Raw genomic sequence first — 57,671 nt, forward strand, 5'->3', positions numbered from 1 at the left:
CCGACCGAGAAGATCGAACCGTCAAAAGAGCCAAACATCACCGCCCTTTCAACTCCTTCCAGGCTTCGGTGAACTGAAGCAAGCCGCTGTCGAAAACCGCATAACTCATTGAATCTCAAGGAGTTTTCCGTTTCGACTGCGCCGGAAGTGGGGCGAATTATAGACTTCTAAAATTCGCCGTCAACCCCTAGATTCAACTTTATTCAGATTTCAGCGTGATGCGTGCAAATGCCTTCTTGCCCGCCTGACAAACGTGGGTCGCACCCAGTACATATATAAAGGAGCGATCAACCACCTCACCATCCACACGCACACCGCCGGAAGCCAACAGATCACGCGCAGCCGCCGAGTTCTTCACCAGGCCTGCCTTATTAAGGACGGCCGCAATCGGCATATCTTCAGCAGAAGCCAGCTCAATCTCCGGCAGATCATCCGGCAGTTCACCATCCTTCATACGGTTACCAGCAGCGCGATGCGCATTGGCGGCAGCCTCCTCACCGTGGAAGCGAGCGACAATCTCTTCTGCCAGCTTGATCTTGATATCGCGCGGGTTAGCCCCAGCCTCTACATCCGCACGGAAGGCATCGATCTCATCCATCGAACGGAAGCTGAGCAGCTCAAAGTAACGCCACATCAACGCATCCGGGATCGAGACCAGCTTGCCGTACATCACACCTGGCGCTTCCTGGATACCGACGTAGTTGCCCAACGACTTGGACATCTTCTTCACGCCATCCAGACCCTCTAGCAGCGGCATGGTCAGAATGCACTGAGCTTCCTGGCCATATCCACGCTGCAGCTCACGCCCCATCAGCAAGTTGAACTTCTGATCAGTACCGCCCAACTCGACATCCGCGCGCAGAGCAACCGAGTCATAACCCTGAACCAGCGGATAGAGAAACTCGTGAATGGCGATCGGTTGGTTGGTGGTGTAACGCTTATCGAAGTCATCACGCTCAAGCATACGCGCGACGGTGTATTGCGAAGTCAGACGAATGAAGTCCGCCGGCCCCATCTGATCCATCCAGGTGGAGTTGAACGCAACTTCGGTTTTCGCCGGATCCAGAATCTTGAATACCTGAGACTTGTAGGTCTCGGCGTTTTCCAAAACCTGCTCGCGAGTCAAAGGAGGACGCGTAGCGCTCTTGCCGCTTGGATCACCGATCATGCCGGTGAAGTCACCAATCAAGAAGATCACCTGATGCCCCAATTCCTGGAACTGGCGCAGCTTATTAATAAGCACGGTGTGACCCAAGTGCAGATCCGGGGCGGTTGGATCGAAACCAGCCTTGATACGCAGCGGCTGGCCGCGCTTGAGCTTCTCGATCAGCTCGGACTCGACCAATAGTTCTTCCGCACCACGTTTAATCAGCGCTAGCTGCTCTTCAACCGACTTCATAACAGACCCGCAAGGCTCAGATTCAAAGGGAACCAACCATACAAGATCGCGCACCAATTACAAGTTTTGCCCGGCGCACGGACACCAATCTGCAGACAGGCTGTCTGTAGACTTGCTTCGGGGATGATTTGGTTATATTTTATACAGTTATTTCATCTTCATCATGTCATTCATCTTTTCCAATTCATCTTTTTTCAAAGTCAAAATTACTTATGACCACTGAACCGTCTAAAGCGCCACCGCTTTACCCGAAGACCCACCTGCTTGCCGCAAGTGGAATCGCCGCCCTTCTCAGCCTGGCGCTCCTGGTATTCCCTTCCAGTGATGTTGAAGCCAAAAAGACGACCCTGAGCCTTGAACTGGAAAGTCCTGCTGAACAACTGACACAAGATCAAGACGCTGCTGACGCGGTTCAAGCCACAAATGAGCCAGTAGCCTCACCTTTCGCCCAGATCGAAAACAGCACCGAAGACACCCCGAAAACCGCTGAGGCCGCACCTGCACCTGCTCCGACTGCGGAAAAACCGAAAGCCCCGGGACATCGCGAAGTCATCGTCTCAAAGGGCGATACGCTCTCTACATTATTCGAGAAAGTCGGCCTGCCAGCCGCCGCCGTGCATGAAGTCCTGGCCAGTGATAAACAAGCCAAACAGTTCAGCCAGCTCAAGCACGGCCAGAAGCTCGAGTTCGAACTGAACCCGCAAGGCCAACTGACCAGCCTGCACAGCAAGGTCAGCGACGTAGAAACCATCACCCTGACCAAGAACGACAAGGGCTATGCGTTCAACCGCGTCACCGCTAAACCTACCGTTCGCACGGCTTACGTGCACGGCGTGATCAATAGCTCACTGTCACAATCCGCTGCCCGCGCAGGCCTGTCCCATAGCCTGACCATGGATATGGCCAGCGTATTCGGCTACGACGTCGACTTTGCGCAGGACATCCGCCAGGGTGACGAATTCGACGTGATCTACGAGCAGAAAGTGGTCAACGGCAAGGCAGTGGGCACCGGCCCGATCCTGTCTGCGCGCTTCACCAACCGCGGCAAGACCTACACCGCCGTGCGTTACACCAATAAACAAGGCAACAGCAGCTATTACACCGCCGATGGTAACAGCATGCGCAAGGCGTTCATCCGCACCCCGGTGGACTTCGCCCGCATCAGTTCGAAATTCTCCATGGGCCGCAAACACCCGATCCTCAACAAGATCCGCGCCCACAAAGGCGTCGATTACGCAGCTCCACGCGGTACGCCAATCAAGGCTGCCGGCGACGGTAAAGTGCTGCTGGCTGGTCGCCGCGGCGGCTACGGCAACACCGTGATCATTCAGCACGGCAACACCTACCGTACGCTCTACGGCCACATGCAAGGCTTCGCCAAAGGCGTGAAAACCGGCGGCACCGTCAAGCAGGGCCAGGTAATCGGCTATATCGGTACCACCGGCCTGTCCACCGGACCGCACTTGCACTATGAGTTCCAGGTCAACGGCGTTCACGTCGACCCACTGGGCCAGAAGCTGCCGATGGCTGATCCGATCGCCAAATCCGAGCGTGCACGCTTCCTTGCACAGAGCCAGCCATTGATGGCCCGCATGGACCAAGAGAAGGCCACCATGCTGGCTTCGAGCAAGCGCTAAGCCATGGCTCTTTATATCGGCGTGATGTCCGGCACCAGTCTCGACGGGCTGGACATCGCCCTGATCGAGCAGACCTCGGCGATCGCCCTGATCGCCACGCACTACATCCCCATGCCCGAATCCCTGCGCACCGAGCTGCTTGGCCTGTGCGCCAGCGGCCCAGACGAGATCGCCCGCTCGGCGCTCGCCCAGCAGCACTGGGTAAAACTCGCCGCACAGGGCATCAACACCCTCCTCGATCAGCAGCAACTCAAACCTGAAGCCATTCGCGCAATCGGCAGCCACGGTCAGACCATTCGCCATGAGCCCGCTCGCGGCTTCACCGTGCAGATCGGCAATCCCGCACTACTGACCGAGTTGACCGGCATCACCGTGATCAGTGACTTCCGCAGCCGTGATGTGGCTGCTGGCGGCCAGGGTGCGCCGCTGGTGCCTGCCTTCCATGAAGCTTTGTTCGAGGAGCGTAGCGGTAACCGTGCAGTCTTGAATGTCGGCGGTTTCAGCAATCTGAGTCTGATTGAGCCGACCAGGCCTGTAGCCGGTTTCGACTGCGGCCCTGGGAATGTGCTGATGGATGCCTGGATTCATCAGCAACGCGGCGAGAACTATGATCGCAACGGTCAGTGGGCAGCCACCGGCACTGTCGAGCCAGTCTTGCTGAAAGCGCTGCTCAGCGATCCGTTCTTCGTGACCAAAGGTCCAAAGAGTACTGGCCGGGAAGTGTTCAACCTGCCTTGGCTGGAACACCATCTCTCAGAGTTACCGAGCTTCGCCCCTGAAAACGTCCAGGCAACGCTGCTCGAACTGACGGCGCTGACCATTGTCGAGTCGCTGCAAACCGCTCAAGCCGATACCCGGGAAATGCTGGTCTGCGGCGGCGGCGCTCACAACGTCACGCTGATGAAGCGTCTGGCCGACCTGTTGCCAAACGCTACCGTGGCCAGCACCGCCACTCACGGCGTCGATCCGGACTGGGTCGAGGCAATGGCCTTCGCCTGGCTGGCCCATTGCTGCCTCGAAGGCATTGCCGCCAACCGTCCGAGCGTCACCGGCGCCAAAGGCCTGCGGATACTCGGCGCCATTTACCCCAACTGAACAAAACGCCGACAACAAAAAACGCCGCAGAACCGTAAGGCTCTGCGGCGTTTTGTTGTGTGTAGCGAGGTGCGATCAGATCGAGAACGAAGAGCCGCAACCACAGGTCGTGGTGGCGTTCGGGTTCTTGATCACAAAGCGCGAACCTTCCAGACCTTCCTGGTAGTCCACTTCGGCACCCGCCAGGTACTGGAAACTCATCGGATCGACCACCAGACTCACGCCTTCGCGCTCGACGATGGTGTCGTCCTCGGCCACATCCTCATCGAAGGTGAAGCCGTACTGAAACCCCGAACAACCGCCGCCCGTAACGAATACGCGCAGCTTCAAGCGATCATTCCCCTCTTCATCGACCAGGCTCTTCACCTTGTGCGCAGCACCTTGGGTGAATTGCAAAGCCGTGGGGGTGAAGGATTCGACGCTCATGCTGACTATCTCCCGGCGTTACGCCGCCATAATGCGTGATGACGCGCATTATCCGCTTGTCCTAGAAAATCGGTCAACTATTGTTACGGTATATCAATAAACCCGACCAACTGCCCAGAATGCAAAAAGGCCCGTTTGACGGGCCTTTTTGCTGTGTTGCCGAAAGTGTTACGGCAGCATGCCGGCGTGGGACAGGCCGAAGCGCTCATCCAGGCCGAACAGGATATTCATGTTCTGCACCGCCTGACCCGACGCGCCTTTGACCAGATTGTCGATCACCGACAGCACCACCACCAGATCACCATCCTGCGGACGATGCACTGCAATGCGGCAGACATTGGCGCCACGCACGCTGCGGGTTTCCGGATGGCTGCCGGCGGGCATCACATCGACAAACGGCTCGTTGGCATAACGCTTTTCAAACAGCGCCTGCAGATCCACCGAACGATCGACCACGGTCGCATAGAGGGTGGAGTGAATGCCACGGATCATCGGCGTCAGGTGCGGCACAAAGGTCAGACCAACGGCCTTACCGGCAGCGCGACGCAGACCCTGGCGAATTTCCGGCAGATGACGGTGACCTTTCACCGCATAGGCCTTCATGCTTTCCGACGTCTCGGAGTACAGCGAGCCTACAGACGCGCCGCGACCGGCACCGCTGACGCCGGATTTGCAGTCAGCGATCAGACGCGAAGTGTCAGCCAGACCCGCCTCAAGCAGCGGCAGGAAACCCAACTGCGTAGCGGTTGGATAGCAGCCGGGAACGGCGATCAGACGAGCCTTCTTGATCTGCTCGCGATTGACTTCCGGCAGACCGTAGACCGCCTCGTCCAGCAATTCCGGCGCACCGTGTGGCTGGCCGTACCACTTGGCCCATTCTTCAGCATCCTGCAGACGGAAGTCCGCTGACAGGTCGATGACCTTGGTGCCCGCCGCCAGCAGTTCACCGGCCAACGCATGGGCAACGCCGTGCGGAGTGGCGAAGAACACCACATCACAAGCGCCAAGGGTCTTGATATCGGGAACGCTGAACGCCAGACCGTCATAGTGGCCGCGCAGGTTCGGGTACATGTCAGCCACGGCCAGACCGGCCTCGGATCGGGAAGTGATCACCACCACTTCTGCCTGCGGATGCTGTGCCAACAGACGCAGCAGTTCGACACCGGTGTAACCCGTGCCGCCGACGATACCGACCTTGACCATAAACCTGCCCTCAACGAACCCACTGGAAAGCCGTCGATAATAGGGGCCGCGCGCCCCTGCGACAACCATCAAGGTGACGTGCGGACGCTCAAGCCTCTACTATCCCGGCTACCGTGAACCTGGGAATAACTAAAAATGCTCTATCTGTGGATCAAAGCGTTTCACATCGTCAGTGTCGTGTGCTGGTTTGCCGGGCTGTTCTATCTGCCCCGGCTGTTCGTTTATCACGCGCAAAGTGAAGACGCGATCAGCAAGGAACGCTTCAGCGTCATGGAGCGCAAGCTGTATCGCGGCATCATGGGCCCGGCGATGATCGCCACGCTGATCTTCGGCGGCTGGCTGATCTACCTCAATCCGGGCATCTTCAGCATGGGCGGCTGGATTCACGCCAAGCTGACCCTGGTGGTCTTGCTGATCGGTTACCACCACATGTGCGGTGCGCAGGTAAAACGCTTCGCCCGTGGCGAGAACACCCGCAGCCATGTCTTTTATCGCTGGTTCAATGAAGTGCCGGTTCTGATATTGCTGGCTATCGTAATTCTGGTCGTGGTCAAGCCGTTCTAACTTCTATACAGGCATAACACCTCGGGGGATTTCCAATGTCGCTGCCCGCTCTGCTCGAACAACGTCTGCGCCTGCCGGTAGTGGCAGCGCCGATGTTCCTGATCTCCAACCCGGAGCTCGTGCTCGCCTGCTGCCGTAACGGCGTGGTCGGCAGTTTCCCGGCGCTGAACCAACGTGAAAGCAGCGGTTTCAAGGCCTGGCTGGAGCAGATCGAAGCGGGACTGGCGACGCTGGACAACCCGGCACCGTATGCCGTGAACCTGATCGTGCACAACAGCAATCCGCGCCTGCAGGCGGACCTGAACATTTGTGTCGAGCACAAGGTGCCGATTGTCATCACCAGCCTTGGCGCAGTGAAGGAACTGGTCGACGCAGTTCACAGCTACGGTGGTCTGGTATTTCACGACGTGACCACGCGCCGGCATGCCGAGAAAGCTGCCGAAGCCGGAGTCGACGGCTTGATCGCCGTTGCGGCGGGCGCCGGGGGCCATGCCGGCACCTGGAGCCCGTTTGCACTGATCGCCGAGATCCGCGAATTCTTCGATAAAACCCTGCTGCTTGCAGGATGTCTGAACCACGGCAATGAGATCCTGGCCGCACAACTGCTCGGCGCGGATCTGGCCTACTTCGGTACGCGATTTATCGGCACCACCGAAAGTCATGCGCCTGACGCCTACAAGGACATGCTGCTGAAGGCCAAAGCGGCGGACATCATTCATACTCCTGCCGTCTCTGGCGTGCCGGCCAGCTTCATGCGCCAAAGCCTGGAGGCGGCAGGTTTCGACATGGCCGCGCTGCAAGGCAAGGGTGAGGTCAATTTCGGCGACAAGCTCAAACCGATCAACGACGAAGCCAAGGCCTGGAAGACCGTATGGTCCGCCGGCCAGGGCGTGGGCCAGATTGACGACTTGCCGAGTGTGGATCAGTTGATCGCCCGGCTCGACGCGGAATACCGTCAGGCGCTGGAACGCGCGGCGCAATTGCCCAAACGCTGGCCGCGCTGAGAAAAATCAGGCCAGTGATCGACCGACTGGCCTTACACTTGCTGACCTTCAATTCATTCGCGACAAGGATGCCCCGACCATGAGCGAACCTCGTTACAAGATCGTTTTCGACGGTGCTCTGCAGCCCGGCGTCGATCTCACCACCGCCAAGCTCAATCTGGCAGCCCTGTTCAAAAGCGATGTCGCTGCCATCGAGCGCCTGTTCAACGGCAGCACCGTCGCCCTCAAGCGCGACCTGACTCACAGTGATGCGCAGACTTATCTGCAAGCACTGAGCAAAACCGGGATCGACGCGCGGATCGAGGCGGAAACGGCAATCGAGCTGAATCTGGCGGACGTGGACGAACATCAGCCCGTCATTGCAGAACCAGCCTCCCCCTACGCACCACCACGCGCCGAGGTTGGCGAGAACCTGCCCGCCTTCGCTGTGCTCAAGCCTTTCAGCGTTGAAGGCCGGATCGGTCGCCTGCGGTTTTTGGCCTGGACGATGGTACTGAGCCTGGTAACCCTGCCGATCGTTGGCATATTCGCTCTGCTCGCGCTCGGACTGGTCAGTGGCGACTCCACCACCGGTCTGATCATCGGCGGGATATTCGCGTTCTTCCTGTTCCTCGGCTTCATCATTGTCAGCATCCTGTTCAGCGTGCAGCGCCTGCACGATATCGGATGGTCCGGCTGGCTGTGGCTGCTGAACCTGGTGCCGTTCGTGGGCAGCTTCTTCCCGCTGGTGATCATGGTCGTGCCGGGCAATACCGGGGCCAACCGCTACGGCCCGCCACCGCCACCCAACAGTACCGCGGTCAAAGTGTTGTGCTCGTTGTGGATCGTGTTCTTCGCCCTAATATTTGCCGGCGGCATGCTCGGCGGCATCTCGGCCATTCAGCAGGAATACGAAAGCAACCTTGAGAGCAGCTACGAAAGCGGCTCGGTCACCACCGATGAAGTCGAGGTCGAGACTGAACCGGCGAATTCCGTGGACGATGCAGCCGAAGCGGCCCCGGCCCCTGTAGACTCTGCGAAAGAATGAACAGCGCTCCCCGCCGTGACACCTGCGTCGCTGGCGCGGAGCTGTTGCGATGGAGAATTGCATGACCCGTTACGCTCTGATCACTGGCGCCTCCAGCGGCATCGGCCTGGCCCTGGCTGAAGCTCTGGCCCGGCGCGGCCGCAGCCTGATTCTGGTGGCTCGCCAGCGTGATCAGCTGGAAAGTATCGCGATCGAACTGACCCAGCGCTTTGGCGTGGAGGTGTTGTTCCGCGCCTGCGACCTCGGCGAGCCATTGCGCTTGTCCGGGTTCCTGCTGGAACTGGAAGAAGGCGACCGGCAGATCGATCTGCTGGTCAATTGCGCTGGCATCGGCACCTGCGGCCCATTCCTCGCCCAGGACTGGATGACCGAGCAGGACCTGATCGAAGTCAACATCCTCGCCCTCACCCGCCTGTGCCACGCCATCGGCAACAGCATGGCGCTGCAGGGCGGCGGGCAGATTCTCAACGTCGCCTCGGTGGCGGCGTTCAATCCCGGTCCGTGGATGAGCACTTATTACGCCAGCAAAGCCTACGTATTGCACTTCTCCGAAGCCCTGCGGGTCGAGCTCAAACAGAGCGCGGTCAAGGTTTCGGTGCTTTGCCCCGGCCCGACCCGCACCGCATTTTTCCGCACGGCGCAGCTCAACAGCGACAAACTCAAGGACAGCAAGCTGCTGATGAGTCCCGAGGAAGTCGCGCTGTACACCGTGCGTGCACTGGAAAAAAACCGCGCCATCATCATTCCCGGGAGGCGCAATCGCTGGTTCGCCTTCCTGCCACGCCTCGGCTCGCGCTGGCTCAATCGCACCCTCGTCGGCATGGTCAACAAGGCTTACTGCCCGCGCTGAACTGTCCTACGGCAAAACACTGGGCGGGGGCATTCCCCATGCGTACACTCAGGCCAGCCCACACAACGGAGAAAACAGCAGTGGATACTCTGTTCACCAAGATCATCAACCGGGAGATCCCGGCCAAGATCATTTACGAGGACGACCAGGTTCTGGCGTTCCACGACATCGCTCCTCAGGCACCGGTGCATTTTCTGGTGATCCCGAAGAAACCGGTGCGTACCCTCAATGACCTGACCGAAGACGACAAGGCACTGGCCGGGCACATCCTGTTCACTGCCCAGCGTCTGGCGCTGGAGCTGGGCTGCGAGGAAGGCTTCCGGGTCGTGATGAACTGCAATGAAAAGGGTGGGCAGACCGTCTATCACATTCATATGCACGTACTCGGTCAGCGTCAGATGAACTGGCCACCGGGCTGATTCACTGCATCAGCCCCTGTGGGAGCGGGCTTACTCACGAAAGCGGATTGTCTGGCACTGAAACTTTGAATGTGCCGACGTCTTCGCGAGCAAGCCCGCTCCCACAAAAACACCACCGTGCTCTCTGCATGGCAATGACCCAGCGCAAACCTTCCCCGGCCGATTCGGTTAAACTGGCCGTCGAGATTTTTCCCGGAGGTCAGCATGACTACCCAACGTCACTACTCGCCGATTGACCGTCTTCTGCTGCAAGCCGATGCCGCGATGCGCACCCTGCTGCCCTTCAGTGGCCAGCCGTACCGCCCGTCACCCGCCATCGTGCAGCCGGATGTGCAGATGAGCGACGAAGACACCCGCCACGTCGCCGGCCTGATGCGCATCAACCACACCGGTGAAGTCTGCGCCCAGGCGCTGTATCAGGGGCAGGCGCTGACCGCCAAGTTGCCGCAGGTACGTGCCGCCATGGAACACGCCGCCGAAGAAGAAATCGACCATCTGGTGTGGTGCGAACAGCGCATCCATCAACTGGGCAGCCATACCAGCGTGCTCAATCCGTTGTTCTACGGGATGTCGTTCGGCATCGGCGCTGTGGCCGGCCTGATCAGTGACAAGGTCAGCCTCGGTTTCGTCGCGGCCACTGAGCATCAGGTGTGCAAGCACTTGAACGAACACCTGGAGCAATTACCGGCCGAGGACGAGAAGTCCCGGGCGATTCTGGAGCAGATGCGCATTGATGAAGAACATCATGCGGAGAGTGCACTGGATGCGGGTGGTTTCCGCTTTCCGGCGCCGGTGAAGTTCGGAATGAGCCTGTTGGCGAAGGTGATGACCAAGAGTACCTACAGGATCTGACTTCAGTGTTGTCTGGCAGGGCCCCTTCGCGAGCAAGCCCGCTCCCACAGGGTTCTGTTTTTCGGCAATAAAAAAGGCGACTACCGCACGGTAGTCGCCTTTTTTGTGCCCGGAAATCTTACGTCGGCATGTTGCGCGCGTAGAAGATTTCCAGCATTTCGTGTTTCACACGCTCGGTCACCTGAGCGCGCTGCTCGGACGACAGATTGCTGGTGGCGTCGCCGAACAGGTAGTTGTCCAGTTCGAAGTTCTTCAGCAGCATTTTCGTGTGGAACAGGTTTTCCTGGTACACGTTCACGTCGGTCATCTGGTACGCGTCGCGAGTGTCTTCGGAAAGGTAGTTCTGGATCGAGTTGATCTCGTGGTCGATGAAGTGCTTGTTGCCTTCAACGTCACGGGTGAAGCCGCGCACACGGTAATCCACGGTCACGATGTCCGAATCGAACTGGTGAATGAGGAAGTTGAGCGCTTTAAGCGGTGAAATGACACCACAGGTCGACACGTCGATGTCCACACGGAACGTCGCGATACCGGCGTCCGGATGGATTTCCGGATAGGTATGCACCGTGATGTGACTCTTGTCGAGGTGGGCAAGGATGATTTCGGGCAATGGACCCGGGGACTCTTCGATCTGGCTGTCAGTCGGGGTCACCGGCTCTTCCGAGATCAGAATCGTGACGCTGGCACCCTGAGGCTCATAATTCTGACTGGCAATGTTCAGAATGTTGGCACCAATGATTTCGACAACTTCCGTGAGAATCTGCGTCAGGCGTTCGGCGTTGTACTCTTGATTGATGTACTCGACGTAAGCCTGCTGGTCTTGCGGGGTTTCCGCGTAGCAGATGTCATAGATGTTGAAGCTCAAGGTCTTTGTCAGGTTATTGAACCCGTGGAGCTTGAGTTTGCTTTTCACCGTTAAAAACTCTCTATGTATGCGGCGCAGCCGCGTGATCAAGCATGCCCGTCAAGTGCGAACAACGCACCTGCGTAGGACGGTTAACACCTCTTCGCGATGGCGATTTTGGTTATCTGTTCAGGCGGATGACCCGTCGGCTGACCGATCACTGCCCTGAAAAAAGTGGCGCATTATGCAGACGTCAGCGAGGGATCGCCAGAGTCTGCACTGCTTTTATGATAGTTGAATGTCGGCTCAGCCGAGTTCGACGATTTCATAATCGTGAGTGATCGCCACGCCGGCCGCGCCGAGCATGATCGAGGCCGAGCAATACTTCTCGGAAGACAGTTCGATGGCGCGCTTGACCTGGGCTTCTTTCAGGCCCCGGCCCTTGACCACGAAGTGCATGTGGATCTTGGTGAACACCTTCGGATCTTCGGTCGCGCGCTCGGCTTCGAGGAACGCTTCGCAGCTTTCAACCGCCTGACGCGACTTCTTCAGGATGCTGACCACGTCGAAGTTGCTGCAACCGCCAACGCCCAGCAGGAGCATTTCCATCGGGCGAACACCCAGATTACGACCACCGGCGTCCGGCGGACCGTCCATGACCACGACATGACCGCTACCGGATTCGCCGAGGAACATGGCTTCGCCAGCCCATTGGATGCGTGCCTTCATCGCCAAGACTCCACTGTAGAAAAAAGGGTTGCCAGCTTAGCACAGGCCCTTGCTCTGACAGCGCTTGGTGTTCCTAGGACGGATGCCTCTGCGGTGTAGGTAATTTCTCGAATTTTCGACGAAGTGTCTGGTAAGCTGGCGCCAATTCGCTGGCGCCAATTGTCAGCCTGTGTAGCGACCGCCTTCAGCGCCTCATAAAAAATCAAACATCACCGTGCAGTCTTTTCGGGATACAACCATGGTTGCTATTACCCCCACACCCAAAATCAAGAACCTCGACAAGCTGTTGATGCATTGTCAGCGCCGTCGCCATGCGGCCAAGAGCAACATCATCTGCGCCGGCGATCGCTCGGACACGCTGTACTTCATTATCAAGGGTTCGGTGACGATCCTCATCGAGGATGACGACGGCCGTGAAATGATCATCGCCTACCTCAACGCCGGGGATTTCTTCGGCGAGCTGGGCCTGTTCGAACAAGCGGGTCAGGAGCAGCAACGCAGTGCCTGGGTGCGGGCCAAGGTTGAATGTGAAATTGCCGAAATCAGCTACGTAAAGTTCCGCGAATTGTCGCAGCAGGATCCAGACATTCTTTACGTTCTCAGCGGACAAATCGCACAACGCCTGCGCAACACCACGCGCAAGGTCGGCGACCTGGCGTTCTTCGATGTCACCGGTCGCGTGGCCCGTTGCCTGCTGGAGTTGTGCAAGCAACCTGACGCGATGACCCACCCGGACGGCATGCAGATCAAGGTGACGCGTCAGGAAATCGGGCGGATTGTCGGTTGTTCGCGGGAGATGGTCGGTCGCGTGCTCAAGGATCTTGAAGAACGCAACCTGGTCGATGTGAAAGGCAAGACCATGGTGGTCTTCGGCACGCGCTAAGCGCGCTACTCAGGCGCTGTAGACCTGCGCCAGCATCAGTCGAAACAGTTCATCAAGACGCGCCAAAGCCGTTGGCGCGACGAACTTCTCATGCAGGGCGATGTGGCTTTCGGCCCGTACCCGCTGCTCCAGACCGCAAGCCTCGTTGAAGCGATTGACCGCCGCGACCATCGAATCGCGCTCGTTATCCATCAGCATCGCCCCATGCACCAGCCCCACCGGACGCTGACCGCCCTGACTCTGGCGCCAGCGCTGAGCGGTGCCGACCATCTTGCGGCCGTCGAGATTGACATTGAAACGACCGTCGCAGAACGCGCCGGCGATTTCGCCCAACGACGACGTGCCGCCCAACTCATCCAGCAACTCGCAGATCGGATCGCACAGACGCCGGTAGCCGGTTTCGATGCGGTTCAGATCACCCTCGCTGCGGGGCGGGGCGTAGACCAACGCGATGTTGATGGTTGAAGCGGATTGCGGGACCGGTTCACCACCGGTTTCCCGCAGCAATACCGGCCAACCGGCAGCAGCGGAGACTTCGCAGGCATGCTCGAAACCGGGCAGACGATTGAGGCGACGCGGCATGACCAAGGCGCGATCACTGGGTTGCCAGAACAGCAGGCCGAATTCGGCATCGCCGGCACAGATCGAGGCCAACAAGTCTTGTTCGGCTTGCAGGCCGGCTTCGATGGGGAGGCAAACTGGAGTCATAAAGAAATCCGTTAGACGAGCAGTCTGTAGTGAATCTTATGACCCCTTCGCGAGCAGGCTCGCTCCCACATCAAGAATACATTTCCTGTGGGAGCGAGCCTGCTCGCGAAAGGGGCGACTCGGTCTGAAGCAGATCAGTCGAGGGTCGAACCACTGACCGGCACACCACGCTCCGGGAAGAACAGGCGCTGCAATTCAACACCCGGGCTTTCCGCGCGCATGAACGCTTCGCCGACCAGGAATGCGTAGACGTCGCTGATTTCCATCAGCTCGACATCGGCACGGTTGAGAATGCCGCTCTCGGTGATCACCAGACGATCGCGCGGGATGCGCGGCAGCAGGTCGAGGGTGGTTTCCAGGCTGACGTCGAAGGTGTGCAGGTTACGGTTGTTGACCCCGACCAGTGGCGTGTCGAGGGTTTTCAATGCGCGTTCCAGCTCATCGCCATCGTGCACTTCAACCAGCACATCGAGACCGACGCCTTTGGCAACCGAGGCCAGCTCGGCCATTTTCACGTCGTCCAGTGCGGAGACGATCAGCAGCACGCAGTCGGCGCCCAGCGCACGGGCTTCGACGATCTGGTACGGATCGATCATGAAGTCCTTGCGGATCACCGGCAATTTGCACGCGGCGCGGGCCTGTTGCAGGTAGAGATCAGCGCCCTGGAAGTAGTCGATATCGGTCAGCACGGAAAGACAGGTCGCCCCGCCCTTCTCGTAGCTCTTGGCGATATCGGCAGGCACGAAGTTTTCGCGGATCACGCCTTTGCTCGGCGAAGCCTTTTTGATTTCGGCGATCACCGCCGGTTGCTTCGTCTTGGCCTGCGCCAGCAGGGCCTGGGCAAAACCACGGGGTGCATCGGCCGCCTTGGCCAGACTTTCCAGCTCGCTCAGGCTGACGCGAGCGCTGCGCTCGGCGACTTCCTGGACTTTGCGCGCCAGAATGTTTTCCAGAACCGTCGGTACACTCATCCCTCATTCTCCACTTTGAATACCGCGGTAAAGGCACCCAACTCCTCGAGTTTTTCCCGAGCAAGACCGGTGTGCAGAGCATCGTGCGCAAGTGCCACGCCTTCTTTGAGACTGGTCGCCAGGTCAGCCGCGTACAGCGCCGCACCGGCATTGAGCACAATCATTTCGGCAGCCTTCTGGCCGTTTTCGGTCTTGCGCTTGCCCAACGCATCGCGGATCAGCGCCAGCGAAGCTTCCGGGCCTTCGACCGACAGACCGTGCAGGCTCTGGCTCTTCATGCCCAGATCTTCCGGCTCGACCCAATATTCGGTGATTTCGTTGTTCTTCAGTTCAGCGACGAAGGTCGGCGCAGCAAGACTGAACTCGTCCAGACCGTCCTTCGAATGCACCACCAGTACGTGCTTGCTGCCCAGGCGCTGCAAGACTTCGGCCAATGGCCGGCACAGCGCAGGGGTAAACACGCCCACCACCTGATGTTTCACACCGGCCGGATTCGTAAGCGGGCCGAGCATGTTGAACAACGTACGCAAGCCGAGATCGCGACGCGGGCCGGCAGCGTACTTCATGGCTTTGTGGTGAGTCTGGGCAAACATGAAACCGATGCCGACGTTGTCGATGCAACGGGCGACCTGTACCGGCGTCAGGTTCAGGTAGATGCCGGCTGCTTCCAACAGGTCGGCGCTGCCGCTTTTGCCCGACACTGCACGGTTGCCGTGCTTGGCCACGGTGCAACCCGCCGCCGCGACGACGAACGCGGACGCCGTCGATACGTTGAAAATGTTCGCACCGTCACCGCCGGTGCCGACCACATCGACCACGCCGTCGAGGGTCTTGAGTTCGACCTGATCGGCCAGCTCACGCATCACGGAAACCGCGCCGACGATTTCGTCGATGCTCTCGCTCTTCATGCGCATCGCCATCATGAACGCGCCAATCTGCGCCTCGGTGCATTGACCGGTCATGATTTCGCGCATCACGTCGCGCATTTCTTCGGTGCTGAGGTCGAGGTGTTCGACGATACGGCTCAGGGCTGTCTTGATGTTCATGGGAGTCCTTAGCGCGTGCCGCCGGTTTGTTTGAGGAAGTTGGCAAACAGTTCATGGCCCTGTTCAGTCAGGATCGACTCAGGGTGGAACTGTACGCCCTCAATGTTCAGGGTCTTGTGACGCAGGCCCATGATTTCATCGACCGAGCCGTCGTCGTGCTGCGTCCACGCGGTCAGCTCCAGGCACTCGGGCAAAGTATCGTGTTTGACGATCAGCGAGTGGTAGCGGGTAACCGTCAGCGGATGATTCAGACCGGCAAAAACGCCCTTGTCCTCGTGGAATACCGGGCTAGTCTTACCGTGCATTACCTGACGGGCACGCACCACATCGCCGCCGAAGGCCTGACCGATGGACTGATGGCCCAGGCAGACGCCAAGGATCGGCAGTTTGCCGGCGAAATGTTTGATGGCTTCGATGGAAATGCCGGCTTCAGTCGGCGTGCATGGGCCTGGCGAGACCACGATGCGCTCCGGGTTGAGCGCTTCGATTTCAGCGATGGTCAGTTCGTCGTTGCGCACGACCTTGACCTCGGCCCCCAGCTCGCCGAGGTATTGCACAACGTTGTAAGTAAAGGAGTCGTAGTTGTCGATCATCAGCAACATGGCGTTTCGAACCTCTTGAATTCTGACTTGGAGACAGCCTTCGAATGACTTGCCCGCAGGGCGCTGCACGATGTCGGACGCACAGGTGGCGTCGGCACAGCGGTATTTCAAACGGGCAAGGAAGGCAAAGCGATACAGATCCGGCCGGGCCGGCAGAAAAGATTCAGGCGCGCCAACGCCAACGGGCGTGTGCCTTGATGACTTGATCCAGAAGTTTGCTGACGATCAACACGGGGAAGGTCTCGTTCATACGTTCCGGCACAGTAACTTAGCTGGGCAGAGCGTGCAATATGGCGGGGCTGACGGGGGGCAAAACAACAGGGGTGTTCGCGACCGATGGCAAAAGGCCGGAAGTTTTTGGTACTGTCGTTTTGTTCACTACAACAATAAATAAACGGACTTGCTCATGATCAAACAGACGTTGTTTGTACCGCTTGCCGGATGCCTGCTCGCCATGGCTTGCGCCCAGGCTTACGCAGCACCCGCGCCCTATTCCAACTTCATCGTGTTCGGCGACAGTCTGAACGATGCCGGGACCTTCAGCGACCCGGGCGGCCCTGCCGGCGCCACCCAGCGCTACACCAACCGCACCGGCCCGCTGTACAAGGATGGAACCGGGGAAAACCGAGATCTTAATGCCACCCAGATCATTGGCGGCAAGCTGGGTTTCAATCCGAACCAGACCGCCTCTTCATCCTCGGCGGTACGCGCCAGCGAAGGTCTGCCCGATGGCAACAACTGGGCGGTCGGCGGCTATCGCACTGACCAGATCCTCGACTCGATCACCACGGAGTCGGCCACCGGTGAACGCACCCGCGCCGGTTACCTGCCGTCGAACGGCTTCCGTGCCGATCCGAACGCGCTGTATTACCTGTCCGGTGGCGGCAACGACTTCCTGCAAGGTCGCGTGCTCAGCCTCGATCAGGCCAGCTCGGCAGCCGATCGCCTGGCCGACAGCGTACGCACACTGCAAGGCGCCGGAGCCAAATACATCATGGTCTGGCTACTGCCGGACATCGGCCTGACCCCGGCGATCAACGGCTCGCCGCTGCAGGGTTTCACCTCCCAGCTCAGCGCGCAGTTCAACACCGAACTGGTCAGCCAGTTGCAGGGCATCAACGCTGAAATCATCCCGCTCAACATTCCTGTGCTGCTCAAGGAAGTGTTCGCCAACCCGGCGCAGTTCGGTCTCGCCACCGACCAGAACCTGACCGCCACCTGCTTCAGTGGCAACAGCTGCACCGAGAACGCCCGATACGGCATCAACAGCGCCACGCCGGATCCGACCAAGTTGATCTACAACGACTCGGTGCACCCGACCGAAGCCGGCCAACGCCTGATCGCCGACTACGCCTACTCCCTGCTGGCCGCCCCGTGGGAACTGACCCTGCTGCCGGAAATGGCTCAAGGCGCCTTGCGCGCGCACCAGGATGAATTGCGCAATCAATGGCTGGCCGACTGGGAAAACTGGCAGGGCATCGGTCAATGGCGGGCGATTGTCGCCGGTGGCGGCCAACATCAGGATTTCGACGGCCAGCACAGCGCAGCCAGTGCCGATGGCAATGGCTATAACCTGAACATCGGCGGCAGCTATCGCGTCAACGAAGCCTGGCGGGTCGGTCTGGCCGCGGGTCTCTACCACCAGAAACTCGAAGCCGGCGACGCTGACTCCGAATACAAACTCAACTCCTACATGGGCACCGCGTTCGCCCAGTACCAGCAAGATCGCTGGTGGGGCGACCTGGCGATGACCGCCGGGAAACTCGACTACGACAGCCTCAAGCGTAAATTCCAGCTCGGGGTCAACGAGCGCGGGGAGAAAGGCGACACCGACGGCTATGTACTGGCGATCAGCGGCCGCATCGGCTACGACATTGCGCAGCAGGCCAGCAGTCCGTGGCACCTGTCGCCGTTTGTCAGCGCCGACTTCGGCAAGACTGAAGTCGATGGTTATTCGGAAAAAGGCGCGGACGCCACAGCGCTGACCTTCGATGACCAGTCACGCAACTCGCGACGTCTGGGCCTGGGTATTCAAGGCAAGTACCAGATCACGGCGCAGACCGAAGTGTTCGGCGAATTCGCTCACGAACGTGAGTACAACGACGACCGCCAGGATCTGACCATCAACCTCAACAGCCTGCCAGGTAATCGCTTTACCCTCGAAGGCTACGAGCCGCAGACCAACCTCAATCGCCTGAACCTGGGCGTGAGCCACAAGCTCACGCAGGATTTGGCGTTGCGCGCCAGCTACAACGTGCGCAAGGATGATGACTTTACCCAGCAGGGGGTGAACGTCGGGGTCAGCCTCGATTTCTGATCTGCTGGCATAAAAAACGCGGCGCCCTCAAAGGCGCCGCGTTTTTTTATGGCTGATCACAACACAATGTGGGAGCGGGCTTGCTCGCGAAAGCGGTGTATCAGCCGACATCCATTTTGAATGTCAGGCCGTATTCGCGAGCAAGCTCGCTCCCACAGGGGGACTGTGTGAACTCAGCTTTCCGGGGTCTGCTCGGCCAGGGCCACGGCACGGAACATTGCGCGGCGCTTGTTCAGGGTTTCTTCCCATTCCAGTGCCGGCACCGAGTCGGCAACGATGCCGCCACCGGCCTGCACGTGCAGCTCGCCGTTCTTGATCACCGCGGTACGAATCGCAATCGCGGTGTCCATGTTGCCGTTCCAGGCAAAGTAACCGACCGCACCGCCATACACGCCACGCTTGACCGGCTCCAGTTCGTCGATGATTTCCATCGCACGGATCTTCGGCGCGCCGGACAAAGTGCCCGCCGGCAGAATCGCCCGCAGCGCGTCCATCGCGGTCAGCCCGGCCTTCAACTGGCCGGTGACGTTGGAGACGATGTGCATCACGTTGGAATAACGCTCGATGACCATTTTCTCGGTGAGCTTCACCGAACCGATTTCCGAAACCCGGCCAGTGTCGTTACGACCGAGGTCGATCAGCATCAGGTGCTCGGCGATCTCTTTGTCGTCCGACAGCAGATCCTCTTCCAGCGCCAGATCCGCCTGTTCGGTAGCTCCGCGTGGACGAGTGCCGGCAATCGGGCGCACGGTGATCAGGTTGTCTTCGACCCGCACCAGCACTTCCGGCGAACTGCCGACGACGTGAAAGTCGCCGAAGTTGAAGAAGTACATGTACGGCGTCGGGTTGAAGCAACGCAGAGCGCGATACAGATCGATCGGCGCGGCCTTGAAGTCGATCGACATGCGCTGCGACGGCACGACCTGCATGCAGTCGCCCGCGAGGATGTATTCCTTGATGGTGTCGACGGCTTTTTCGTAGTCGCTCTGGGTGAAACTGGAGCGGAACACCGGATCAGCCGCTTGTTGCTTGCTGAAATCCAGGCCACGGCGCGGGGTGATCGGCTGGCGCAGTTTCTCCAGCAGTTCCTGCAATTGCGCCTGCCCCTGCTCGTAAGCATCGGCTTGCGCCGGGTCAGCGAGGACAATCGCGTGCATCTTGCCGGCGAGGTTGTCGAACACCACCACCGCATCAGAGACCATCAGCAGAATGTCCGGCACGCCCAGTGGATCCGGGTTCGGGCATTTGCCCAGACGTTTCTCGACATAGCGCACGCAGTCGTAACCGAAGTAGCCGACCAGACCACCGTTGAAACGCGGCAGACCGGCGATAGTCGGCACGTTGTAGCGGGCCTTGAAGGTTTCGACGAAGGCCAGCGGGTCTTCGACGTCATGGCTTTCGGTCTCGACGCCATCGACGGTGATGCTCACGTGATGGTCGTGCACCCGCAGCACGGTGCGGCACGGCAGGCCGATGATCGAATAACGGCCCCATTTCTCGCCACCCTGCACCGATTCGAGCAGATAGGAGTTGGGTTGGTCTGCCAGTTTCAGGTAGATCGACAGCGGCGTGTCGAAGTCGGCCAGGGTTTCGCAGGCCAACGGAATGCGGTTGTAGCCGTCAGCGGCCAAGCGCAGGAATTCTTCGCGGATCATGAGGTGCCTCGTGGTGTGAGGTGCTAACAGTCAGGTATGCAAACGCGCCGGCAAGCCGGCCAGGAACCAGTCAGGCGCGCCAACGCCAGCGGGCCAGGGCCTTGATGACTTTCATCCAGAGTTTGCGGGTGACCACCACGATGGCGTTTCCAGAAGGAGATTGAGAAGCGTCGGGCAACGTTATCTCAGCGGCAGTACCGAGGCAACCGGGAATTAGCTTGCGCAGATCGTCGATCACCAGTGCCGGGGATTCCTCGGCAATCGGTCGACCGTGGTTATAGCCGTAGCTCAGCGCCACACACTTAACCCCCGCCGCTTTCGCCGCCTGCACGTCACTGCGCGAGTCGCCGACGAACAGCGATTGCGAGGCCGGGATGTTGGCCATTTTCATCACGAAGAACAGCGCGGCCGGATCAGGCTTCTTCTGCGGCAGGGTGTCGCCGCCGATGATCCATTTGAAGTAGCGGCCGATCTTCATCTGATCCAGCAGCGGTGCGACGAAACGCTCCGGCTTGTTGGTGATCAGCGCCATGGCCACGCCCTGCTTGTGCAACCACTTGAGGGTGTCGCGCACGCCGGGATAGACCACGGTCAGCTCATGACTCGCGCCGTAGGCTTCCATGAACACTTCCAGCGCGTGCTCGGCCTCGACGTCGTCCACCGCCGAATGATCGATGCCACCGGCCAGCGCCCGGCGCACCAGCACCGGTGCGCCGTTGCCGACCCACTCGCGCACCGCCTCGATGCCGGCAGGCTTGCGGCCGAGGGAGAGCAGCATGGTGTCCACCGCGGCCGCCAGGTCGGGAACCGAGTCGATCAACGTGCCATCCAGATCGAACATCACCAACCGTGGCAGTTGCCCCGGGAACAGCTGCTCAAAACCGCTCATGGGCGCGCCAGCGCCAGTTCGGAACGCATCTTGTCGATGACTTCCTGATAGTTCGGCGCATTGAAGATCGCCGAACCGGCGACGAAGGTGTCAGCACCGGCCGCGGCGATTTCACGGATATTGTTGACGTTGACGCCGCCGTCGATTTCCAGACGGATGTCGCGGCCCGAGGCATCAATGATCGCCCGCGCTTCGCGCAGTTTGTCGAGGGTGCCAGGAATGAACTTCTGCCCGCCGAAGCCCGGGTTGACGCTCATCAGCAAGACCATGTCGACCTTGTCGATCACGTACTTGAGCACGTCCAGCGGGGTCGCCGGGTTGAACACCAGACCGGATTTGCAGCCGCCTTCACGGATCAGTTGCAACGAACGATCAACATGCAGCGTGGCTTCCGGGTGGAAGGTGATGTAAGTGGCGCCAGCCTCGATGAAGTCGCCAACGATGCGATCCACCGGGCTGACCATCAGGTGCGCGTCGATCGGCGCGGTGATGCCGTACTTGCGCAATGCCGCGCAAACCATCGGACCGATGGTCAGGTTCGGCACGTAGTGGTTGTCCATGACATCGAAGTGGACGAAGTCGGCACCGGCGGCCAGAACATTGTCCACTTCTTCGCCGAGGCGGGCGAAGTCGGCGGAGAGAATCGACGGAGCAATTACGAAGGGCTGCATGACGCACCTTTTCTGAGCTAAATCACGATGGCGCGCATTGTATACCTCAAGTTTCCGTGCGCGCACCGTGACCGCGATGATCAGTACGCCGCTCGGTAGATCTTCTCGATATCCGCAGCGCTGAGCTTGCGCGGGTTGTTGCGCATCAAACGCTCGATTCCCGCGGCCTCCACAGCCATGGCCGGGATCGCCTCTTGCGGCACACCGAAACTGCGCAGCCCGGCAGGAATTTCCACCGCCGCACACAACTCGGTCATGGCCTGCACGGCTTTGTCCGCCGCCTCAGTGGCGCTCAGATGAGCGGTCTTCACCCCCATGGCTTCGGCGATATCCTGCATGCGCTCGACGCAGGCCATCTTGTTCCAGGTCATGACATACGGCAGCAACAAGGCGTTACTGACGCCATGCGCGATGTTGAAACGCCCGCCCAACGGATAGGCCAACGCATGCACCGCGCCGACCCCGGCATTGCCGAACGCCATGCCGGCCATCAGGCTGGCGGTGGCCATGTCTTCCCGGGCTTGCAGATTGCCGCCATTGGCGTAGGCCTTGGGCAGCGCCCTGGCGATCAACTTGATTGCGCCGAGCGCCAGCGAGTCGGTGATCGGCGAAGCGTTGACCGACAGATAGGATTCGATGGCATGCACCAGCGCATCGACGCCACTGGCGGCGGTGACGCTGCGCGGGCAGGTCAGGGTCATTTGTGGACTGACCAGCGCCACGTCCGGCAACAGGTAGTCGCTGACGATGCCTTTTTTCAGTTGCGCAACCTTGTCGGAGAGGATGGCGACGTTGGTCACTTCCGAGCCGGTGCCGGCGGTGGTCGGGATGGCGATCAGCGGCGGACCTTTGCGCGGCACCTGATCGACGCCGAACAGGTCTTCCAGCGCGCCGTGATAGCCGGCGTACGCGGCAACGCTCTTGGCGATGTCGATGGCACTGCCGCCGCCCAGGCCGATCAAGCCGTCATGCCCGCCCTCGCGATAGACGCGCATGCAATCTTCGACGATGGCGATTTCCGGGTCCGGCAGCACCCGATCGAAAATCTCGTACTCGCGCCCGCCCAATTGGCACAGCGCCAGCTCCACGGTGCCGGACTTGACCAGCGCGGCGTCGGAGACGATCAGCGGGTTGTCGATATCCAGCCGCGTGAGTTCCGCCGCCAGTTGCTCGATGGCCCCGGCGCCGGTGATCAGTTTGTGAGCGATTTTGAACTGGGACAGACTCATTGTGCGCAGCCTCTTATAGATGTGGGAGCTGAGCACAAGCGTAGTTGAGGGTTTGGGGTTGTCTGGTATTCAGTTGGTGAATAATCAAGAGCAAAAGCCCCTCACCCTAACCCTCTCCCGGAGGGAGAGGGGACTGACCGAGCTGCACTCTCGAAGTCCATCGACGTGCAATACCGAGTCGAACTCAGATTCTGAACAGCATGAAGATCTGCTCCCTTTCCCCCTCGCCCCCTTGGGGGAGAGGGCTGGGGTGAGGGGGTGGCTTTTGATCTGGGCATCAGACCTGCGCGGTACGCAGTTTTTCGCTGCGACCGCGCAGCCATTCGAGGGTTAACAGCAGGATGACGGAGAAGGCGATCAACAAAGTTGCCGCAGCAGCAATCGTCGGACTGAGGTTCTCGCGAATCCCGCTGAACATCTGCCGTGGCAGCGTCGCCTGCTCGGGGCCGGCGAGGAACAGCGTCACCACCACTTCATCGAACGATGTGGCGAAAGCAAACAACGCCCCGGAAATCACTCCCGGCGCAATCAGCGGCAGGGTCACCCGGCGGAACGTGGTCAGCGGCGATGCGCCGAGGCTGGCCGCCGCCCGCACCAGATTCTGATTGAAACCCTGCAACGTCGCCGACACGGTGATGATCACGAACGGCACACCCAGCACCGCGTGCACCACGATCAGCGAGAAGAAGCTGTTGCCCAGGCCGAGCGGCGCGAAGAACAGATAACTTGCCACACCAATGATCACCACCGGCACCACCATCGGCGAAATCACCAGCGCCATCACCAGCGCCTTGCCGGGGAAATCGCCACGGGTCAGGCCAATGGCGGCCAGCGTGCCGAAGACCATCGCCAGCACCGTTGCCGCGGGGGCGACGATGATGCTGTTCTTCAGCGAACGCATCCATTCCGCCGAGGCGAAGAAGTCCTGATACCAGTGCAGGGAGAAGCCCTGCAGTGGGTACACCAGAAAACTGCCGGAGTTGAACGACAGCGGCACGATCACCAGCACCGGCAGAATCAGGAACAGCAGGATCAGGCCGCAGAGAATCCGCAAGCTGTAGAACCACACCCGTTCGATGGGCGACATGTAAGGACTCAGCATTTCAAATTCCCCTTAGCTCAGGCGCAGGCGACTGGCGCCCACCAGCCAGCTGTAGATCAGATACAGCACCACGGTCGCCAGCAGCAACAGGCCGCCCAGCGCAGTGGCCATGCCCCAGTTGATGCTGGTGTTGGTGTAGAACGCGACGAAGTAACTGACCATTTGATCGTTCGGGCTGCCGAGCAGCGCCGGGGTGATGTAGTAGCCGATGGCGAGGATGAACACCAACAGGCAACCGGCGCCGACACCGGCGTAGGTTTGCGGGAAGTACACCCGCCAGAAACTGGCGAACGGATGGCAGCCCAGCGAGATCGCGGCGCGCATGTAGGTCGGCGAGATGCCTTTCATCACGCTGTAAATCGGCAGAATCATGAACGGCAGCAGAATGTGCACCATCGAGATGTAGACCCCGGTGCGGTTGAACACCAGCTCCAGCGGCTTATCGATGATGCCCATGGCCATCAGCGCGCTGTTGATCAGCCCGCCCGATTGCAGCAACACGATCCACGCCGCGACCCGCACCAGAATCGAAGTCCAGAACGGCAGCAGCACCAGAATCATCAGCAGGTTGCTCTGCCGCGAGGGCAGGTTTGCCAGCAGGTAGGCCAGTGGATAGGCGAGGAACAGGCAGATCACGGTGATGACCAGCCCCATCCAGAAAGTCCGGGCAAAAATGTCGAGGTAGATCGCCTGATCCGGGGTGGCCGGCGCCACTTCACCAAGGTCGTCGATGCGGTGATCGACTGCCGCCAGCAGGTAGTAAGGCGTGATGTTGCTGGTGTTGCGGCGTACCGCTTGCCAGTAGGCCGGATCGCCCCAACGCTCGTCGAGCGCTTCGAGGGCTTCTTTATAAGAGGCCGGCTCGCTGGCGAAAGGCAGCGCGCGGGCGGTTTTGGTCAGCAGGCTGCGATAGCCGGCCAACTCCATGTTCAAGCGCTTGGACAGATCGCCCAAGGTCTGGTTTTTGCGGGCTTCGGCGAGGTCTTCGCCGGCGGCTTTATAAACCGGTTCGGCGGGCAGGCCGCGACCGTCCCAACTGGCGATGGCGGCCACGGTGCGCGGCATGCCACCGACCACTTCCGGGTTGCCGACGCTTTTATAGAGCAGCGCCACAATCGGCACCAGGAACACCAGCAACAGAAACAGCACCAGCGGCGCAATCAACGCCTGAGCCTTCCAGCGGTTGACCCGCTCGGCGCGCTTGAGCTTCTGCTTCAAGGTGGGGCTGGTGCCCTCGTTCAAGGGAACGGCGATGGCCATGACGTACTCCGCAAATCTTTGATCGTTACAGAGGTGGCGAACCACCTCTGTTGTGTTGAAACACCATGCCTGAGGATGGCGATTCCCTGTGGCGAGCGAGCTTGCTCGCGCTGGGCTGCGAAGCGGCCCCAAAATTGTGTTGGCAGTGCCAATTTTGTGAGTGCTGCGCACTCAAGCGGGAGCAAGCTCCCTCGCCACAGTAGCCCTCATAGTGGGAGCGATGGTTACTTCGCAGCCCAGGAATTGAAGCGCTGCTCCAGTTGCTCGCCGTTGTCAGCCCAGAAGCTGACGTCGATCTGCACCTGGTTGGCGATGTTTTCCGGGGTGGTCGGCATGTCTTTCAGTACGTCCTTGCTCAGCAGCGGTACCGCTTGCGTGTTGGCCGGGCCGTAGGCGATGTTTTCCGAGTAGGTCTTCTGTTGCTGCGGCTGAACCGAGTAGGCAATGAACTTCTTCGCAGCATCGGCGCGGGTCTTGTCCAGACCTTTCGGGATGGCCCACGCGTCGAAGTCGTAGATGCCGCCGTTCCAGACGACCTTGAGGTTGGATTCTTTCTGCACGGCCGCGATGCGACCGTTGTAGGCCGAGCTCATGACCACGTCACCGGAAGCGAGGTATTGCGGCGGTTGGGCGCCCGCCTCCCACCACTGGATGTAAGGCTTGAGTTCGTCGAGTTTCTTGAAGGCGCGATCCTGACCGTCCTTGCCGGCCAATACTTTGTAAACGTCTTTTGGTGCAACACCGTCAGCCATCAACGCGAATTCCAGAGTGTACTTGGCGCCTTTACGCAGGCCGCGCTTACCCGGGAATTTCTTGGTGTCCCAGAAATCTGCCCAACTGGCGGGTGGCGCTTTGAGCTTGTCGGCGTTGTATGCCAGCACGGTCGACCAGACGAAGAAGCCCACGCCGCACGGCTGGATCGCGCCTTTTACATAGTCTTCGGTCTTGCCGAACAGCGCCGGGTCGAGTTGTTCGAACATGTCTTCATCACAGCCACGGGCCAGCTCCGGGGATTCAACTTCCACCAGATCCCAAGACACACTCTTGGTATCGACCATGGCTTTGACCTTGGCCATTTCGCCGTTGTACTCGCCGGCGACGATCTTGCCGTTGCCCGCCGCCTGCCACGGTGCGTAGAACGCTTTTTCCTGGGCGGCCTTGTTCGCCCCGCCAAACGACACCACAGTCAGATCAGGGCCGGCGGCCATCGCGTGTGCCGCACCCATCAGGCCCAGGGTCAGGGCTGTCAACTTCAGGGATCTCAACATTTATTGTTCTCTCCACGTGCAGGGTTGGTGTTGGTATTGCGGGGGGCGATCAGTTCGCCTCTAACAGCGGATCAAGCGCACGAACGTGCTCGACCTGCCAGCCAAGCGGTACCACGTCGCCGACCGCGAGCGCTGGATCGAGCTCGGCAATCGGCTGTTTCACGAAGAAGTCGGTCTTGCCGCAGACTTCCAGGCGCACCCGGACGTGGTCGCCCAGATAGATGAATTCCGCCACCCTCCCTGAGAAGCGGTTGACGCATTGGTCGCTCGAACCGTTGAGGCTCACGCGCTCCGGGCGAATCGACAGGGTCACGGGTTCGCCGGTCTGGCCGACGTTGACCGCCAGCGCCTCGACCTTCTCGCCACGGCCCAGCTCGACCACGCAGCGCTCGCCGCTCTGACTGAGCAGACGGCCGTTGAGGCGGTTGTTCTCGCCGATGAAGTTGGCGACGAAGGTGTTTTTCGGCTCTTCGTAGAGGGTGCGCGGCGGGGCGATCTGCTGGATTTCGCCTTGATGAAACACGGCGACGCGGTCGGACATGGTCAGGGCTTCGCCCTGGTCGTGGGTCACGTAGACCACGGTCACGCCGAGGCGCTGGTGCAGGTGCTTGATCTCCATCTGCATGTGTTCGCGCAGTTGCTTGTCGAGTGCGCCCAGCGGTTCGTCCATCAGCACCAGTTGCGGTTCGAACACCAGTGCCCGAGCCAGCGCCACACGCTGCTGCTGACCGCCGGAGAGTTGCGCCGGATAGCGCGACGCGAACGCGTCGAGCTGGACCATGCTCAGGACTTTCTTGACCTTGTCGCTGACGTCACTCTTGTTCAAGCCACGGACGGTCAGCGGGAAGGCCAGGTTCTCGGCCACGGTCATGTGCGGGAACAGCGCGTAGTTCTGGAATACCATGCCGATGTCGCGCTTGTGCGGCGGCACGTTGTTGATCGCACGGCCGGCCAGGAGGATTTCGCCGGCGGTCGGGGTTTCGAACCCGGCGAGCATCATCAGGCTGGTGGTCTTGCCCGAGCCGGACGGCCCGAGCAGGGTCAGGAACTCGCCCTTGCGAATGTCCAGGTTGAGGTCTTTGACGATCAGGTTCTCGCCGTCGTAGCTCTTCTGCACTCCACGAAAGCTGACCAGCACGTCACTGGTCCCTGCGTTTGAATCGACCTGGCTCATACCCACACCTTTGTTATTGGTAACTGCTGTGGATCAAGCCTAGTGGCTGGCGCCAGTCACGCAAATCGGGGCGCAGGAGAGAATCGCCTCAGCCGGATGGAAGGTTGGGGGTAGGGATTGCCCTACAAGGATGGCGCGTTTTGGCAAGCGCAGCGGCAAGCGACGAGCGGCGAGCCGCAAGAACAGGCAAAAGCGCCTGTCGCTAATGGATATGTCCACAATTGCAGGCCAGATGGAGATTCCCTGTGGGAGCGGGCTTGCTCGCGAACGCGGTGTGTCAGTCACTGAATGATTGGATGACCCACCGCATTCGCGAGCAAGCCCGCTCCCACAGTAGAAATACGGTGTGCTTAGAGGAGTTTATGTTCCATCGCGTATTTCACCAGCTCGGCCAGCGAGGTGATGTTGAGCTTTTGCATCAGCCGCGCCTTATGGGTGCTGATGGTCTTGCTGCTCAGGGCCAGTTGCTGGGCGATGTCGTTGACGTTGGCGCCTTGGGCCAGGCGCTCGAACACCGAGAACTCGCGTTCGGACAACAGCGAATGCAACGGACGCGTGTCAGTCAGGCCGACCTCGAAGACCATCCGGTCGGCCAGCTCCGGGTCGATGTAACGCCCGCCGGCCGCGACCTTGCGAATCGCCGTCAGCAACAGCGCCGGATCGCTGTCCTTGGTCGCATAGCCAGCGGCGCCGACCTTCAGCGCACGGGCAGCCATTTGCGCCTCGTCGTGCATCGACAGCACCAGAATCGCCGGCGGATTGTTCAGCGCGCGAATCCGCGGGATCGCTTCCAGTCCATTGACCCCGGGCATCGAGATGTCCAGCAACACCACTTCACATGGCACGCTGCGCAGGGTTTCAAGGAGTTGTTCGCCATTACTCGCCTCCCCCACCACTTGCAGATCCTTGGCCAGGCCAATCAATTGCTTGATGCCTTCACGGACGATGGTGTGGTCTTCGGCTACCAATACACGGATCAAGTTTTTCTCCAGATTTCAGGTACACACCAAACCCTGTGGGAGCGAGCCTGCTCGCGATAGCGTCAGCTCAAACACCACAAACCTTCAAACTTCACTCACCGGCACCCACACATGCAGACTGGTGCCCTCCCCCGGCTCACTCTCAAGTTGCAAGCGCCCGCCCATGATCAACACCCGCTCGCGCATACCGACCAAACCAAAGGACGTCGGCCGATCCGCAGTGGCGACAAAACCTACGCCATCATCGCTGACCGTCAGACACAACTCATCGCCTTCCAGCACCAGCGTCAGCTCCACAGTATGCGCCTGGGCATGGCGCATGACGTTGGTCAGCGCCTCCTGCAGGATACGGAACAGGCCAATCGCCTTGGCATCGCTGAGCGCCGGCAGATTGTCCGGCACCTGCACCAGACACGGAATCTGCGTACGCGCCTCGAACCGCCGCGCCTGCCATTCAATCGCCGAGGCGATCCCGGCATCGAGGATCGGCGGGCGCAGCGCCGTCGCCACATCGCGCACCAACTGGAACAACTGGGCGATCAGGCGTTTCATGCTGTTCAAGCGCTCGTTCAGCCCCGGGTCGAGCTGCGCATAGGCCAGCTCGCACATCGAGGTTTCCAGTTTCAGCACCGTGAGCATCTGCCCCAGCTCATCGTGCACTTCGCGGGCGATTCGCGCCTTCTCTTCTTCGCGCACGCTTTCCAGGTGCGCCGACAATTCGCGCAGTTGCTCGCGGGACGCGGCCAGCTCCAGTTCAATGCGCTTGCTTTCGCTGATGTCCCAGACGATACCGTCCCAGACATAGGCGCCATCCTCCAGTTGGCGGGTGATCGCCTTGATCTCGGCCCAGCGCTGTTCGCCCTGGCGAGTGAGGATGCGGCCCTGCCACGACCAGTCACTGTCGGTGTCCAGCGCCTGATCCTGGGTCTGGTGGTAACTGGCCCTGTCGTCGGGATGCACCAGACTGCGCAAGCCCATGTCACGGTGCGCGATGGCGGCCGGCGCGTAACCGACCAGACTCTCGCTGCCCTCACTGATGTAGGCGAAATCGATCTGCCCGGTCACCGCCGCCCGCTCCAGACGGAACACCAGTCCCGGTACGTTGGCGGCGATGCCTTGCAAGCGCGCTTCACTTTCCTGCAGGGCGGCCAGGGCGCGGCGACGCTCGGTGACGTCGGTGAGGTAAACCACCAGATACTCGCTGTCGCGAAAGCGCAGGAAACTCAGCGAGACGTCTGCCGGCAGGATGCTGCCATCAGCGCGCACGCAACTGGTTTCAAAGCTCAGCGGCCCTTCTTCACTGGCCCGCGCGCGTTTCCACAGGTTGAGCCAGCGGTCCATGTGCAGGCCGGGTTCGAAGTCGATCAGCGGCCGTTCGATCAGCGCGCCTTGTGGATAACCGAGCATGTGTTCCGCCGCGCGGTTCGCGTAGCGCACATGGCTGTCCCAGTTGACCCAGAGAATGCCGACGGTGCTTTGATCGATGGAAAACTGGGTCAGGCGCAAGGCTTCTTCGCTGGCCGCGCGCAGGGCAATGTCTTCCCGGGCCGCCAGCAGGCGCTGTTCGAGGCTATGTTGCTGGCGTCGCTGCCAGACCACAATGGCCACACAACTGAGCAGCAACACGGCAAACAGCAGACTGAGGTTCTGCCAGAACCCCGGCGATTCGGTGAAGCGCGGGTACTTGGGTTGCAGCCATTGGTTGTGCAGGCGCTCCAGCTCCTTGGCCGGGATCGCCCGCAAGGCGCTTTCGATAATCCCGGCCAACTGTGGCCAGTCCCGCCGCGTGGCGACTCGCAACAGCTGCGGCAAGCCGATATCGCCGACCACCACCAGCCCGGCGAACTCCGGCTCGGCGGACAATCGCCCGAGTTGCGCTTCGTCCACCACGGCGTAGGACGCTTGCTGAGTTAATAACAGTTGCAACGCCTGACGCTCCAGCGGCACGCCTTGCAGATTCAGGTGCGGATAATTGCTGCGCAAATAATCGGCGGTGACGCTGGGCATGCGCACGGCGACGCGGGACAGGCTGTCGAGCTTTTCCAGCTCGACCACGCCGCCGCTCTTCTGGTCGCTGACCACCAGTTGCGGCACACGCATGTAAGGATCGGAAAACAGCCACAGGCGCAGTGCCTCCGGGGTCTGGGTCAAGCCCGGGGCGATGTCGATTTCACCTTCGCGAGCGGCCTCCTCCAGTTGTGTCAGATCCTGAAAATTGCGCCAGCTCAGATCGACATTCAGGGTTTTGGCCAGTGACTTCATCAATTCGACATTGGCCCCGGACAAGCGCTGCAGACGCCGGTCGTACTGCGCGTACGGTGCCTGCAAGACCAGACCGACGCGCAGCTCTCGGTGCTGCGCCAGCCATTGCTGCTCGCCGGGCGTCAACAGCGCCGCGTGCGCCGCCGGCGCAGACGCCGCCCAGCCCATCAAGGGAAAACACAACCAGCCGATAACCCACAGGCAGCAAAAACGCATCATTGAAGTCTCGTACACTGACAAATTCTGACCAACCCATTAGGCTGCCGGGATACTTTTCTGGCCTGGAATAACCGATGCCCTCTGTCTACCGCCTGGCAATGCCAGCATTGTGCCTGTCGCTGATCCTGCCTTGTGCGTTTTCCGTCGAAGCCGCCGATCCGGCGCCCGCCTCCACCGCCGGACAACCGGCCACCGAAAAACCGGCCGAACGCCAGCCACTGCTTGAGCGTAGTCAGGAAGAAGCCGCGGCACTCGAACGCAAAGTCCCGGCGCAAGAACAGCAGCAACTGCAGGCCGGCGCCGACACTTTCCTCGCCCTGTGGAAACCGGCCAACACCGCCGACCCGAAAGGTGCGGTGATTATCGTCCCGGGCGCCGGCGAAACCGCTGACTGGCCGCAAGTGATCGGCCCGCTGCGCAACAAATTGCCCGACGTCGAGTGGAGCAGCCTGAGCATCACCCTGCCGGATCTGCAAAGCGATGTCATCGCCCCGCGGGTGATTGCGCCCGCCGCCATGCCGAAAGCCCCGGAAAGTGGCAGCAAGGATTCCACCACCGCGCAACCGATCGAACAGGCGGCGGGCGGTGAAGCGGAAGTGGCGGATCAGGTGGTTGCCGAAACGACTGAAGAACAGTCCAAGGCGGATGCCGAACGGATCTTTGCGCGGATCGACGCGGCGATTGCCTACGCCGAGCAACAAAGCGCACGCCGGGTCGTCGTCCTCGGTCACGGCACGGGCGCCTACTGGGCGGCGCGCTTCCTCAGCGAGCGGCAGAGTTCGCAGGTCGAGAAGCTGGTGATGGTCGATGCGCAAACGCCAAGCAAGGCCAAGCCGCCACTGGCCGAGCTGACGCCGACCCTGAAGTTGCCGACGGCGGATATTTTCTACATGGACAAGGCACTGGATCGCACCGCGGCGCTTGAGCGCATGCAGGCCAGCAAGCGCTTGAAGACTTCAGCGTTCAGCCAAGTAGCGCTCAAGGCGTTGCCGGATAAAAAGGCTGAGCAGGAGCAGCTGTTCCGGCGGGTGCGTGGCTGGTTGAATCCGCAGAAGACTGACTGATAGACCGAGTCGCCCCATTCGCGAGCAAGCCCGCTCCCACCCTGATCGCGTTCCTTCAGCTGAAATGCGATCAAAGTGGGAGCGGGCTTGCTCGCGAAGAGGCCCTCATCAACAACTAACTTCTAACGATCAGCGAAAATCCCGTCGCGCTCGAATCAACGTAAACGCGTTGTGCAGCTCGCGGGTTTTCTCGGTCGCGTCACGCACCTGCTCCGGCGTCGCGCCGCTGCCGGCGATCTTGTCCGGGTGATGACGGCTGAGCAGTCGTCGATAGGCGCGCTTGATCTGCGCCGGCTCGCTGGTCGCCGACACGCCGAGCAGGCGCATCGCTTCCTGATAACTCATCGCCGCACTGACAATCGGCCGTTTGTTCGGCTCGTAATCATTGGCCAGCGCCTGAATCTGGTGCGTTGTCCACCCCAGCCACTTGCCCCACTGCGCCAATAATTCACGCTCACTGACGCCCGCGCGACCGTCGGCCCAGACCATCCGCCAGCACGCGCGCAACACGCCTTCGGCGGCATGCGGCTGAGCACTCAGGCGTCGCAGATAACCGCGCAGGCGGTCGCCGCCGGACTTGCCGCGATTGAACGCGGCAATCGCCCGCCGCCGCGCCGGTTCGCTCATTTCCAGGGCGTTCATTTCATTGCGCGCCTGCTGGATATGACCGTCCGTCACCCGCCCGTCACTCTTGGCCAGACGCCCGAGCAACACGAACAGCAATTCGTCGTTGCGCAACATCGGCCGTCCGCCGAGTTTTTCCCGCAAGTGTCCCCAGCTCTGCAAGTGCAGACGCCGATCCAGCGCCTGTCCCAACAATGCCCCAAGCATGGCCCCCGGAATGCTGGCGATCGCAAAACCTGCTCCGGCTCCAATCAGAGTCCCTGGCCACAACATATCAACGACTCGCTTCTATCAATGCTTCAGCTTCGGCCAGACGCTCATGCGTACCGACATCCACCCAATGGCCTTTCAGACGCTCGCCCGTGACCTGTCCATCGGCCATGGCTTTGCGCAGCAATGGTGCGAGCTTGAATGCGCCGTCGGCGCAGCCATCGAACAACTGCGGATGGAGCACGGCAATGCCGCTGTAGGTCAGGGTTTGCGCACCGGGCTGACCATCGCTCACCCGACCATCAGACAGGGTGAAATCGCCCGTCGGATGATGGGCCGGGTTGTCCGCCAGTACGAGATGCGCCAGACCGTTGATCGGTTGATGCAGCACGCTGAAGTCGTAATCGGTCCAGATGTCACCGTTCACCACCAGGAAGGCGTCGTCACCGAGCAATGGCAAGGCGCGGAAAATCCCGCCGCCGGTTTCCAGCGGCTCACCTTCCGGCGAGTACTGGATGCTCACGCCGAACTGCGAACCGTCGCCCAGATAATCCTCGATCTGCTGACCGAGCCAGGCATGGTTGATCACGATCTCGCTGAAACCGGCCGCTGCCAGCGCGCGCAGGTGATATTCGATCAACGGTACGCCGCCGGCACGCACCAGCGGTTTGGGGGTGGTCAGGGTCAGCGGGCGCATGCGCTCGCCCTTGCCTGCCGCCAGAATCATGGCCTTCATGCAGTCACTCCGCCACGCAGACTGGCGAGCAACGCCTGCAGATCCGCCAGTTCAGGACGACGAGCGATCACCGCTTCTATATAGGCGAAGAAACGCGGCACGTCGGCCAGATAGCGCGGCTTGCCATCGCGATGGCAGATGCGGGCGAAGATGCCGATGACTTTCAGGTGGCGCTGCACCCCCATCAGGTCGCTGGCGCGCAGGAAGTCTTCGAAATCGGCCTGCACCGGGATGTTCAGCGCAGCGGCTTGCTGCCAGTAATTTTCCAGCCAGCCACGCACACGTTCTTCAGGCCAACTGAGGAAGGCGTCCTTGAACAGGCAGGTGACGTCGTAGGTGACCGGGCCGTAGACCGCGTCCTGAAAGTCGAGCACACCGGGATTCGGCGCGCTGAGCATCAGATTGCGCGGCATGTAGTCGCGGTGCACCAACACTTTCGGCTGGGCCAGAGCGCTGTCGATCAGCAGATCGCTGACGGCCTGCCACTGTTGCTGCTGCGCTGCATCAAACTCGATGTCGAGTTCGCGCTTCACGTACCACTCGGGGAACAGCTCCAGCTCGCGGCGCAGCAGTGCCACGTCGTAACTCGGCAGCGGTGCGACCATCGGCAATTGCTGAAAAGCCAGCAGAGATTGCAGCGCATCGCTGAACAAAACGTCGGCATTTTCGCTGTCGATTACGTCGAGATAGGTCTTGTTGCCCAGGTCATTGAGCAAAAGAAATCCGCGTTCGAGGTCTTCTGCATAAATTTTCGGCACATTAATTCCGGATTTCGCCAGCAAAAAGGCGATATCCACGAACGGTTTGCAGTTTTCCTGGGGTGGCGGAGCATCCATCACGACGAAGCTGCGGCCCGCTCCTTCCCAACGGAAATACCGCCGGAAACTCGCGTCGCTGCTGGCCGCGGTCAACGTGGCCGGGGGTACGACGCCCCAGCCCTGATCTGCAAAAAGGATTGCCAACTGTTCATCGAGCCAAACTTTCAGGTGTTGCAAGCGTACATCTTGGTCAGGCATTGCAAGGGTCTCCGACGGCGCTAGCCGTCAAGCGGGTCATGCTTTATTATCCAGCATCTTTTTCAGACCATCGAGAGGCGTGCGGCCCACACCGCGGGCAGATGGCACGCAGGAAGCCCGGACTAATAAGATGGCATTGAAATCCCCCGCGTTTCGTAAAAAATTTCCGTTGTTGGTAACCGGCAGTCTGCTGGCTATGCAACCTCTGGCCAGTCAATTCGTTGTCGCCGCCGAGCAGTATGACTGCGCCGTCTCGGCAACGGGTGGCTGGGCTTGTGCGCCCAAGACGCCGGCAGCTGCATTGCCGCCGCGTCCGGTGCATGACGGCAGTGCCGTCAGCGCCGCTGGCGAAGCCCCGGCCCAGAACGGTTCCACTTCCGACACCGGCGCCAAGCCTGTGCTGGTCACCGAAGCCAAAGGCCGCGGCCTGAAATCCCGTAGCGAAGACTACAGTCACCTCGACTGGGTTCCGCGCGAGAAGCTCACCGCCGCCCAATTGGCCGAGACCGGTCCTTACTGCTCTGGTTCCTATATCGAACCGATTCGTCCTGGCATGAATGACAAGACGAATAAAAGTGACGCACCGACCTTTATCGGCGCCAAAGCCTCGCGCTACAACACCGAAGATCAGGTGGGTACGCTGGCCGGCGACGTGGTCCTGCGTCAGGGCAGCATGCAGGTCGAGTCCGACGAGGCGAGCCTGTACCAGGCCGAGAGCCGCGCCGAACTCAATGGTGACGTGCGCATCCGCGACAACGGTGCACTGATCGTCGGCGACCACGCCGATGTGCAGCTCGACACCGGTGAAGCCAAGGTCGACAACGCCGAATACGTGCTGCACAAATCGCGCATCCGCGGTAACGCGCTGTACGCCAAGCGTGCCGAAAACGCGATCATCCGCTTGAAGGACGGCACGTACACCACGTGCGAACCGAACAGCAACGCCTGGCAGCTCAAGGGCAACAACATCACCCTGAACCCTGCCACCGGCTTCGGTACCGCGACCAACGTGACACTGCGGGTCAAGGACATTCCGATCCTGTACACGCCGTACATCTACTTCCCGATCGATGACCGTCGTCAGTCGGGCTTCCTGCCGCCGACCATCGGCACCGGCAGCGACACCGGCTTCATGCTGGTCACCCCGTACTACTTCAACCTGGCACCGAACTACGATGCCACGTTGTATCCGCGCTACATGAGCAAGCGTGGCCTGTTGATGGAAGGCGAGTTCCGCTACCTGACCAAGTCCAGCGAAGGTCAGTTCGGCGCGGCGTATCTGAACGATGAAGATACCGATCGCAGCAAACAGTCTGATTACGAAAAAAATCGCTACATGTACAACTGGCAACACAAGGGTGGTCTCGACTCCCGTGTGTATACCCAGGTTGACTACACCAAGATCAGCGATCCGTATTACTTCCAGGATCTGACCACCGATCAGATCGGTGTGAAGAGCGCTGACTATGTGAACCAGCAGGGTTCGGTGACTTACCGAGGCGACAACTACACCGCTCGCCTGAATGCTCAGGCATATCAACTGGCGACCGTGTCAAACATCACTCCGTATGATCGCCTGCCGCAGATCACCTTCACCGGGCAACTGCCGTATCACCCGGAAGGCTTGAATTTCGATTACGAGACCGAGATCGTTCGTTTTGAGCGCGATCTGCAAAGTGGCAACTTCACCAACGAAGACGGGACTGTAGAACCACGCCTGGACAACAACGTCCAAGGCCTGGCCCGGGCCAACGGCAATCGTTTGAACCTCAAGCCGTCTGTCAGCCTGCCACTTGACTGGACCTACGGCTTCCTGAAGCCATCCCTGAAGTATCAGTACACCCAGTACGATCTGGACCTGGACGGCACTGGCAAGAGCCAGATCACCGCACAGGAAAACTACGCGGCAGCAACCGGCACCGATTACATCGGTGGCAAATACAGCCGCAACCAGAACCGTGGTGTGCCTATTGTCAGCGTCGACAGCGGCCTGTACTTCGACCGCAACACCACCTGGTTCGGCAAGAACTATCGCCAGACTCTGGAACCTCGCCTGTTCTACCTCTATGTACCAGAGGAAAATCAGGAAGACATCCCGGTCTTCGATACCGGCGAGTACACCTTCAACTACGCCTCGCTATTCCGTGACAACCGGTTCTCCGGTTCCGACCGTGTCGGCGATGAGAACAAGCTTTCGCTGGGTGTAACCAACCGCTGGATCGAAGAGAACGGTTTCGAACGTCAGCGCATCAGCATTGGCCAGGCCCTGTACTTCAAGGATCGCGAAGTCCAGTTGCCCGGTATCGATCCGAAAACTCGTGACGATGCACACGCCAATGTCTCTCCATACGCACTGGAATACGAATACCGCTGGAACCGCGACTGGCGCACCACTGCCGACTACAACTGGGACCCGGACAGCCGCAGCCCACGTTCCGGCAGTGCGATGTTCCATTACCAGCCTGAGGACAACCCGAACAAGATCGTCAACGTCGGCTATCGCTATCGTAACGACCAGGTTCGCTACGACCAGACCACCGGCAAATGGACGGTGGGCGGTGGCGACTACGGCACCCCGGGCCAGCCTGGCTACGTGAAGGACTACTACAAGATCCAGCAGCATGACTTCTCGGTCATCTGGCCGATCGTTCCACAGTGGAGCGCGATCAGCCGCTGGCAGTACGACTACAACCGCAACCGTACGCTGGAAGCCTTCGGTGGTTTCGAGTACGACAACTGCTGCTGGAAACTTCGCCTGATCAACCGTTACTGGGTTTCCTACGACGAATTCAGTCAGGAAGCTCCGCAAAACGAAAAAGGCGACCACGGCGTCTTCCTCCAAATTGTTCTGAAGGGACTCGGCGGCCTTACCGGCGCCAAGACTGAAACCTTCCTCGACAAAGGCATCCAAGGTTATCGTCAACGTGAAGACCAAGCTTTCTGATTGTCTGCGCCCGCTGCTGCTGGGCGCGCTGTTCCTGGGTACTGCGGCCAATGCCGCAGTTCAGTCCATCGATAAAGTGGTCGCGATCGTTGATAACGACGTGGTCATGCAGAGCCAACTGGACCAGCGTGTCCACGAAGTTCAGCAGACCATCGCCAAGCGCGGGGGCGGCATGCCGCCTCCCGGCGTGCTGGATCAGCAGGTGCTCGAGCGTCTGATCGTCGAAAACCTGCAACTGCAGATCGGCGAACGCTCCGGTATCCGCATCACCGATGAAGAGCTGAACCAGGCAGTTGGCACTATCGCTCAGCGCAACAACATGACCGTGGATCAATTCCGCGCCGCCCTGGCTCACGACGGCTTGTCCTACGACGACGCCCGTGACCAGATCAAGCGCGAGATGATCATCAGCCGTGTGCGTCAGCGCCGCGTGGCAGAACGCATCCAGGTCTCGGAACAGGAAGTGAAGAACTTCCTCGCCTCCGATCTGGGCAAGATGCAACTGTCCGAGGAGCTGCACCTGGCGAACATCCTGATTCCAACGCCGGAAAGTGCCAACTCTGAAGCGATTCAGAGCGCTTATCGTCAGGCCATGGACGTTTACCAGCAACTCAAGCAAGGCGCTGACTTCGGGCAACTGGCCGTTGCCAAGTCCGGCAGCGACAACGCTCTGGAAGGCGGCGACATGGGCTGGCGTAAAGCCGCTCAACTGCCACCTCCGTTCGATCGCGAGCTGAGCAACATGGCGGTGGGTGATATCACCCAACCGGCACGCACACCAGGTGGCTTCATCATCCTGAAAGTGCTCGGCAAGCGTGGCGGTGAAACCCAGATGCGTGATGAGGTGCATGTGCGCCACATTCTAGTCAAGCCAAGCCCGATCCGCGACGAAGCCAAGACCAAAGCGCTGGTGCAGTCGCTGTACGAGCGCATCCTGGCGGGTGAAGACTTCGCTGAACTGGCGAAGAACTACTCCGAAGACCCGGGTTCGGCGCTCAACGGCGGCGACTTGAACTGGATCGACCCGAACGCACTGGTACCGGAATTCCGCGAAGTGATGGCCAAAACCCCACAAGGTCAGCTGTCCAAGCCGTTCCAGACTCAGTACGGCTGGCACGTTCTGGAAGTCCTTGGCCGCCGCGCCACCGACAGCACCGAGCAGGCCCGCGAGCAACAGGCAATGACCGTTCTGCGTAACAAAAAATACGATGAAGAGCTGCAAAACTGGCTGCGTCAGATTCGTGAAGAAGCCTACGTAGAAATCAAACTCCCTGGTGCAGACCAGGCAGCGCAGTGAAACCCAAGCGTTTCGCGCTGACACCCGGCGAACCAGCCGGCATCGGTCCCGACCTGTGCCTGCTGCTCGCCTCGCAAGCCCAGCCACACCCCCTGATTGCCATCACCAGCCGCGACCTGCTCCTCGAACGGGCCGCGCAGCTGGGGCTGGCCGTCACTTTGCTGGAGGTGGCGCCAGATCACTGGCCGGATGTACCGGCACCCGCCGGCAGCCTGTACGTCTGGGATACCCCGCTCAGCGCCCCCGTGGTTGCCGGGCAACTGGACAAGGCTAACGCCGCATTCGTTCTGGAAACCCTGACCCGCGCCGGCAACGGCTGTCTGAACGGCGATTTCGCCGGGATGATCACCGCTCCGGTACACAAAGGCGTGATCAACGAATCAGGCATCCCGTTCTCCGGGCATACGGAATTCCTCGCCGACCTGACCCATACCGCACAAGTGGTGATGATGCTCGCCACTCGCGGTTTGCGCGTGGCGCTGGTCACCACCCACCTGCCGCTGCGCGAGATTGCCGATGCAATCACCCCTGATCGGCTGGAGCGGGTCACACGGATTCTGCACGCCGACCTGCAAGACAAATTCGGCATCGCCCAGCCACGCATCCTGGTCTGCGGGCTCAACCCGCACGCCGGTGAAGGCGGACACCTGGGCCATGAAGAAATCGACATCATCGAACCTACATTAGAGCGCCTGCGCGGCGAGGGCATGGACCTTCGTGGCCCGCTGCCTGCCGACACTCTGTTTACCCCCAAATATCTGGAGCACTGCGATGCAGTGCTGGCGATGTACCACGACCAGGGCCTGCCCGTGCTGAAGTACAAAGGCTTCGGCGCCGCGGTCAACATTACCCTTGGCCTGCCGATCATCCGCACCTCGGTCGACCATGGCACCGCCCTGGATCTGGCCGGCAGCGGCAAGATCGACACCGGCAGCCTGCAGGTCGCCCTGGAAACCGCCTACCAGATGGCCGAGACCCGTTTATGACCGAGCAATACCAACACAAGGCGCGCAAACGCTTTGGCCAGAACTTCCTGCACGATGCCGGCGTCATCGACCGCATCCTGCGCTCCATCAGCGCCAAATCCGGCGACCGCATGCTGGAAATCGGCCCGGGCCAGGGCGCACTGACGGCTGGCCTGCTCAACTCCGGCGCGCAGCTCGACGTGGTGGAACTGGACAAGGACCTGATCCCGATCCTCAACCAGCAGTTCGCCGGCAAGAGCAACTTCAACCTGCATCAGGGCGATGCGCTGAAGTTCGACTTCAATACACTGAACGCCGCGCCGAACAGCCTGCGCGTGGTCGGCAACCTGCCGTATAACATCTCCACGCCGCTGATTTTCCACCTGCTGAACAACGCCGGCATCATTCGCGACATGCACTTCATGCTGCAGAAGGAAGTGGTCGAGCGTCTGGCCGCGGGCCCCGGTGGTGGCGACTGGGGTCGTCTGTCGATCATGGTTCAGTACCATTGCCGCGTGGAACACCTGTTTAACGTCGGCCCGGGCGCGTTCAACCCGCCGCCGAAGGTCGACTCGGCCATCGTCCGTCTGGTGCCGCACGCCGTATTGCCGCACCCGGCCAAGGATCATCGCCTGCTCGAGCGCGTGGTACGCGAAGCGTTCAACCAGCGCCGCAAGACCCTGCGCAACACCCTCAAGCAATTGATGACCGCTGCCGAGATCGAAGCCGCCGGCGTCGATGGCAGCCTGCGCCCCGAGCAACTGGACCTGGCCGCATTCGTGCGCCTGGCCGACAAGCTCAGCGAACAAGCCCCGCAAGCCCCCGCCGCCGACTGACCGGCGATGAACGCTATCGGGCAGGACGCCACTCTGGTTTACTGCCCGATACTTGCCTAGACTGATTCCCCATCAGCTACGCCTCGCGTTCCGCTTTGCTTAAGGCCCTTTTGCATGTCCGATTCTCGCTATCAGGTCGATGTCAGTGTCGTCACCCACTATCTGGCAGACCAATCGCAACCCGAGCACAACCGCTTCGCCTTCGCCTACACCATCACCGTGCAAAACAATGGCGCGCTCCCGGCCAAGCTTTTGTCGCGGCATTGGGTGATCACCGACGGTGACGGGCATGTCGAAGAAGTGCGCGGCGCCGGTGTCGTCGGCCAGCAACCGCTGATCGACACAGGCAAGAGCCACACTTACAGCAGCGGCACAGTGATGACCACCAAGGTCGGCACCATGCAGGGCTCTTATGAAATGGTCGCCGACGACGGCAAGCATTTCGACGCGATCATCAAGCCTTTCCGCCTCGCTGTACCCGGAGCCTTGCACTGATGACGACGTACGCCGTCGGCGACCTGCAAGGCTGCCTCGAACCGCTCAAATGTCTGCTCAAGCAAGTGGCTTTCGACCCGAAGCTCGATCGGCTGTGGCTGGTCGGCGACCTGGTCAACCGCGGCCCGCAATCGCTGGAGACCCTGCGTTTTCTCTACGGCATGCGCGACTCGCTGGTTTGCGTACTGGGTAACCATGACCTGCACCTGCTCGCTGCGGCCAACAACATTGAGCGCCTGAAGAAGTCCGATACCCTGCGCGAGATCATTGAAGCCCCCGACGCGGCCGATCTGCTCGAGTGGCTGCGCCAGCAAAAGCTCATGCACTACGACGAGCAACGCGAAATTGCCATGGTGCATGCGGGCATTCCTCCGCAGTGGTCCTTGCGCAAGGCCCTGAAGTACGCGGCCGAGGCCGAAGCGGCACTGCGTGACGACAACCTGTTTCCGCTTTACCTGGATGGCATGTACGGCAATGAGCCGGCGAAATGGGACAGCGAGCTCACGGGCGTGACCCGCCTGCGCGTCATCACCAACTATTTCACCCGCATGCGCTTCTGTACCGCCGAGGGCAAGCTCGACCTCAAAAGCAAGGAAGGCCTCGATACCGCCCCGCCCGGCTACAAACCGTGGTTCCAGCACAAGGAGCGCAAGACCCGCGGCCTGCGAATCATCTTCGGTCACTGGGCCGCGCTGGAAGGCGACGTTCACGAACCGGGTATCTCGGCGCTGGACACCGGTTGCGTCTGGGGCGGCAGCCTTACATTGATGAACGTCGACAGCGGCGAGCGCGTGTCCTGCAAGTGCGATGAACATGGCGGGCTTGCACCATCAGTCGCACCACTTATCCCCGAAACGTCGCCAGTCAGCGCGCCGCGTTAGACTGCGCATTCTGCCGAGCAACAGGAACCCGCCATGAGCGAATTCAAACGAATCCCCCCGGAACAGGCCCAGGCCCTGCGTGAACAAGGCGCAGTCGTGGTTGATGTCCGTGATCCCGCCACCTTTGCCGCACTGCATATCAGTGGCTCGAAGCATTTGGACAACCATTCCTTGCACGCTTTTATCCAGGGCGCCGACCTTGATGCACCGACTGTCGTCGTTTGCTATCACGGCAATTCCAGCCAGGGTGCCGCCGCGTACCTGATCAGTCAGGGCTTCTCCGACGTCTACAGCATGGACGGCGGTTTCGAGTTGTGGCGTACGACTTATCCTGCAGAAACCGCACAAGGCACGCCCGAATAATTTTTTTTGTCACGCGCAGGCCCCGGCTGCCGTGGGCCTGCGCGGGGCAGACGAACGGTCTGCCACAACTAATTACGTATCTCGCCTTTACCTCTCGAATTCCCAACTATCCTTAAGCCCAGGCCATCCAAAACAGGGGAGAGCCGGTACACCGGCGCACGGGTCATCGGGAGTGACTTTCAAGGTTGTCGACCGCGAAAGTGTTCTGGGGGGTAAACAAGTGGCCACAGCGGCTGCTTGCCAGCATCGACTGAGTGATCCGGCGTCGGCTCCACGTATCGAGCGAGGTGACGTCATGAGTATCTTTAGCCACTTCCAACAACGCTTCGAGTCCACACGCCAGGAAGAACTCTCGCTGCAAGAGTACCTGGAGCTGTGCAAGAAAGACCGGAGCGCCTACGTTTCCGCAGCCGAGCGTCTATTGATGGCCATCGGCGAACCGGAACTGCTCGACACATCGACCAATTCGAGGCTGTCGCGCATCTTCTCCAACAAGGTGATCCGTCGCTATCCGGCCTTTGAAGACTTCCACGGGATGGAAGAATGCATCGACCAGATCGTTTCGTATTTCCGCCATGCCGCCCAAGGCCTGGAAGAGAAGAAACAGATCCTCTACCTGCTCGGCCCCGTCGGTGGCGGTAAATCGTCCCTGGCCGAGAAGCTGAAACAGCTGATGGAAAAGGTGCCCTTCTACGCGATCAAGGGTTCGCCGGTATTCGAATCGCCCCTGGGTCTGTTCAACGCCACCGAAGATGGCGCGATCCTCGAGGAAGACTTCGGCATTCCACGGCGCTACCTGAACACCATCATGTCGCCCTGGGCGACCAAACGCCTGGCCGAATTCGGCGGCGACATCAGCCAGTTCCGCGTGGTCAAGTTGTACCCGTCGATCCTCAATCAGATCGCCGTGGCCAAAACCGAACCGGGCGACGAGAACAACCAGGACATCTCGGCACTGGTGGGTAAGGTCGACATTCGCAAACTCGAGGAATACCCACAGAACGACGCCGACGCCTACAGCTACTCCGGTGCGCTGTGCCGGGCCAACCAGGGCCTGATGGAATTCGTCGAAATGTTCAAGGCACCAATCAAGGTGCTGCACCCATTGCTGACCGCCACCCAGGAAGGCAACTACAACAGTACCGAGGGCCTCGGCGCGATTCCGTTCACCGGGATCCTGCTTGCGCACTCCAACGAATCGGAGTGGCACACCTTCCGCAACAACAAGAACAACGAAGCCTTCATCGACCGGATCTACATCGTCAAAGTGCCGTACTGCCTGCGGGTCAGCGACGAGGTGAAGATCTACGACAAGTTGCTGTTCAACAGTTCGCTGGCGAAGGCACATTGCGCACCGGACACTCTGAAGATGCTGGCGCAGTTCACCGTGCTGTCGCGCCTCAAGGAGCCGGAAAACTCCAACATCTATTCGAAGATGCGCGTCTACGACGGGGAAAACCTCAAGGACACCGACCCGAAAGCCAAGTCGATTCAGGAATACCGCGACTCGGCCGGCGTCGACGAGGGCATGAACGGCCTGTCGACCCGGTTTGCATTCAAGATCCTGTCCAAGGTGTTCAACTTCGATCCGCATGAAATCGCCGCCAACCCGGTGCACCTGCTGTATGTGCTGGAACAGCAGATCGAACAGGAACAGTTCCAGGCCGAGACCCGCGAACGCTACCTGCGCTACCTCAAGGAATACCTGGCGCCGCGTTATATCGAATTCATCGGCAAGGAGATTCAGACCGCGTACCTGGAGTCTTACAGCGAATACGGGCAAAACATCTTCGACCGCTACGTGCTATATGCGGACTTCTGGATTCAGGATCAGGAATACCGCGACCCGGAAACCGGCGAGATTCTCAACCGTGTCGCCCTGAACGAAGAACTGGAGAAAATCGAGAAACCGGCCGGCATCAGCAATCCGAAGGATTTCCGCAACGAAATCGTCAACTTCGTATTGCGCGCCCGAGCCAACAACAACGGCAAGAACCCGACCTGGCTCAGCTACGAAAAACTGCGGGTGGTCATCGAGAAGAAAATGTTCTCGAACACCGAAGACCTGCTGCCAGTCATCAGCTTCAATGCCAAGGCCAGCAAAGAGGATCAGCAGAAACACAACGACTTCGTTACTCGAATGGTCGAACGCGGCTACACCGACAAACAGGTACGACTGCTGTCCGAGTGGTACCTGCGGGTCCGGAAGTCGCAGTGAAGCAGTTGCAAGCTTCTAGCTATCAGCTGCAAGAACAAAGCGCGTAACCCACAGATGCCCGGGAACCTGCTTTTACTTGCAGCTTGAAGCTCACAACTTGAAGCTGCCCGGAGGGCTTCCTATGAGTTATGTGATCGACCGACGTCTCAATGGCAAGAACAAGAGCACGGTGAACCGCCAGCGCTTCCTGCGGCGTTACCGTGATCACATCAAGAAGGCTGTCGAAGAGGCGGTCAGCCGGCGTTCCATCACCGATATGGAACACGGCGAACAGATCAGCATTCCCGGTCGCGACATCGACGAACCGGTGCTTCACCACGGTCGCGGCGGCAAGCAGACCGTGGTTCATCCCGGCAACAAGGAATTCACTGCCGGCGAACATATCGCCCGTCCACCGGGGGGTGGCGGCGGACGCGGTCCGGGCAAGGCCGGCAATTCCGGCGAGGGCATGGACGAGTTCGTCTTCCAGATCACCCAGGAAGAATTCCTCGAATTCATGTTCGAAGACCTCGAACTGCCGAATCTGGTGAAACGCAACCTCAGTGGTACCGACACGTTCAAGACTGTGCGCGCCGGGATCAGCAACGAGGGTAACCCGTCGCGGATCAACATCATCCGCACCCTGCGCTCGGCTCACGCCAGGCGCATTGCGCTGTCCGGCAGCAGCCGTGCCAAACTGCGCGAGGCCAAAGAGGAACTGGCGCGATTAAAGCGTGAAGAGCCGGATAACTTCGGCGATATTCAGGAACTCGAAGCGGAAATCGAAAAACTCAGTGCGCGCATTCATCGCGTGCCGTTCCTTGACACCTTCGACCTCAAGTACAACCTGCTGATCAAGCAACCCAACCCCAGCTCGAAAGCGGTAATGTTCTGCCTGATGGACGTTTCCGGCTCGATGACCCAGGCGACCAAAGACATCGCCAAACGCTTTTTCATCCTGCTGTACCTGTTCCTCAAGCGTAACTACGACAAGATCGACGTCGTGTTCATCCGCCACCACACCAGCGCCCGGGAAGTGGACGAGGAAGAGTTCTTCTATTCAAGGGAAACCGGCGGCACCATCGTCTCCAGCGCGCTGAAGCTGATGCAGGAGATCATGGCCGAGCGCTACCCGAGCAACGAATGGAACATCTATGCCGCGCAGGCTTCCGACGGCGACAACTGGAACGATGACTCGCCGATCTGCCGCGACATCCTGATCAACCAGATCATGCCGTTTGTGCAGTACTACACTTATGTGGAGATCACCCCGCGCGAGCACCAGGCCCTCTGGTACGAATACGAACGCATCGCCGAAGCCTTTTCCGACACGTTTGCCCAGCAGCAACTGGTCTCGGCCGGGGATATCTATCCGGTCTTCCGTGAACTCTTCCAGCGCAGGTTAGTGACATGACCGCCAAAGAGCAGAAACGCCAACCCATCTCCACCGGCTCCGAATGGACGTTCGAGCTGATCCAGGCCTACGACCGCGAAATCGCCCGGATTGCGGCCGGCTACGCGCTGGATACCTATCCCAACCAGATCGAAGTGATCACCGCCGAGCAGATGATGGATGCCTATGCCTCGGTCGGCATGCCACTGGGCTATCACCACTGGTCCTACGGCAAACACTTCCTCAGCACCGAGAAATCCTACAGCCGCGGCCAGATGGGGCTGGCCTACGAAATTGTGATCAACTCGGACCCGTGCATCGCCTACCTGATGGAGGAAAACACCATCTGCATGCAGGCACTGGTGGTCGCTCACGCGTGCTACGGGCACAACAGTTTCTTCAAGGGCAACTACCTGTTCCGCACCTGGACTGACGCCAGCTCGATCATCGATTACCTGGTGTTCGCCAAGCAGTACATCATGCAATGCGAAGAGCGCCACGGTATCGACGCGGTGGAGGACCTGCTCGACTCCTGCCATGCGCTGATGAACTACGGGGTCGACCGCTACAAACGTCCGTATCCGATCTCCGCCGAGGAAGAACGCCGGCGGCAGAAGGATCGCGAAGAACACATGCAGAAGCAGATCAACGATCTGTGGCGAACCATTCCCAAAGGCGCGGACAAATACAGCGACAAGGACAACGCCCGTTTCCCGGCCGAACCCCAGGAAAACATCCTGTACTTCATCGAGAAACACGCGCCGCTGCTGGAGCCGTGGCAACGGGAGATCGTGCGGATCGTACGCAAGATCGCCCAGTATTTTTATCCACAGCGCCAGACTCAGGTGATGAACGAAGGCTGGGCGACGTTCTGGCACTACACGCTGATGAACGACCTGTACGACGAGGGACTGGTGACCGACGGATTCATGATGGAATTCCTCACCTCGCACACCAGCGTGGTGTTCCAGCCCGGCTTCGACAGTCCTTACTACAACGGGATCAACCCCTACGCACTGGGTTTCGCGATGTATCGCGACATCCGCCGCATGTGCGAAAACCCCACCGAGGAAGACCGGCGCTGGTTCCCGGACATCGCCGGCTCCGACTGGCTGTCGAGCATCAAGTTCGCCATGAGCAGCTTCAAGGATGAGAGTTTCATCCTGCAATACCTGTCACCGAAGGTGATCCGCGATCTGAAGCTGTTCAGCATCCTTGATGACGATCAGAAGGACGATTTGCTGGTACCGGCGATCCATGACGAAACCGGCTACCGGATCATCCGTGAAACCCTGGCCGCGCAGTACAACCTCGGCAACCGCGAGCCCAACGTGCAGATCTACAGCATCGACCGGCGCGGCGACCGCTCGCTGACCCTGCGTCACCAGCAACATGACCGCAAACCCTTGGGCGACTCCACCGACGAGGTACTGAAACATCTGCACCGCTTGTGGGGCTTCGATATTCATCTGGAAACCCTGCAGGGTGACCAGATCATGAAAACCCACCATGTACCGCCGCGAAGTGAACACAGCGAAGGCGATTACGGTCGGCTCGACCTGGCCGTGATTCATCTTTAGATGCGGCTCTGACCTCCGAAAGTCCGGCGCAAGGGTTATCCTGTCGGGCTAACGGAGGTTTTTTATGCAGATTTTCAAGGTTGGCGGCGCGGTGCGCGATCGCTTGCTCGGCTTACCGGTAACCGATATTGATTGGGTGGTGGTTGGCGCCACGGCAGACGAGATGCTCGCCAAGGGTTATCGCCCGGTTGGAGCGGATTTTCCGGTATTCCTTCACCCCAAGACCGGCGAGGAATACGCCCTCGCCCGCACCGAACGCAAAAGCGGTCGCGGTTATGGCGGCTTCACCTTTCACGCCAGCCCCGAAGTCACCCTCGAAGAAGACCTGATCCGCCGTGATCTGACGATCAACGCGATCGCCGAGGACGACCAGCAAAACCTGACCGATCCGTATCATGGCCAGCGCGATCTCGAAGCGCGCATCCTGCGCCACGTTTCCCCCGCATTCGCCGAAGATCCGCTCCGTGTGCTGCGCGTTGCGCGCTTTGCTGCCCGATATGCCGGTCTTGGCTTCACTGTCGCACCAGAAACACTGGAACTGATGCGCCAGCTCAGCGAATCCGGCGAACTGCAGGCGCTGACCGCCGAACGCAGCTGGAAAGAAATCTCCCGCGCACTGATGGAAGATCAGCCGCAGGTATTCATCCAGGTGCTGCGCGACTGTGGCGCCTTGAAAGTATTGATGCCGGAAGTCGACGCGCTGTTTGGCGTGCCGCAACCGGAGGCTCATCATCCGGAAATCGACACCGGCCTGCACACTCTCAGCGTTCTGGAGCAATCAGCGCTGCACGAACAACCGCTAACGGTACGCTGGGCTTGTCTGCTGCATGACCTCGGCAAAGGCCTGACGCCGGAAGAAGAGTGGCCACGACATATCGCCCATGAACACACCGGGTTGAAGCTGATCAAAGCGGTCAACGAACGCTTCAAGGCACCGAAGGACTGCCAGGAACTGGCGTTGCTAGTCGGCGAGTACCACACCCATGGCCACCGCGCACTGGAGCTGAAGGCGTCGACCTTGCTGGAGCTGCTGCAGAGCTTTGACGTGTATCGCCGCCCGCAGCGTTTTGAGGAATTCATCGTCGCCTGCGAGATGGATGCCCGGGGACGCAAGGGCCTGGAGCAGCGCAGTTACCCACAGGCGGATTATCTGCGCGGCGCTGCCAAGGCTGCACGGGAAGTCGCGGTGCAGCCGTTGCTGGAGAAGGGTTTCAAAGGCCCGGAACTGGGCGAAGCGCTGAAGCGAGAACGACTGAAGGCGCTAAAAGCCTACAAAGACGAGGCGTCAGCCTGAAAAGCTTCGCGAGCAAGCCCGCTCCCACAAGGGGAATGCATTGCAAATGTGGGAGCGGGCTTGCTCGCGAAAGCGGCAGTTAATTCAACGCAAATCCGAAGACGTGAGCTGCTGCCCACGCCACTCAAAGGCCACCGGCGCCAACACCTGATCGATCTGCGACTCGGCCCACAACGTCGCGAAGCTTTTTCCCACACCTGGATGCACCCGATCCGGCGCAATCAGCGACAGCGGCCACAGCACAAAGGCGTTTTTCAGGATTTCGGCACGCGGCAGAATCAAGCCGTCGAAGTTACCGGTCAGATCGCCGTATAACAGCACGTCGATATCCAGCGGCAACCCCTTGCGATCCGGCGCATAGCGACCGTTATCGGCTTCGATGAATTTCAGGCGCCGATCCAGTTCCATCAACGGCAGATCGGTCTGCGCCGAGACCACGAAGTTGTAGAACGGCCCGCTCTTGATCCCCACCGGCTGACTCTCGAACACCGCCGAACAGCGGATATCCACCAGAAACGTCGCCAACGCGTCGAGACCAGCGCGCAAATGGGTTTCGCGCTCGATATTGCTACCGAGCCCGAGGTACACCTGAGTCAGCGACATCCGCGCTCGATCTCCACACCCACGCCACCCTTGGCTGCCGGCACGGCGCCAGGCTTGGTCAGCTTCAGACGAACCCAGGTGATCTTGAATTCGGCCATCAGCACTTCGACCAGACGCTCGGCAAAGGTCTCGACCAGTTGATACTGGGATTGCTCGGCAAAGGCCTGGATGCGCGTGGAAACGCTGGCGTAATCGAGCGCCAGGGTCAGGTCGTCACCGGCCGCTGCCGGGCGATTGTCCCAGGCGAAGCTCAGATCAAGACGCAAGCACTGTCGGATGCCGCGCTCCCAGTCGTAGGCACCGATCACGGTGTCAACTTCCAGGCCCTCGATAAACACTCTGTCCAAGCACTTTTCTCCGCTGCACGACAAGGGCGCAATGCGCCGTTAGAATCAGGGCGTCCTCGCCCGGAATAGTTAGCATGTTTTGGTTAGTGGCGATCCTCGCCTACCTGCTCGGCTCTCTGTCCTTCGCCATTTTGCTCAGCCGCCTGACCGGAAATCCGGATCCGCGAATGAGTGGCTCGGGTAATGCCGGCGCCACCAACATGCTGCGCCTGGCCGGTCGCAAACTGGCGATCCTGACCCTGCTGGGTGATCTGTGCAAAGGCCTGGTACCGGTGCTGATCGCAGCGGCCATAGGCCTTTCGCTGCAGGATCAGGCCTGGATCGGCGTGTGCGCCGTGATCGGTCACCTGTTCCCGCTGTATTTCCGTTTTCGCGGCGGCAAAGGCGTCGCCACGGCTGCCGGCATGTTGCTGGGCCTGTATCCGCCCGCCGCACTGCTTGCGGTGTGCGCCTGGCTGCTGACGTTCTACCTGACCCGCACCAGCTCGCTGGCGGCGCTGATTGCCACGCCCCTGACCCTGCCCTTGCTTGCGTGGCAAGAACCGGAGGCGCTACTGCCGATGAGCGCGTTGACGCTGCTGATCGTCTGGCGCCACCGCGGCAATCTACGCGACCTGTTTGCCGGGCGCGAACGGCATTTTTAAATACCGCTCAGCCACACCGCCCATCAAAGCGCCGACAACTGCTCCATCGGCCAGCGCGCCTGCACGCTGATCGCGAGACTTTCCTGCTGACCGGCCTGCAAACGCTGGCAACCGGCAAACGCGATCATCGCGCCATTGTCGGTGCAGAACTCGGGACGGGCATAGAACACCTCGCCCTGCATGTCGCCGAGCATCTTTTCCAGCGATGCGCGCAACGCCTTGTTGGCGCTGACGCCGCCAGCGATCACCAGACGCTTCATGCCCGCGTGTTTGAGCGCGCGCTTGCACTTGATGGTCAAAGTCTCCACCACGGCCTGCTGGAACGCCAGCGCGATGTCGCAACGGACTTGCTCGCTGTCGTCCCCGGCGCTGACGCATTGCTGCCAGGTATTGAGGGCAAAGGTTTTCAGACCGCTGAAGCTGAAATCCAGACCCGGGCGATCACACATCGGACGCGGGAAGGTGAAACGCCCTGCGACGCCCTTCTCGGCCAGCTTGGCGATTTCCGGCCCGCCCGGATAATTCAGGCCCATCATTTTCGCAGTCTTGTCGAACGCTTCGCCGGCAGCATCGTCGAGCGTCTCGCCGAGCAGGCTGTATTGGCCAATGCCATCGACCTGAACCAGCTGCGTATGACCACCGGAAACCAACAAAGCGACGAACGGGAATTCCGGCGGTTTTGGCTCCAGCATTGGCGCCAGCAAATGGCCTTCCATGTGGTGGACTCCGAGTGCCGGAATACCCCAGGCAAACGCCAGCGCCTGCGCGCAAGAGGCACCGACCAGCAGCGCTCCGACCAGGCCGGGGCCCGCGGTGTAGGCGATCGCGTCGATCTCGGTCGGCACGCAGTCAGCCTCGGCCAACACCTGACGAATCAAGGGCAGCATGCGTTTGACGTGGTCACGCGAGGCCAGCTCCGGCACCACACCGCCATAAATGCGGTGCAGGTCGATCTGACTGAACAGCGCGTCGGCCAGCAGGCCGCGTTCGCTGTCGTATAATGCGACGCCGGTTTCGTCGCAGGAAGTTTCTAATCCCAGTACTAGCATGGGTTTGCGCCTTGTTTAGGCTGAATTCGAAGGCGCGCATAATAGTCGCCATGCGATGCCCCGACTAGCGGTTTTCGATCAGAGGCTTTGCATTCCGAGCGATGAGGGGTTAACATCCGCAACCCTTAAAAACCGACGTCTTCAAGTGCTCTTTTGCCGCGAGGATGTTGACCCCGGTAATGAATGAAGGTAGCTCTGGATGCCAGCCGTCAAAGTTAAAGAGAACGAACCCTTCGACGTAGCTCTGCGTCGTTTCAAGCGCTCCTGCGAAAAAGCCGGTGTACTGGCTGAAGTTCGTAGCCGCGAATTTTACGAGAAGCCAACTTCTGAGCGTAAGCGCAAAGCAGCAGCCGCTGTTAAGCGTCACGCCAAGAAAGTTCAGCGCGAACAGCGCCGCGCCGTTCGTCTGTACTAATACACAGACGATCGTAGCAAGCTTCTTGCCTAAGCCCGGCCCTCAGCCGGGCTAATGGCATTTGCGTAAAACGCTTGATGCTTCACCGTCGAAGCCGCACATGCGATCGAGACAAAACTGCTTCACCGCGTCAGGCCTGGCTCTTTTGCCAGCGGTGCACGTCTTTTCTGACGAGCCTTTCAAGGCTACTGACGAGCACACCCACTGATTCCTCTCACGACGATCAGCCCAAGGCACCTGCATGCGTGCCCGTTTTATTGAGCTATCCGAGGCCATTTATCGGCCGTCAGCGGATTCAGCGCAACACTTTCAAATAGTCGAAGACTGATAGGCACTAACGTCAGTGGATTTTCGGCAGATACACTTCCCGACAGCGATCACGCAAACGACACCGGTCGAGCCGCCCATTTTGTGCGCCTCACTCAAGACCTGCGTCCGGCCGCCCTTCGCATCGGACTCATTACAAGCACAGACGAGAACGCCATGGCCGGGCTGATTCCCCAGAGCTTTATTGACGACCTCCTGAACCGCACCGACATCGTCGACGTGGTCAGCTCGCGTGTGCAACTGAAAAAGGCCGGCAAGAACTACACCGCCTGCTGCCCGTTTCATAAAGAGAAAACCCCGTCGTTCAGCGTCAGCCCCGACAAGCAGTTCTATTACTGCTTCGGCTGCGGCGCCGGCGGCAACGCCCTCGGCTTTCTCATGGACCACGACAACCTGGATTTCCCCCAGGCCGTCGAGGACCTGGCCAAAGCCGCCGGCATGGAAATCCCCCGCGAGGAAAGCGGTCGCCCGCACAAACCGCGGCAACCGACCGATTCGCCACTGTATCCGCTGCTCACCGCCGCCGCCGATTTTTACCGGCAGGCGCTCAAGAGCCATCCCGCACGCAAAGCCGCCGTGGATTACCTCAAGGGCCGTGGCCTGACTGGCGAGATCGCCCGGGACTTCGGCCTGGGTTTCGCACCGCCGGGCTGGGACAATCTGTTCAAGCATTTGAGCAGCGACACTTTGCAGCAGAAAGCCATGATCGACGCCGGCCTGCTGATCGAGAACGCCGAAACCGGCAAACGCTATGACCGCTTTCGCGATCGCGTGATGTTCCCGATCCGTGATACCCGTGGCCGGATCATCGCTTTCGGTGGCCGGGTACTCGGCGACGACAAGCCGAAATACCTGAACTCGCCGGAAACCCCGGTGTTCCATAAAGGCCAGGAACTCTACGGCCTCTATGAAGCACGCAAGAACAACCGCAATCTCGATGAAATCATCGTCGTCGAGGGTTACATGGACGTCATCGCTCTTGCCCAGCAAGGCTTGCGCAATGCCGTCGCGACCCTGGGCACAGCGACCAGCGAAGAACACCTCAAGCGCCTGTTTCGCGTCGTGCCGAACGTTCTGTTCTGTTTCGACGGCGACCAGGCCGGCCGCAACGCTGCATGGCGCGCCCTGGAAGCGACGCTTCCGTGCCTGCAGGATGGACGCCGCGCACGTTTCCTGTTTCTTCCGGAAGGCGAAGACCCGGACACCCTGGTTCGCGCCGAAGGCACTGACGCTTTCAAGGCACGCATCAATCAGCATGCGCAGCCGCTGGCAGACTATTTCTTCCAGCAACTGACCGAGGAAGCCGATCCGCGCTCGCTCGAAGGCAAGGCTCACATGGCCACCCTTGCCGCACCGTTGATCGACAAAGTGCCGGGCGCCAACCTGCGCATCCTGATGCGTCAGCGCCTGACCGAAATCACCGGCCTGAGCAGCGAAACCGTCAGTCAGCTGGCCCAAAGCGCACCACAGGAAGCGCCGCCCGCCTACGATCCGGGCATCGATTACGACGCAATGCCGGACTACAGCGACTACCATCAGCCGCAGGCACAGGATATGTACGTGCCGCAGCAGGAGTGGACGCCAAAGAAACCCGGCGCCGGCGGCAAGAAATGGGACAAGAAACCCTGGGACAAGAACGGCAAGCGCGGCGGTGAGCGCGATCAACAGCGCCCACGCACGCCGATTGGCGTCGAGTCGCCAACCCTGACCGCCCTGCGTACATTGCTGCACCACCCGCAACTGGCCAAGCGCGTTGAAGACGCCGGACACATTGCGGACGAAAATCAGACCAACGCACAGTTACTTGTAGCGCTGCTCGAGGCCGTACAGAAGAATCCCAAGCTAAACTCATTTCAGTTGATCGCGCGATGGCACGGCACTGAACAAGGTCGGTTGCTCAAGGCACTGGCGGAAAAGGAGTGGCTGATTGACGGAGAAAACCTTGAACAACAGTTTTTCGACACCATTACTAGCTTGTCAGCCCGCCAACGCGAGCGAAATCTGGAACAGTTGCTCAGGAAAGCGCGTCAAAGCGAACTGAGCGCCGAAGAGAAAAATCAACTGCGCGACCTTCTAAGTCGCAATGTTTCCGCATCAAACCCGACCTCAACTGGCGCGTGAGGTCATAGCTCAGGTATAATCCTCGGCTTGTTTTTTGCCCGCCAAGACCTTCAGTGGATAGGGTGTTATGTCCGGAAAAGCGCAACAGCAGTCTCGTATTATTGAGTTGATCAAACTGGGTCGTGAGCAGAAGTATCTGACTTACGCCGAGGTCAACGACCACCTGCCCGAGGATATTTCAGATCCGGAGCAGGTGGAAGACATCATCCGCATGATTAACGACATGGGGATCCCCGTACACGAGAGTGCTCCGGATGCGGACGCCCTTATGTTGGCCGACGCCGATACCGACGAGGCCGCTGCGGAAGAAGCAGCCGCCGCGTTGGCAGCGGTGGAGACCGATATCGGTCGCACCACTGACCCTGTGCGCATGTATATGCGTGAGATGGGTACGGTCGAGCTTCTGACTCGTGAAGGCGAAATCGAAATCGCCAAACGTATCGAAGAAGGCATCCGTGAAGTGATGAGCGCTATTGCGCACTTCCCTGGCACGGTTGACCACATTCTCTCCGAGTACACTCGCGTCACCACCGAAGGTGGTCGCCTGTCCGACGTTCTGAGCGGTTACATCGACCCGGACGACGGCATTGCGCCGCCGGCTGCCGAAGTGCCACCGCCGATCGACGCGAAAGCCGCCAAGGCTGACGACGATACCGACGACGATGACGCCGAAGCTTCGGATGACGAAGAAGAAGCCGAAAGCGGTCCGGATCCGGTCATCGCTGCCCAGCGTTTCGGCGCTGTGGCCGATCAGATGGAAATCACCCGCAAGGCCCTGAAAAAGCACGGTCGTCACAACAAGGCAGCAGTTGCCGAGTTGCTGGTCCTGGCCGAGCTGTTCATGCCGATCAAACTGGTACCGAAGCAATTCGAAGCCCTGGTCGAGCGTGTTCGCAGTGCCCTGGATCGTCTGCGTCAGCAAGAGCGCGCGATCATGCAACTGTGCGTACGTGATGCACGTATGCCACGCGCCGATTTCCTGCGTCAGTTCCCGGGCAATGAAGTCGACGAAAGCTGGTCCGACGCCCTGGCCAAAGGCAAGAGCAAATACGCCGAAGCCATTGGTCGCGTACAGCCGGATATCATTCGTTGCCAGCAGAAGCTGACTGCGCTGGAAACCGAGACTGGTCTGACCATCGCTGAAATCAAGGACATCAACCGTCGCATGTCGATCGGTGAGGCCAAGGCCCGCCGCGCGAAGAAAGAGATGGTAGAAGCCAACTTGCGTCTGGTGATCTCGATCGCCAAGAAGTACACCAACCGCGGCCTGCAATTCCTCGATCTGATCCAGGAAGGCAACATCGGTCTGATGAAAGCGGTGGACAAGTTCGAATACCGTCGTGGTTACAAGTTCTCGACTTATGCCACCTGGTGGATCCGTCAGGCGATCACTCGCTCGATCGCCGACCAGGCCCGCACCATCCGTATTCCGGTGCACATGATCGAGACGATCAACAAGCTCAACCGCATTTCCCGCCAGATGCTGCAGGAAATGGGTCGCGAACCGACCCCGGAAGAGCTGGGCGAACGCATGGAAATGCCTGAGGACAAGATCCGCAAGGTATTGAAGATCGCTAAAGAGCCGATCTCCATGGAAACCCCGATCGGTGATGACGAAGACTCTCATCTGGGTGACTTCATCGAAGACTCGACCATGCAGTCGCCAATCGATGTTGCAACCGTTGAAAGCCTGAAAGAAGCGACCCGCGAAGTGCTGTCCGGCCTCACTGCCCGTGAAGCCAAGGTACTGCGCATGCGCTTCGGTATCGACATGAACACCGACCACACACTCGAAGAAGTGGGCAAACAGTTTGACGTAACGCGTGAGCGGATCCGTCAGATCGAAGCCAAGGCGCTGCGCAAGCTGCGCCACCCGACGCGAAGCGAGCATCTGCGCTCCTTCCTCGACGAGTGATACCAGAACCCCCGGCCCAGGCCGGGGGTTTTGTTTATGGGCAGATTAAATCCCTCTCACCGCCCCTCCCCTGCATACCCCGTCTACACTCGAAAACAATGAATCCCGTGCCATAACGAGACGGTTATGCCCAGACTGGCGCCCTTGCTTTTCTTGCTGTCACTGATGATCTGGACCGCAACGGCTGACGCGCTGACTCTGACCGATGAAGAACGTAGCTGGCTGGCGGCTCACCCGGACTTGCGCCTGGGTGTCGATGCTTCGTGGCCGCCTTTCGAGTTCCGCGATGATGAAAACCGCTATCAGGGCCTGGCCGCCGACTATATCGGCGTGATCCGCCAGCGACTGGCGATCAATCTCACCCCCGTCGAACCGTCGAGCTGGACCGAAGTACTGGAGCAGGTCAAACACGGCAAGATCGATCTGCTGCCGGGCATCATGTCCACCCCGGAGCGGCAAAACTATCTGTCATTCACTCGCCCCTACCTCGACTTCCCCATTGTCATCCTCGCCCACGTCGGCGGCGCCCAGCCACGCAAGATAGAGGATTTGTACGGTTTGAAAATTGCGGTCGTGGAAAACTACGCCCCCCATGAACTGCTGCGTACACATCACCCGGATCTGAATCTGGTGGCCATGCCCAATGTCAGCTCGACCTTGCAGGCATTGGCCACCGGTCAGGTCGACGCGGTTGTCGGCGATCTCGCTTCCAGTGTCTGGAGCCTGCGCCAACTCAAGCTCGAAGGCTTGTACGTCAGCGGCGAAACACCGTACCGCTACCAGTTGGCGATGGCTGTACCGCGTGACAACAAAATGCTGGTGGAGATTCTGGACAAAGTCCTCGCCGACATGACCCCGGACGAGATCAGCAGCATTCAGGAACATTGGGTCGGCAACGTCCTCGACCATCGGACATTCTGGTCGGACCTGCTGATTTATGGTCTACCCGGTCTGTCGCTGCTGGTGATCATTCTGGCGGTGGTCATTCGCATCAATCGCCGCTTGAGTTCGGAAATTGCCCGACGTGTCGACCTCGAACAGGAATTGCGCAGCAGCGAATACCACTACCG

General features: G+C 59.9%; 52 protein-coding genes (1 of these 52 running past the window's edge). 27 read left to right on the forward strand and 25 right to left on the reverse strand.

Annotated elements, in window-relative coordinates; translation table 11 throughout:
• Nucleotides 1–199: 199 nt before the first annotated feature.
• Nucleotides 200–1,399, reverse strand: a complete 1,200-nt coding sequence (gene tyrS / locus M0814_RS27000) for a tyrosine--tRNA ligase (protein ID WP_003228770.1) — start codon at nt 1,397–1,399, stop codon at nt 200–202.
• A gap of 212 nt (nt 1,400–1,611) precedes the next feature.
• Here tyrS and M0814_RS27005 point away from each other — a divergent pair, with 212 nt between their 5' ends.
• Complete coding sequence (locus M0814_RS27005; RefSeq protein ID WP_103484981.1) at nt 1,612–3,036, forward strand: peptidoglycan DD-metalloendopeptidase family protein; 1,425 nt, start codon at nt 1,612–1,614, stop codon at nt 3,034–3,036.
• Between the two features lie 3 nt (nt 3,037–3,039).
• Nucleotides 3,040–4,131 carry an anhydro-N-acetylmuramic acid kinase gene (locus M0814_RS27010; protein WP_003228774.1) on the forward strand — a complete coding sequence of 364 codons (1,092 nt, stop codon included), beginning with the start codon at nt 3,040–3,042 and terminating at the stop codon, nt 4,129–4,131.
• A gap of 75 nt (nt 4,132–4,206) precedes the next feature.
• On the opposite strand, the gene erpA is transcribed toward M0814_RS27010, so the two are convergent.
• Both erpA and argC read right to left on the reverse strand, forming a co-directional pair.
• Complete coding sequence (gene erpA / locus M0814_RS27015) at nt 4,207–4,557, reverse strand: iron-sulfur cluster insertion protein ErpA (protein WP_003228776.1); 351 nt, start codon at nt 4,555–4,557, stop codon at nt 4,207–4,209.
• 168 nt (nt 4,558–4,725) lie between these two features.
• Complete coding sequence (gene argC, locus M0814_RS27020; protein ID WP_003228778.1) at nt 4,726–5,760, reverse strand: N-acetyl-gamma-glutamyl-phosphate reductase; 1,035 nt, start codon at nt 5,758–5,760, stop codon at nt 4,726–4,728.
• A 135-nt stretch (nt 5,761–5,895) separates the two neighbouring features.
• On the opposite strand from argC, the gene hemJ reads away from it, so the two are divergent.
• The 6 genes from hemJ (at nt 5,896) to coq7 (ending at nt 10,476) form a co-directional block, all read left to right on the forward strand.
• Nucleotides 5,896–6,324 (forward strand): protoporphyrinogen oxidase HemJ, encoded by a 429-nt coding sequence (gene hemJ, locus M0814_RS27025; protein ID WP_098965883.1) that lies wholly within the window; start codon nt 5,896–5,898, stop codon nt 6,322–6,324.
• 35 nt (nt 6,325–6,359) lie between these two features.
• Entirely contained in the window at nt 6,360–7,328 is a 969-nt protein-coding gene (locus M0814_RS27030; protein WP_103484980.1) for a nitronate monooxygenase family protein, read from the forward strand.
• Between the two features lie 79 nt (nt 7,329–7,407).
• Entirely contained in the window at nt 7,408–8,355 is a 948-nt protein-coding gene (locus tag M0814_RS27035; RefSeq protein ID WP_103484979.1) for a DUF805 domain-containing protein, read from the forward strand.
• A 61-nt stretch (nt 8,356–8,416) separates the two neighbouring features.
• Nucleotides 8,417–9,205, forward strand: coding sequence for an SDR family oxidoreductase (locus M0814_RS27040; protein ID WP_045122654.1), 789 nt, complete (start codon nt 8,417–8,419; stop codon nt 9,203–9,205).
• An 80-nt stretch (nt 9,206–9,285) separates the two neighbouring features.
• The gene (locus tag M0814_RS27045; protein WP_003228789.1) at nt 9,286–9,624 is read left to right on the forward strand and encodes a histidine triad nucleotide-binding protein; all 339 of its coding nucleotides are present in this window, start codon (nt 9,286–9,288) and stop codon (nt 9,622–9,624) included.
• Nucleotides 9,625–9,828: 204 nt separating this feature from the next.
• A complete protein-coding gene (coq7, locus tag M0814_RS27050) occupies nt 9,829–10,476 on the forward strand; it encodes a 2-polyprenyl-3-methyl-6-methoxy-1,4-benzoquinone monooxygenase (RefSeq protein ID WP_027610738.1) in 648 nt (215 codons plus the stop codon).
• 118 nt (nt 10,477–10,594) lie between these two features.
• Here the strand turns inward: coq7 and speD are convergent, their stop codons facing one another.
• Together speD and M0814_RS27060 are read right to left on the reverse strand one after the other, a co-directional pair.
• The gene (speD, locus tag M0814_RS27055; protein WP_003228791.1) at nt 10,595–11,389 is read right to left on the reverse strand and encodes an adenosylmethionine decarboxylase; all 795 of its coding nucleotides are present in this window, start codon (nt 11,387–11,389) and stop codon (nt 10,595–10,597) included.
• Nucleotides 11,390–11,626: 237 nt separating this feature from the next.
• Nucleotides 11,627–12,049 carry an OsmC family protein gene (locus M0814_RS27060; protein WP_103484978.1) on the reverse strand — a complete coding sequence of 141 codons (423 nt, stop codon included), beginning with the start codon at nt 12,047–12,049 and terminating at the stop codon, nt 11,627–11,629.
• Nucleotides 12,050–12,287: 238 nt separating this feature from the next.
• Here M0814_RS27060 and crp point away from each other — a divergent pair, with 238 nt between their 5' ends.
• Nucleotides 12,288–12,932, forward strand: a complete 645-nt coding sequence (gene crp / locus M0814_RS27065) for a cAMP-activated global transcriptional regulator CRP (RefSeq protein ID WP_007966430.1) — start codon at nt 12,288–12,290, stop codon at nt 12,930–12,932.
• Between the two features lie 9 nt (nt 12,933–12,941).
• Here crp and M0814_RS27070 read toward each other — a convergent pair whose 3' ends face one another.
• From M0814_RS27070 to M0814_RS27085, 4 genes are all read right to left on the reverse strand, one after another.
• Nucleotides 12,942–13,640, reverse strand: a complete 699-nt coding sequence (locus M0814_RS27070) for a lipoate--protein ligase family protein (RefSeq protein WP_103484977.1) — start codon at nt 13,638–13,640, stop codon at nt 12,942–12,944.
• A 134-nt stretch (nt 13,641–13,774) separates the two neighbouring features.
• A complete protein-coding gene (trpC, locus tag M0814_RS27075) occupies nt 13,775–14,611 on the reverse strand; it encodes an indole-3-glycerol phosphate synthase TrpC (protein ID WP_103484976.1) in 837 nt (278 codons plus the stop codon).
• On the reverse strand, nt 14,608–15,657 hold the full coding sequence (gene trpD / locus M0814_RS27080) for an anthranilate phosphoribosyltransferase (RefSeq protein ID WP_003228800.1): 1,050 nt from the start codon (nt 15,655–15,657) through the stop codon (nt 14,608–14,610). The genes trpC and trpD overlap by 4 nt, the downstream gene beginning before the upstream one ends.
• Nucleotides 15,658–15,665: 8 nt before the next feature.
• Nucleotides 15,666–16,259 carry an aminodeoxychorismate/anthranilate synthase component II gene (locus M0814_RS27085; protein ID WP_003228801.1) on the reverse strand — a complete coding sequence of 198 codons (594 nt, stop codon included), beginning with the start codon at nt 16,257–16,259 and terminating at the stop codon, nt 15,666–15,668.
• A 406-nt stretch (nt 16,260–16,665) separates the two neighbouring features.
• Here M0814_RS27085 and estP point away from each other — a divergent pair, with 406 nt between their 5' ends.
• The gene (gene estP / locus M0814_RS27090) at nt 16,666–18,576 is read left to right on the forward strand and encodes an esterase EstP (RefSeq protein WP_103484975.1); all 1,911 of its coding nucleotides are present in this window, start codon (nt 16,666–16,668) and stop codon (nt 18,574–18,576) included.
• A gap of 173 nt (nt 18,577–18,749) precedes the next feature.
• Here estP and trpE read toward each other — a convergent pair whose 3' ends face one another.
• The 10 genes from trpE to M0814_RS27140 form a co-directional block, all read right to left on the reverse strand.
• Nucleotides 18,750–20,231 (reverse strand): anthranilate synthase component I, encoded by a 1,482-nt coding sequence (gene trpE / locus M0814_RS27095; RefSeq protein ID WP_103484974.1) that lies wholly within the window; start codon nt 20,229–20,231, stop codon nt 18,750–18,752.
• A gap of 70 nt (nt 20,232–20,301) precedes the next feature.
• Nucleotides 20,302–21,120, reverse strand: a complete 819-nt coding sequence (locus tag M0814_RS27100; RefSeq protein ID WP_103484973.1) for a phosphoglycolate phosphatase — start codon at nt 21,118–21,120, stop codon at nt 20,302–20,304.
• Nucleotides 21,117–21,791, reverse strand: coding sequence for a ribulose-phosphate 3-epimerase (rpe, locus tag M0814_RS27105; RefSeq protein WP_003228808.1), 675 nt, complete (start codon nt 21,789–21,791; stop codon nt 21,117–21,119). The genes M0814_RS27100 and rpe overlap by 4 nt, the downstream gene beginning before the upstream one ends.
• An 80-nt stretch (nt 21,792–21,871) precedes the next feature.
• A complete protein-coding gene (locus M0814_RS27110) occupies nt 21,872–23,020 on the reverse strand; it encodes an iron-containing alcohol dehydrogenase (protein WP_103484972.1) in 1,149 nt (382 codons plus the stop codon).
• Between the two features lie 277 nt (nt 23,021–23,297).
• Nucleotides 23,298–24,122, reverse strand: coding sequence for an ABC transporter permease (locus tag M0814_RS27115; RefSeq protein WP_003228811.1), 825 nt, complete (start codon nt 24,120–24,122; stop codon nt 23,298–23,300).
• A gap of 12 nt (nt 24,123–24,134) precedes the next feature.
• Entirely contained in the window at nt 24,135–25,382 is a 1,248-nt protein-coding gene (locus M0814_RS27120; RefSeq protein ID WP_003228813.1) for an ABC transporter permease, read from the reverse strand.
• Between the two features lie 224 nt (nt 25,383–25,606).
• Nucleotides 25,607–26,650, reverse strand: coding sequence for an ABC transporter substrate-binding protein (locus M0814_RS27125; protein ID WP_103485889.1), 1,044 nt, complete (start codon nt 26,648–26,650; stop codon nt 25,607–25,609).
• A gap of 49 nt (nt 26,651–26,699) precedes the next feature.
• A complete protein-coding gene (locus tag M0814_RS27130) occupies nt 26,700–27,824 on the reverse strand; it encodes an ABC transporter ATP-binding protein (protein ID WP_103485890.1) in 1,125 nt (374 codons plus the stop codon).
• Nucleotides 27,825–28,174: 350 nt separating this feature from the next.
• A complete protein-coding gene (locus tag M0814_RS27135) occupies nt 28,175–28,804 on the reverse strand; it encodes a response regulator transcription factor (RefSeq protein ID WP_003228820.1) in 630 nt (209 codons plus the stop codon).
• A gap of 84 nt (nt 28,805–28,888) precedes the next feature.
• The gene (locus M0814_RS27140; RefSeq protein WP_103485892.1) at nt 28,889–31,285 is read right to left on the reverse strand and encodes a transporter substrate-binding domain-containing protein; all 2,397 of its coding nucleotides are present in this window, start codon (nt 31,283–31,285) and stop codon (nt 28,889–28,891) included.
• 74 nt (nt 31,286–31,359) lie between these two features.
• On the opposite strand from M0814_RS27140, the gene M0814_RS27145 reads away from it, so the two are divergent.
• The gene (locus tag M0814_RS27145) at nt 31,360–32,349 is read left to right on the forward strand and encodes an alpha/beta hydrolase family protein (RefSeq protein WP_103485893.1); all 990 of its coding nucleotides are present in this window, start codon (nt 31,360–31,362) and stop codon (nt 32,347–32,349) included.
• Nucleotides 32,350–32,478: 129 nt separating this feature from the next.
• On the opposite strand, the gene M0814_RS27150 is transcribed toward M0814_RS27145, so the two are convergent.
• The 3 genes from M0814_RS27150 to M0814_RS27160 are packed head-to-tail and all read right to left on the reverse strand — an operon-like array spanning nt 32,479 to nt 34,935.
• Nucleotides 32,479–33,246, reverse strand: coding sequence for a TerB family tellurite resistance protein (locus tag M0814_RS27150; RefSeq protein ID WP_103485894.1), 768 nt, complete (start codon nt 33,244–33,246; stop codon nt 32,479–32,481).
• Nucleotide 33,247: 1 nt separating this feature from the next.
• The gene (murU, locus tag M0814_RS27155) at nt 33,248–33,919 is read right to left on the reverse strand and encodes an N-acetylmuramate alpha-1-phosphate uridylyltransferase MurU (RefSeq protein ID WP_103485895.1); all 672 of its coding nucleotides are present in this window, start codon (nt 33,917–33,919) and stop codon (nt 33,248–33,250) included.
• The gene (locus tag M0814_RS27160; protein WP_103485896.1) at nt 33,916–34,935 is read right to left on the reverse strand and encodes a phosphotransferase; all 1,020 of its coding nucleotides are present in this window, start codon (nt 34,933–34,935) and stop codon (nt 33,916–33,918) included. The genes murU and M0814_RS27160 overlap by 4 nt, the downstream gene beginning before the upstream one ends.
• A 130-nt stretch (nt 34,936–35,065) precedes the next feature.
• Here M0814_RS27160 and M0814_RS27165 point away from each other — a divergent pair, with 130 nt between their 5' ends.
• From M0814_RS27165 to M0814_RS27215, 11 genes are all read left to right on the forward strand, one after another.
• Entirely contained in the window at nt 35,066–37,879 is a 2,814-nt protein-coding gene (locus M0814_RS27165; RefSeq protein ID WP_103485897.1) for an LPS-assembly protein LptD, read from the forward strand.
• Entirely contained in the window at nt 37,860–39,176 is a 1,317-nt protein-coding gene (surA, locus tag M0814_RS27170; RefSeq protein WP_003228836.1) for a peptidylprolyl isomerase SurA, read from the forward strand. The genes M0814_RS27165 and surA overlap by 20 nt, the downstream gene beginning before the upstream one ends.
• Nucleotides 39,173–40,162 carry a 4-hydroxythreonine-4-phosphate dehydrogenase PdxA gene (pdxA, locus tag M0814_RS27175; protein WP_103485898.1) on the forward strand — a complete coding sequence of 330 codons (990 nt, stop codon included), beginning with the start codon at nt 39,173–39,175 and terminating at the stop codon, nt 40,160–40,162. The genes surA and pdxA overlap by 4 nt, the downstream gene beginning before the upstream one ends.
• On the forward strand, nt 40,159–40,977 hold the full coding sequence (rsmA, locus tag M0814_RS27180) for a 16S rRNA (adenine(1518)-N(6)/adenine(1519)-N(6))-dimethyltransferase RsmA (protein WP_003228841.1): 819 nt from the start codon (nt 40,159–40,161) through the stop codon (nt 40,975–40,977). Before pdxA ends, rsmA begins: the two co-directional genes overlap by 4 nt.
• Nucleotides 40,978–41,091: 114 nt before the next feature.
• A complete protein-coding gene (gene apaG, locus M0814_RS27185) occupies nt 41,092–41,472 on the forward strand; it encodes a Co2+/Mg2+ efflux protein ApaG (protein WP_003228843.1) in 381 nt (126 codons plus the stop codon).
• Entirely contained in the window at nt 41,472–42,353 is an 882-nt protein-coding gene (locus M0814_RS27190) for a symmetrical bis(5'-nucleosyl)-tetraphosphatase (protein ID WP_103485899.1), read from the forward strand. Before apaG ends, M0814_RS27190 begins: the two co-directional genes overlap by 1 nt.
• A gap of 33 nt (nt 42,354–42,386) precedes the next feature.
• On the forward strand, nt 42,387–42,716 hold the full coding sequence (gene glpE, locus M0814_RS27195; RefSeq protein ID WP_003228847.1) for a thiosulfate sulfurtransferase GlpE: 330 nt from the start codon (nt 42,387–42,389) through the stop codon (nt 42,714–42,716).
• Nucleotides 42,717–43,011: 295 nt separating this feature from the next.
• Entirely contained in the window at nt 43,012–44,934 is a 1,923-nt protein-coding gene (locus M0814_RS27200; protein WP_003228848.1) for a PrkA family serine protein kinase, read from the forward strand.
• 121 nt (nt 44,935–45,055) lie between these two features.
• Nucleotides 45,056–46,327 (forward strand): YeaH/YhbH family protein, encoded by a 1,272-nt coding sequence (locus M0814_RS27205; protein ID WP_003228849.1) that lies wholly within the window; start codon nt 45,056–45,058, stop codon nt 46,325–46,327.
• A complete protein-coding gene (locus M0814_RS27210; protein ID WP_003228850.1) occupies nt 46,324–47,886 on the forward strand; it encodes a SpoVR family protein in 1,563 nt (520 codons plus the stop codon). The genes M0814_RS27205 and M0814_RS27210 overlap by 4 nt, the downstream gene beginning before the upstream one ends.
• A 64-nt stretch (nt 47,887–47,950) precedes the next feature.
• Nucleotides 47,951–49,180, forward strand: a complete 1,230-nt coding sequence (locus tag M0814_RS27215; RefSeq protein ID WP_103485900.1) for a multifunctional CCA addition/repair protein — start codon at nt 47,951–47,953, stop codon at nt 49,178–49,180.
• A gap of 84 nt (nt 49,181–49,264) precedes the next feature.
• On the opposite strand, the gene folK is transcribed toward M0814_RS27215, so the two are convergent.
• Nucleotides 49,265–49,783: a 2-amino-4-hydroxy-6-hydroxymethyldihydropteridine diphosphokinase gene (gene folK / locus M0814_RS27220; protein ID WP_103485901.1), complete on the reverse strand. Its 519-nt coding sequence runs from the start codon at nt 49,781–49,783 to the stop codon at nt 49,265–49,267.
• Nucleotides 49,774–50,130 carry a dihydroneopterin aldolase gene (gene folB / locus M0814_RS27225; protein WP_003228857.1) on the reverse strand — a complete coding sequence of 119 codons (357 nt, stop codon included), beginning with the start codon at nt 50,128–50,130 and terminating at the stop codon, nt 49,774–49,776. Before folB ends, folK begins: the two co-directional genes overlap by 10 nt.
• Before the next feature lie 74 nt (nt 50,131–50,204).
• Between folB and plsY the strand changes: the two genes are divergently transcribed.
• Nucleotides 50,205–50,774 carry a glycerol-3-phosphate 1-O-acyltransferase PlsY gene (gene plsY / locus M0814_RS27230; protein ID WP_103485902.1) on the forward strand — a complete coding sequence of 190 codons (570 nt, stop codon included), beginning with the start codon at nt 50,205–50,207 and terminating at the stop codon, nt 50,772–50,774.
• Between the two features lie 23 nt (nt 50,775–50,797).
• On the opposite strand, the gene tsaD is transcribed toward plsY, so the two are convergent.
• Nucleotides 50,798–51,823 (reverse strand): tRNA (adenosine(37)-N6)-threonylcarbamoyltransferase complex transferase subunit TsaD, encoded by a 1,026-nt coding sequence (gene tsaD, locus M0814_RS27235; protein ID WP_103485903.1) that lies wholly within the window; start codon nt 51,821–51,823, stop codon nt 50,798–50,800.
• A gap of 199 nt (nt 51,824–52,022) precedes the next feature.
• On the opposite strand from tsaD, the gene rpsU reads away from it, so the two are divergent.
• The 4 genes from rpsU to M0814_RS27255 form a co-directional block, all read left to right on the forward strand.
• Nucleotides 52,023–52,238, forward strand: coding sequence for a 30S ribosomal protein S21 (gene rpsU, locus M0814_RS27240; RefSeq protein ID WP_002551877.1), 216 nt, complete (start codon nt 52,023–52,025; stop codon nt 52,236–52,238).
• 483 nt (nt 52,239–52,721) lie between these two features.
• Nucleotides 52,722–54,686, forward strand: a complete 1,965-nt coding sequence (dnaG, locus tag M0814_RS27245; RefSeq protein WP_103485904.1) for a DNA primase — start codon at nt 52,722–52,724, stop codon at nt 54,684–54,686.
• 67 nt (nt 54,687–54,753) lie between these two features.
• The gene (gene rpoD / locus M0814_RS27250; protein WP_003228865.1) at nt 54,754–56,601 is read left to right on the forward strand and encodes an RNA polymerase sigma factor RpoD; all 1,848 of its coding nucleotides are present in this window, start codon (nt 54,754–54,756) and stop codon (nt 56,599–56,601) included.
• A 126-nt stretch (nt 56,602–56,727) separates the two neighbouring features.
• Nucleotides 56,728–57,671, forward strand: partial view of an EAL domain-containing protein gene (locus M0814_RS27255; protein ID WP_103485905.1) — the start only. 2,803 nt of this gene lie beyond the right edge of the window; only the first 944 of its 3,747 coding nucleotides appear in the window; its start codon is at nt 56,728–56,730; its stop codon lies off the right edge, out of view.

The sequence above is a fragment of the Pseudomonas sp. MWU12-2020 genome (genome assembly GCF_023100605.1).
Taxonomy (GTDB): domain Bacteria; phylum Pseudomonadota; class Gammaproteobacteria; order Pseudomonadales; family Pseudomonadaceae; genus Aquipseudomonas; species Aquipseudomonas fluorescens_H.

Bases quoted from the DNA above. Each gene is read 5' to 3' on its own strand.
- tyrS (WP_003228770.1), bottom strand. From the start codon at position 1,399: ATGAAGTCGGTTGAAGAGCAGCTAGCGCTGATTAAACGTGGTGCGGAA.
- M0814_RS27005 (WP_103484981.1), top strand. From the start codon at position 1,612: ATGACCACTGAACCGTCTAAAGCGCCACCGCTTTACCCGAAGACCCAC.
- M0814_RS27010 (WP_003228774.1), top strand. From the start codon at position 3,040: ATGGCTCTTTATATCGGCGTGATGTCCGGCACCAGTCTCGACGGGCTG.
- erpA (WP_003228776.1), bottom strand. From the start codon at position 4,557: ATGAGCGTCGAATCCTTCACCCCCACGGCTTTGCAATTCACCCAAGGT.
- argC (WP_003228778.1), bottom strand. From the start codon at position 5,760: ATGGTCAAGGTCGGTATCGTCGGCGGCACGGGTTACACCGGTGTCGAA.
- hemJ (WP_098965883.1), top strand. From the start codon at position 5,896: ATGCTCTATCTGTGGATCAAAGCGTTTCACATCGTCAGTGTCGTGTGC.
- M0814_RS27030 (WP_103484980.1), top strand. From the start codon at position 6,360: ATGTCGCTGCCCGCTCTGCTCGAACAACGTCTGCGCCTGCCGGTAGTG.
- M0814_RS27035 (WP_103484979.1), top strand. From the start codon at position 7,408: ATGAGCGAACCTCGTTACAAGATCGTTTTCGACGGTGCTCTGCAGCCC.
- M0814_RS27040 (WP_045122654.1), top strand. From the start codon at position 8,417: ATGACCCGTTACGCTCTGATCACTGGCGCCTCCAGCGGCATCGGCCTG.
- coq7 (WP_027610738.1), top strand. From the start codon at position 9,829: ATGACTACCCAACGTCACTACTCGCCGATTGACCGTCTTCTGCTGCAA.
- M0814_RS27060 (WP_103484978.1), bottom strand. From the start codon at position 12,049: ATGAAGGCACGCATCCAATGGGCTGGCGAAGCCATGTTCCTCGGCGAA.
- crp (WP_007966430.1), top strand. From the start codon at position 12,288: ATGGTTGCTATTACCCCCACACCCAAAATCAAGAACCTCGACAAGCTG.
- M0814_RS27070 (WP_103484977.1), bottom strand. From the start codon at position 13,640: ATGACTCCAGTTTGCCTCCCCATCGAAGCCGGCCTGCAAGCCGAACAA.
- trpC (WP_103484976.1), bottom strand. From the start codon at position 14,611: ATGAGTGTACCGACGGTTCTGGAAAACATTCTGGCGCGCAAAGTCCAG.
- trpD (WP_003228800.1), bottom strand. From the start codon at position 15,657: ATGAACATCAAGACAGCCCTGAGCCGTATCGTCGAACACCTCGACCTC.
- M0814_RS27085 (WP_003228801.1), bottom strand. From the start codon at position 16,259: ATGTTGCTGATGATCGACAACTACGACTCCTTTACTTACAACGTTGTG.
- estP (WP_103484975.1), top strand. From the start codon at position 16,666: ATGATCAAACAGACGTTGTTTGTACCGCTTGCCGGATGCCTGCTCGCC.
- trpE (WP_103484974.1), bottom strand. From the start codon at position 20,231: ATGATCCGCGAAGAATTCCTGCGCTTGGCCGCTGACGGCTACAACCGC.
- M0814_RS27100 (WP_103484973.1), bottom strand. From the start codon at position 21,120: ATGAGCGGTTTTGAGCAGCTGTTCCCGGGGCAACTGCCACGGTTGGTG.
- rpe (WP_003228808.1), bottom strand. From the start codon at position 21,791: ATGCAGCCCTTCGTAATTGCTCCGTCGATTCTCTCCGCCGACTTCGCC.
- M0814_RS27110 (WP_103484972.1), bottom strand. From the start codon at position 23,020: ATGAGTCTGTCCCAGTTCAAAATCGCTCACAAACTGATCACCGGCGCC.
- M0814_RS27115 (WP_003228811.1), bottom strand. From the start codon at position 24,122: ATGCTGAGTCCTTACATGTCGCCCATCGAACGGGTGTGGTTCTACAGC.
- M0814_RS27120 (WP_003228813.1), bottom strand. From the start codon at position 25,382: ATGGCCATCGCCGTTCCCTTGAACGAGGGCACCAGCCCCACCTTGAAG.
- M0814_RS27125 (WP_103485889.1), bottom strand. From the start codon at position 26,650: ATGTTGAGATCCCTGAAGTTGACAGCCCTGACCCTGGGCCTGATGGGT.
- M0814_RS27130 (WP_103485890.1), bottom strand. From the start codon at position 27,824: ATGAGCCAGGTCGATTCAAACGCAGGGACCAGTGACGTGCTGGTCAGC.
- M0814_RS27140 (WP_103485892.1), bottom strand. From the start codon at position 31,285: ATGATGCGTTTTTGCTGCCTGTGGGTTATCGGCTGGTTGTGTTTTCCC.
- M0814_RS27145 (WP_103485893.1), top strand. From the start codon at position 31,360: ATGCCCTCTGTCTACCGCCTGGCAATGCCAGCATTGTGCCTGTCGCTG.
- M0814_RS27150 (WP_103485894.1), bottom strand. From the start codon at position 33,246: ATGTTGTGGCCAGGGACTCTGATTGGAGCCGGAGCAGGTTTTGCGATC.
- murU (WP_103485895.1), bottom strand. From the start codon at position 33,919: ATGAAGGCCATGATTCTGGCGGCAGGCAAGGGCGAGCGCATGCGCCCG.
- M0814_RS27160 (WP_103485896.1), bottom strand. From the start codon at position 34,935: ATGCCTGACCAAGATGTACGCTTGCAACACCTGAAAGTTTGGCTCGAT.
- M0814_RS27165 (WP_103485897.1), top strand. From the start codon at position 35,066: ATGGCATTGAAATCCCCCGCGTTTCGTAAAAAATTTCCGTTGTTGGTA.
- rsmA (WP_003228841.1), top strand. From the start codon at position 40,159: ATGACCGAGCAATACCAACACAAGGCGCGCAAACGCTTTGGCCAGAAC.
- apaG (WP_003228843.1), top strand. From the start codon at position 41,092: ATGTCCGATTCTCGCTATCAGGTCGATGTCAGTGTCGTCACCCACTAT.
- M0814_RS27190 (WP_103485899.1), top strand. From the start codon at position 41,472: ATGACGACGTACGCCGTCGGCGACCTGCAAGGCTGCCTCGAACCGCTC.
- glpE (WP_003228847.1), top strand. From the start codon at position 42,387: ATGAGCGAATTCAAACGAATCCCCCCGGAACAGGCCCAGGCCCTGCGT.
- M0814_RS27200 (WP_003228848.1), top strand. From the start codon at position 43,012: ATGAGTATCTTTAGCCACTTCCAACAACGCTTCGAGTCCACACGCCAG.
- M0814_RS27205 (WP_003228849.1), top strand. From the start codon at position 45,056: ATGAGTTATGTGATCGACCGACGTCTCAATGGCAAGAACAAGAGCACG.
- M0814_RS27210 (WP_003228850.1), top strand. From the start codon at position 46,324: ATGACCGCCAAAGAGCAGAAACGCCAACCCATCTCCACCGGCTCCGAA.
- M0814_RS27215 (WP_103485900.1), top strand. From the start codon at position 47,951: ATGCAGATTTTCAAGGTTGGCGGCGCGGTGCGCGATCGCTTGCTCGGC.
- folK (WP_103485901.1), bottom strand. From the start codon at position 49,783: ATGTCGCTGACTCAGGTGTACCTCGGGCTCGGTAGCAATATCGAGCGC.
- plsY (WP_103485902.1), top strand. From the start codon at position 50,205: ATGTTTTGGTTAGTGGCGATCCTCGCCTACCTGCTCGGCTCTCTGTCC.
- tsaD (WP_103485903.1), bottom strand. From the start codon at position 51,823: ATGCTAGTACTGGGATTAGAAACTTCCTGCGACGAAACCGGCGTCGCA.
- rpsU (WP_002551877.1), top strand. From the start codon at position 52,023: ATGCCAGCCGTCAAAGTTAAAGAGAACGAACCCTTCGACGTAGCTCTG.
- dnaG (WP_103485904.1), top strand. From the start codon at position 52,722: ATGGCCGGGCTGATTCCCCAGAGCTTTATTGACGACCTCCTGAACCGC.
- rpoD (WP_003228865.1), top strand. From the start codon at position 54,754: ATGTCCGGAAAAGCGCAACAGCAGTCTCGTATTATTGAGTTGATCAAA.